The organism is Serratia grimesii NBRC 13537 (assembly GCF_001590905.1).
Taxonomy (GTDB): Bacteria; Pseudomonadota; Gammaproteobacteria; order Enterobacterales; family Enterobacteriaceae; genus Serratia; species Serratia grimesii.
This window is the reverse complement of sequence record NZ_BCTT01000018.1, coordinates 1-46,269: the sequence shown is the minus strand read 5'-3', so window position 1 is coordinate 46,269 and position 46,269 is coordinate 1. Positions and strand designations below refer to the sequence as shown.

At 52.2% G+C, this 46,269-nt stretch carries 42 protein-coding genes; 12 read left to right on the top strand and 30 right to left on the bottom strand.

Annotated features, from left to right (window positions below; translation table 11 throughout):
* Nucleotides 1-70 precede the first annotated feature (70 nt).
* Nucleotides 71-634, bottom strand: a complete 564-nt coding sequence (gene gmhB, locus SGR01S_RS20915) for a D-glycero-beta-D-manno-heptose 1,7-bisphosphate 7-phosphatase (RefSeq protein ID WP_037426422.1) — start codon at nt 632-634, stop codon at nt 71-73.
* A gap of 187 nt (nt 635-821) precedes the next feature.
* On the opposite strand from gmhB, the gene metN reads away from it, so the two are divergent.
* From metN to proS, 6 genes are all read left to right on the top strand, one after another.
* Nucleotides 822-1,853 carry a methionine ABC transporter ATP-binding protein MetN gene (metN, locus tag SGR01S_RS20910; protein ID WP_037426424.1) on the top strand — a complete coding sequence of 344 codons (1,032 nt, stop codon included), beginning with the start codon at nt 822-824 and terminating at the stop codon, nt 1,851-1,853.
* Complete coding sequence (locus SGR01S_RS20905; protein WP_012146460.1) at nt 1,846-2,499, top strand: methionine ABC transporter permease MetI; 654 nt, start codon at nt 1,846-1,848, stop codon at nt 2,497-2,499. Before metN ends, SGR01S_RS20905 begins: the two co-directional genes overlap by 8 nt.
* A 60-nt stretch (nt 2,500-2,559) precedes the next feature.
* Nucleotides 2,560-3,375 carry a MetQ/NlpA family lipoprotein gene (locus SGR01S_RS20900; RefSeq protein ID WP_037426426.1) on the top strand — a complete coding sequence of 272 codons (816 nt, stop codon included), beginning with the start codon at nt 2,560-2,562 and terminating at the stop codon, nt 3,373-3,375.
* Nucleotides 3,376-3,641: 266 nt separating this feature from the next.
* On the top strand, nt 3,642-4,046 hold the full coding sequence (rcsF, locus tag SGR01S_RS20895; protein ID WP_037426428.1) for an envelope stress sensor lipoprotein RcsF: 405 nt from the start codon (nt 3,642-3,644) through the stop codon (nt 4,044-4,046).
* Nucleotides 4,043-4,750: a tRNA (N6-threonylcarbamoyladenosine(37)-N6)-methyltransferase TrmO gene (gene tsaA / locus SGR01S_RS20890; protein WP_061808482.1), complete on the top strand. Its 708-nt coding sequence runs from the start codon at nt 4,043-4,045 to the stop codon at nt 4,748-4,750. The genes rcsF and tsaA overlap by 4 nt, the downstream gene beginning before the upstream one ends.
* Nucleotides 4,751-4,870: 120 nt before the next feature.
* Nucleotides 4,871-6,589: a proline--tRNA ligase gene (gene proS, locus SGR01S_RS20885; RefSeq protein WP_061808481.1), complete on the top strand. Its 1,719-nt coding sequence runs from the start codon at nt 4,871-4,873 to the stop codon at nt 6,587-6,589.
* A 51-nt stretch (nt 6,590-6,640) separates the two neighbouring features.
* Here the strand turns inward: proS and nlpE are convergent, their stop codons facing one another.
* Genes nlpE through SGR01S_RS20870 form a run of 3 tightly spaced genes read right to left on the bottom strand, consistent with a single transcriptional unit; the run spans nt 6,641 to nt 8,319 of the window.
* Nucleotides 6,641-7,324: an envelope stress response activation lipoprotein NlpE gene (gene nlpE, locus SGR01S_RS20880; RefSeq protein WP_061808480.1), complete on the bottom strand. Its 684-nt coding sequence runs from the start codon at nt 7,322-7,324 to the stop codon at nt 6,641-6,643.
* Between the two features lie 29 nt (nt 7,325-7,353).
* Entirely contained in the window at nt 7,354-7,767 is a 414-nt protein-coding gene (arfB, locus tag SGR01S_RS20875) for an alternative ribosome rescue aminoacyl-tRNA hydrolase ArfB (RefSeq protein ID WP_037426459.1), read from the bottom strand.
* A 3-nt stretch (nt 7,768-7,770) separates the two neighbouring features.
* Nucleotides 7,771-8,319: a YaeQ family protein gene (locus SGR01S_RS20870; RefSeq protein WP_037426438.1), complete on the bottom strand. Its 549-nt coding sequence runs from the start codon at nt 8,317-8,319 to the stop codon at nt 7,771-7,773.
* A 213-nt stretch (nt 8,320-8,532) separates the two neighbouring features.
* Between SGR01S_RS20870 and SGR01S_RS20865 the strand changes: the two genes are divergently transcribed.
* Nucleotides 8,533-8,733: a YaeP family protein gene (locus tag SGR01S_RS20865; protein WP_037426441.1), complete on the top strand. Its 201-nt coding sequence runs from the start codon at nt 8,533-8,535 to the stop codon at nt 8,731-8,733.
* Entirely contained in the window at nt 8,726-8,983 is a 258-nt protein-coding gene (rof, locus tag SGR01S_RS20860; protein ID WP_004952197.1) for a Rho-binding antiterminator, read from the top strand. Before SGR01S_RS20865 ends, rof begins: the two co-directional genes overlap by 8 nt.
* Nucleotides 8,984-9,069: 86 nt before the next feature.
* Here rof and SGR01S_RS20855 read toward each other — a convergent pair whose 3' ends face one another.
* From SGR01S_RS20855 to SGR01S_RS20820, 8 genes are all read right to left on the bottom strand, one after another.
* Complete coding sequence (locus tag SGR01S_RS20855; protein ID WP_172479790.1) at nt 9,070-9,387, bottom strand: c-type cytochrome; 318 nt, start codon at nt 9,385-9,387, stop codon at nt 9,070-9,072.
* A gap of 11 nt (nt 9,388-9,398) precedes the next feature.
* Nucleotides 9,399-10,715 carry a tRNA lysidine(34) synthetase TilS gene (tilS, locus tag SGR01S_RS20850; protein ID WP_061808479.1) on the bottom strand — a complete coding sequence of 439 codons (1,317 nt, stop codon included), beginning with the start codon at nt 10,713-10,715 and terminating at the stop codon, nt 9,399-9,401.
* A gap of 56 nt (nt 10,716-10,771) precedes the next feature.
* Nucleotides 10,772-12,220: a dipeptide permease DtpD gene (gene dtpD, locus SGR01S_RS20845; protein WP_037426450.1), complete on the bottom strand. Its 1,449-nt coding sequence runs from the start codon at nt 12,218-12,220 to the stop codon at nt 10,772-10,774.
* A 64-nt stretch (nt 12,221-12,284) separates the two neighbouring features.
* Nucleotides 12,285-14,426, bottom strand: a complete 2,142-nt coding sequence (gene cadA, locus SGR01S_RS20840) for a lysine decarboxylase CadA (protein ID WP_037426453.1) — start codon at nt 14,424-14,426, stop codon at nt 12,285-12,287.
* An 87-nt stretch (nt 14,427-14,513) separates the two neighbouring features.
* Nucleotides 14,514-15,857, bottom strand: coding sequence for a cadaverine/lysine antiporter (gene cadB / locus SGR01S_RS20835; RefSeq protein WP_037426456.1), 1,344 nt, complete (start codon nt 15,855-15,857; stop codon nt 14,514-14,516).
* Nucleotides 15,858-16,227: 370 nt separating this feature from the next.
* On the bottom strand, nt 16,228-17,766 hold the full coding sequence (gene cadC, locus SGR01S_RS20830) for a lysine decarboxylation/transport transcriptional activator CadC (RefSeq protein WP_061808478.1): 1,539 nt from the start codon (nt 17,764-17,766) through the stop codon (nt 16,228-16,230).
* A gap of 88 nt (nt 17,767-17,854) precedes the next feature.
* Complete coding sequence (locus tag SGR01S_RS20825) at nt 17,855-18,244, bottom strand: VOC family protein (protein WP_061808477.1); 390 nt, start codon at nt 18,242-18,244, stop codon at nt 17,855-17,857.
* Between the two features lie 121 nt (nt 18,245-18,365).
* Complete coding sequence (locus tag SGR01S_RS20820) at nt 18,366-18,599, bottom strand: thioredoxin family protein (RefSeq protein ID WP_037418808.1); 234 nt, start codon at nt 18,597-18,599, stop codon at nt 18,366-18,368.
* A 148-nt stretch (nt 18,600-18,747) separates the two neighbouring features.
* Between SGR01S_RS20820 and SGR01S_RS20815 the strand changes: the two genes are divergently transcribed.
* Nucleotides 18,748-19,293, top strand: a complete 546-nt coding sequence (locus tag SGR01S_RS20815) for a MarR family winged helix-turn-helix transcriptional regulator (protein ID WP_061808476.1) — start codon at nt 18,748-18,750, stop codon at nt 19,291-19,293.
* On the opposite strand, the gene SGR01S_RS20810 is transcribed toward SGR01S_RS20815, so the two are convergent.
* From SGR01S_RS20810 to rpsB, 18 genes are all read right to left on the bottom strand, one after another.
* On the bottom strand, nt 19,290-21,434 hold the full coding sequence (locus tag SGR01S_RS20810; protein ID WP_061808475.1) for a lysine decarboxylase LdcC: 2,145 nt from the start codon (nt 21,432-21,434) through the stop codon (nt 19,290-19,292). The genes SGR01S_RS20815 and SGR01S_RS20810 overlap by 4 nt on opposite strands.
* 111 nt (nt 21,435-21,545) lie before the next feature.
* Nucleotides 21,546-22,505 carry an acetyl-CoA carboxylase carboxyl transferase subunit alpha gene (gene accA / locus SGR01S_RS20805; RefSeq protein ID WP_061808474.1) on the bottom strand — a complete coding sequence of 320 codons (960 nt, stop codon included), beginning with the start codon at nt 22,503-22,505 and terminating at the stop codon, nt 21,546-21,548.
* Between the two features lie 12 nt (nt 22,506-22,517).
* Nucleotides 22,518-26,006: a DNA polymerase III subunit alpha gene (dnaE, locus tag SGR01S_RS20800; RefSeq protein ID WP_037418820.1), complete on the bottom strand. Its 3,489-nt coding sequence runs from the start codon at nt 26,004-26,006 to the stop codon at nt 22,518-22,520.
* Nucleotides 26,007-26,093: 87 nt separating this feature from the next.
* Nucleotides 26,094-26,687 (bottom strand): ribonuclease HII, encoded by a 594-nt coding sequence (gene rnhB / locus SGR01S_RS20795; protein ID WP_037418824.1) that lies wholly within the window; start codon nt 26,685-26,687, stop codon nt 26,094-26,096.
* Nucleotides 26,684-27,832 (bottom strand): lipid-A-disaccharide synthase, encoded by a 1,149-nt coding sequence (gene lpxB, locus SGR01S_RS20790; RefSeq protein WP_037418825.1) that lies wholly within the window; start codon nt 27,830-27,832, stop codon nt 26,684-26,686. Before lpxB ends, rnhB begins: the two co-directional genes overlap by 4 nt.
* A gap of 3 nt (nt 27,833-27,835) precedes the next feature.
* Nucleotides 27,836-28,624, bottom strand: a complete 789-nt coding sequence (gene lpxA, locus SGR01S_RS20785; protein ID WP_037418828.1) for an acyl-ACP--UDP-N-acetylglucosamine O-acyltransferase — start codon at nt 28,622-28,624, stop codon at nt 27,836-27,838.
* Nucleotides 28,625-28,627: 3 nt separating this feature from the next.
* On the bottom strand, nt 28,628-29,083 hold the full coding sequence (gene fabZ, locus SGR01S_RS20780) for a 3-hydroxyacyl-ACP dehydratase FabZ (protein WP_017893789.1): 456 nt from the start codon (nt 29,081-29,083) through the stop codon (nt 28,628-28,630).
* 278 nt (nt 29,084-29,361) lie between these two features.
* Nucleotides 29,362-30,393, bottom strand: coding sequence for a UDP-3-O-(3-hydroxymyristoyl)glucosamine N-acyltransferase (lpxD, locus tag SGR01S_RS20775; protein ID WP_061808473.1), 1,032 nt, complete (start codon nt 30,391-30,393; stop codon nt 29,362-29,364).
* 3 nt (nt 30,394-30,396) lie between these two features.
* Nucleotides 30,397-30,894: a molecular chaperone Skp gene (skp, locus tag SGR01S_RS20770; RefSeq protein ID WP_037418831.1), complete on the bottom strand. Its 498-nt coding sequence runs from the start codon at nt 30,892-30,894 to the stop codon at nt 30,397-30,399.
* A gap of 159 nt (nt 30,895-31,053) precedes the next feature.
* The gene (gene bamA, locus SGR01S_RS20765) at nt 31,054-33,459 is read right to left on the bottom strand and encodes an outer membrane protein assembly factor BamA (protein ID WP_061808472.1); all 2,406 of its coding nucleotides are present in this window, start codon (nt 33,457-33,459) and stop codon (nt 31,054-31,056) included.
* A 35-nt stretch (nt 33,460-33,494) separates the two neighbouring features.
* Entirely contained in the window at nt 33,495-34,850 is a 1,356-nt protein-coding gene (rseP, locus tag SGR01S_RS20760; protein WP_061808471.1) for a sigma E protease regulator RseP, read from the bottom strand.
* A gap of 28 nt (nt 34,851-34,878) precedes the next feature.
* Entirely contained in the window at nt 34,879-35,727 is an 849-nt protein-coding gene (gene cdsA, locus SGR01S_RS20755; protein ID WP_037418841.1) for a phosphatidate cytidylyltransferase, read from the bottom strand.
* Nucleotides 35,728-35,736: 9 nt separating this feature from the next.
* Nucleotides 35,737-36,495 carry a (2E,6E)-farnesyl-diphosphate-specific ditrans,polycis-undecaprenyl-diphosphate synthase gene (gene ispU / locus SGR01S_RS20750; RefSeq protein ID WP_061808470.1) on the bottom strand — a complete coding sequence of 253 codons (759 nt, stop codon included), beginning with the start codon at nt 36,493-36,495 and terminating at the stop codon, nt 35,737-35,739.
* Between the two features lie 278 nt (nt 36,496-36,773).
* Complete coding sequence (ispC, locus tag SGR01S_RS20745) at nt 36,774-37,970, bottom strand: 1-deoxy-D-xylulose-5-phosphate reductoisomerase (protein WP_061808469.1); 1,197 nt, start codon at nt 37,968-37,970, stop codon at nt 36,774-36,776.
* A gap of 157 nt (nt 37,971-38,127) precedes the next feature.
* On the bottom strand, nt 38,128-38,685 hold the full coding sequence (gene frr / locus SGR01S_RS20740) for a ribosome recycling factor (protein ID WP_037418850.1): 558 nt from the start codon (nt 38,683-38,685) through the stop codon (nt 38,128-38,130).
* A 123-nt stretch (nt 38,686-38,808) separates the two neighbouring features.
* Nucleotides 38,809-39,534 carry a UMP kinase gene (gene pyrH, locus SGR01S_RS20735; RefSeq protein ID WP_004952223.1) on the bottom strand — a complete coding sequence of 242 codons (726 nt, stop codon included), beginning with the start codon at nt 39,532-39,534 and terminating at the stop codon, nt 38,809-38,811.
* A 148-nt stretch (nt 39,535-39,682) separates the two neighbouring features.
* Nucleotides 39,683-40,534, bottom strand: coding sequence for a translation elongation factor Ts (gene tsf, locus SGR01S_RS20730; protein ID WP_037418853.1), 852 nt, complete (start codon nt 40,532-40,534; stop codon nt 39,683-39,685).
* 128 nt (nt 40,535-40,662) lie between these two features.
* Nucleotides 40,663-41,388, bottom strand: coding sequence for a 30S ribosomal protein S2 (rpsB, locus tag SGR01S_RS20725; protein ID WP_020828365.1), 726 nt, complete (start codon nt 41,386-41,388; stop codon nt 40,663-40,665).
* A gap of 357 nt (nt 41,389-41,745) precedes the next feature.
* Between rpsB and map the strand changes: the two genes are divergently transcribed.
* From map to dapD, 3 genes are all read left to right on the top strand, one after another.
* Nucleotides 41,746-42,540 carry a type I methionyl aminopeptidase gene (gene map / locus SGR01S_RS20720; protein ID WP_037418856.1) on the top strand — a complete coding sequence of 265 codons (795 nt, stop codon included), beginning with the start codon at nt 41,746-41,748 and terminating at the stop codon, nt 42,538-42,540.
* A 74-nt stretch (nt 42,541-42,614) separates the two neighbouring features.
* Nucleotides 42,615-45,293 (top strand): bifunctional uridylyltransferase/uridylyl-removing protein GlnD, encoded by a 2,679-nt coding sequence (gene glnD, locus SGR01S_RS20715; protein ID WP_061808468.1) that lies wholly within the window; start codon nt 42,615-42,617, stop codon nt 45,291-45,293.
* A gap of 121 nt (nt 45,294-45,414) precedes the next feature.
* Nucleotides 45,415-46,239 (top strand): 2,3,4,5-tetrahydropyridine-2,6-dicarboxylate N-succinyltransferase, encoded by an 825-nt coding sequence (gene dapD, locus SGR01S_RS20710; protein WP_037418465.1) that lies wholly within the window; start codon nt 45,415-45,417, stop codon nt 46,237-46,239.
* Nucleotides 46,240-46,269 lie beyond the last annotated feature (30 nt).

The window sequence follows — 46,269 nt, the reverse complement described above, 5'->3', positions numbered from 1 at the left end:
GCCAGCTCAGAATGACAAGGATTAATATTCACTTTTTATCTGACTGCTCACTATTCATGCATAACGTCTACTAAACCCGCTTTTTGATGGCTTCCGGCAGGTCTGCCAGGCTGTTTAACACCCAATCTGCCAGTTTCTCACCTTCTTCAGTGACTGGCTTGCCGGTGCGCACCAGTACTTTTGTACCAACACCTGCCGCCACTGCCGCCTGCATATCTTCCAGTTTGTCGCCAACCATATAAGAAGCAGCCATATCAATGTTCAATTCCTGCTGCGCCTGCAACAACATGCCAGGTTGAGGCTTGCGGCAATCGCACACTTGGCGGAACTCTTCTATTACTGCTTCTGGATGATGCGGACAGAAATAGATGCCATCCAAATCAACATCACGATCGGCTAACGACCAATCCATCCATTCAGTCAGGTACATAAACTGGTCTTCACTGAACTTACCGCGTGCGATGCCAGACTGGTTGGTTACCAATACCAGAGCAAAGCCCATCTTTTTAAGTTCGCGACAAGCGTCAATCACGCCATCAATAAAGTGGAAGTTATCGATTTCATGGACGTAGCCATGGTCAACATTAATCGTGCCATCACGATCGAGAAAAATTGCTGGAACGCTTTGTGTCACCGGTTTGCTCCTGAGGGCCTGAAAACGTACACAGTATCGCATGTTTTACCCAGCGCTGAGAACGGAAGAGAACAGCGTTGATCGTTGACTTAGACGTCTAGACGCCTTAACATCTGAGTCATACCTTGGTCCACGCCAAGGTTTACTTTTATCTAGCCACGGGCAACCAAGCTAAAATAAGAAGAATATGATTAAACTTTCTAACATCACCAAAGTGTTCCAGCAGGGTTCGCGCACGATTAACGCGCTCTCCGACGTGACTCTTCACGTCCCTGCCGGGCAAATTTATGGCGTTATCGGTGCATCAGGCGCCGGTAAAAGTACATTGATCCGCTGCGCCAACATGCTTGAGCGCCCAACCTCTGGCCAGGTACTGGTCGACGGGCAGGATTTGACTTCGCTGTCTGAAAGCGAACTGACGCGTGCACGCCGTCAGATTGGCATGATTTTCCAACACTTTAACCTGTTGTCTTCCCGTACTGTGTTCGGCAACGTTTCTTTACCGCTCGAACTCGATAACACCCCACGCGCTGAAATCAAAAAACGCGTGACCGAATTACTGGAACTGGTCGGTTTGTCAGATAAGCATGATGCTTATCCGGCTAACCTGTCGGGCGGCCAGAAGCAACGTGTGGCCATTGCCCGTGCACTGGCAAGCCAACCCAAAGTCCTGCTGTGCGATGAAGCCACCAGCGCGCTGGATCCGGCCACCACCCGCTCAATTCTGGAACTGCTGAAAGACATTAACCGCCGTCTTGGTCTGACTATTCTGTTGATCACGCATGAAATGGACGTGGTGAAACGCATCTGCGATCAGGTTGCGGTCATCAGCCAGGGCCAACTGATTGAAAAAGACAGCGTCAGCGAAGTGTTCTCGCACCCGAAAACCCCGCTGGCCCAACAGTTCATTCAATCCACACTGCATCTGGATATCCCGGATGACTATGCCAAACGCCTGGCGCCTGAACGCAGTGGTGGCCGTCAGCCGCTATTACGTCTGGAGTTCACCGGCCAGTCCGTTGATGCGCCGCTGCTGTCAGAAGCCGCTCGTCGTTTCAACGTGAACAACAACATCATCAGTGCGCAGATGGACTATGCCGGTGGCGTTAAATTCGGCGTGATGCTCGCGGAGCTCCACGGCAGTGATGAAGACGCATTGGCAACGATTAAGTTCCTGCAGGAAAATCAGGTAAAAGTAGAGGTTCTGGGTTATGTCTGAGGCAATGATGTGGTTAATGGCTCGTGGCGTGTGGGAAACCGTCATGATGACCTTTGTCTCCGGCTTCTTCGGTTTCGTGCTCGGCTTGCCGGTTGGCGTGCTGTTGTATGTGACTCGTCCGGGGCAAATCGCCGCCAATAATACGCTATATAGAACACTGTCTGGGTTAGTGAACGTTTTCCGTTCCATCCCCTTCATTATCCTGTTGGTGTGGATGATTCCATTTACTCGCTTGATCGTCGGTACGTCGATCGGCCTGCAGGCGGCTATTGTGCCACTGACCGTGGGTGCAGCACCGTTTATTGCCCGTATGGTAGAAAACGCGCTGTTGGAAATCCCGTCTGGCCTGGTGGAAGCTGCGCGTGCGATGGGCGCAACCCCAATGCAAATCATTAAAAAAGTGTTGTTGCCTGAAGCCCTGCCGGGTTTGGTTAACGCCGCCACCATCACCTTAATCACTCTGGTGGGTTATTCCGCCATGGGCGGCGCTGTTGGCGCAGGTGGTCTGGGGCAAATTGGTTATCAGTACGGTTATATCGGTTATAACGCCACAGTAATGAATACCGTATTAGTATTACTGGTGGTGCTGGTTTATCTGATTCAGTTCTTCGGTGACCGGATCGTCAAGGCCGTTACCCATAAGTAGTTTTTACAGCAACTGCGCTCACACAGCGTATTTCAAATGCGAGTCTAATGAGGAAGGGATATGTCGTTAAAATTTAAATCCATCGCAGCAATCGGCGCACTGATCGGTACTCTGGCTCTGGTAGGCTGTGGTCAAGAAGAAAAAGATCCGAACCATATTAAAGTCGGTGTCATTGTCGGTGCTGAACAGCAAGTCGCCGAAATCGCGCAAAAAGTGGCGAAAGAGAAATACGGTCTGGACGTCGAGCTGGTAACCTTCAATGACTACGTACTGCCAAACGAAGCGCTGAGCAAAGGTGACATCGATCTGAACGCCTTCCAGCACAAACCGTATCTGGATCAGCAAATCAAGGATCGCGGTTACAAACTGGTCGCAGTCGGTAATACCTTCGTGTATCCGATTGCCGGTTACTCCAAGAAAATCAAATCTCTGGACGAACTGAAAGACGGTTCCCAGGTTGCCCTGCCTAATGATCCAACTAATCTGGGCCGTTCCCTGCTGCTGTTGCAGAAGGTTAACCTGATCAAACTGAAAGACGGTGTTGGCCTGCTGCCGACCGTACTGGACGTGACTGAGAACCCGAAAAATCTGAAACTGGTCGAGCTGGAAGCACCACAATTGCCACGCTCACTCGATGATCAGCAAATCGCATTGGCCGTAATCAATACCACTTACGCCAGCCAGATTGGCCTGACCCCAGCGAAAGACGGCCTGTTCGTTGAAGGTAAAGACTCACCTTACGTTAACCTGCTGGTTGCCCGCGAAGATAACAAAGACGCGGAGAACGTGAAGAAATTCGTTCAGGCTTACCAATCTGACGAAGTGAATGAAGCAGCCAACAAGATCTTTAACGGTGGTGCAGTTAAAGGTTGGTAATCATTAATTACCGATTTTATTCCTATAATTGCAAGACGGGCTACGGCCCGTCGAGAGAGTTGGCATAGTTCTTTGCGACTAAAAATAATGATTTAGTCGTAATGAAAACAAAGAATTAGATCTTCTGAATTACCCCAAGCACCCGAAAACCACAATTTTCGGGTGCTTGTCTTATATCTAGACGGGCTCCAGCCCGTCTTGTTATTTCCACGATAGATTGCTTCAATAGCGCCACTTCTATATTCCATCAAGGCAGAGGAATCTCAATGCGTGCTTTACCTCTCTGTTTGTTAGCGCTTGCGCTAGCAGGGTGTTCGTCGCAACGTTTCGCGCCCCCCTCAACAAACAGCACCAGCAAACCGGTAGCAACAGCGCCGACGAAAACGACCTCAGCGGCACGTCCGGCGCCGGTTAAACTGTACAAAAGTGCAGAAGAGTTAGTCGGTAAGCCATTCCGCGATCTGGGTGAAGTCTCCGGCGAATCTTGCCAGACGACGGTGCAGGACTCTCCACCTAACCTGGCAACCGCCCGTAAACGCATGCAAATCCGCGCTTCCTACATGAAAGCAAATGCTGTGCTATTGCACGACTGCCAGATTGTCAGTGGCGTTGCTGGTTGTTACCAACAGGCCATTTGCCAAGGCTCAGCGCTTAACGTTTCGTCCAAATGACCGAGTTTGTTTTCAATCAGATCGGAACTATCCGTTCACCGTATAAAGAAAAATTCGCCGTCCCTCGTCAACCAGGGTTGGTGGAAGACGGTGGCGGCGAGTTAGTACTGCTGCCGCCCTATAACCAGGCGGAAGCAGTACGCGGCCTCAATGAGTTCAGCCATCTTTGGGTGATGTTTATTTTCCATCAAACCATGGAAGGTGGCTGGCGGCCAACCGTCCGCCCACCCCGCCTCGGTGGCAACGCGCGTATGGGAGTATTCGCTACTCGTTCGACTTTCCGTCCGAATCCGCTCGGTATGTCGCTGATTGAATTAAAAAACGTGCGGGTTCAGGGAAGCGATGTCGTACTTGAATTGGGCAGTCTCGATCTGGTTGATGGTACGCCAGTGGTGGATATCAAACCTTACCTGCCCTTTGCCGAAAGCCAGCCACAGGCACGTGCCGGATTTGCTCAGTCAGCGCCTGCCGGTGATATGCCGGTGTTTTTTGCACCTGAGGCGGAACAGCAGATACAGCAACATCAGAAGCGCTATCCGCAGTTACGACGTTTTATCACTCAGGTTCTGGCTCAAGATCCCCGGCCAGCCTACCGTAAGGGGCAACAAGCGGAACGGGATTACGCGGTCTGGTTACTGGATTTCAACGTGCGCTGGCGAGTTGTGGGTCAACAAACCGAGGTGCTGTCTCTCGACCTGCGTTAAAATTCCACCGTCTCTCTTTTGACAACCCGCTCGCACTGGTAAACTAAACCACTTTTGTCACTTTTGGCCGCCACTGTGGCTGCCCAATGCAATTTGCAGTTCTAACGGAACCAAAACACCATGCGTACTAGCCAATATCTGCTCTCCACCCTGAAGGAGACACCTGCCGATGCCGAAGTGATCAGCCACCAGCTGATGCTACGCGCCGGGATGATTCGCAAACTGGCCTCGGGTCTTTATACCTGGCTGCCAACCGGTCTGCGCGTTCTGAAAAAGGTTGAAAACATCGTTCGCGAAGAAATGAACAATGCTAACGCGATCGAAGTGTGTATGCCGGTGGTACAGCCTGCCGATCTGTGGCAGGAAAGTGGCCGTTGGGAACAGTATGGCCCTGAGCTGTTGCGCTTTGTCGATCGCGGCGATCGCCCGTTCGTGCTGGGTCCAACGCACGAAGAAGTGATCACCGATCTGATCCGTAACGAGATCAGTTCTTACAAGCAGCTTCCGCTGAACTTCTTCCAGATTCAGACCAAGTTCCGGGATGAAGTACGCCCACGTTTCGGTGTGATGCGTTCTCGCGAATTCCTGATGAAGGACGCTTATTCGTTCCACACCACGCAGGAATCGCTGCAAGCGACCTACGATGCGATGTACGAAGCCTACAGCAAAATCTTCAGCCGTATGGGCCTGGACTTCCGTCCGGTACATGCCGATACCGGCTCTATTGGCGGTAGCGCATCACATGAGTTCCAGGTGCTGGCTGACAGCGGTGAAGACGATATCGTATTTTCCACCGGGTCCGACTTTGCCGCCAATATTGAACTGGCAGAAGCCGTTGCCCCAGCGGAGCCGCGTGCCGCAGCCAGTGAAGAACTGCGCATTGTGGATACGCCAAACGCCAAAACAATCACCGAGCTGGTAGAACAATTCCAGCTGCCAGTGACAAAAACCGTTAAAACGCTGTTGGTACGTGCCAAAGAAGAAAGCGGCCACAAGCTGGTTGCCCTGCTGGTTCGTGGCGATCACGAGCTGAACGAAATTAAAGCCGAGAAGCTGCCGCAGGTTGCGGCTCCATTGGTTTTCGCTACCGAAGAAGAAATCCGCGCTATCATCGGTGCTGGTCCAGGTTCACTCGGTCCAGTCAATTTGCAGGTTCCTGTCGTGGCCGATCGCAGCGTAGCAGCGATGAGTGACTTCGGCGCCGGCGCTAATATCGACGGTAAGCATTACTTTGGTATCAACTGGGAACGCGATCTGCCGTTGCCACACGTTGCCGATATCCGTAACGTTGTAGAAGGCGATGCCAGCCCGGATGGTAAAGGTACGCTGTTGATCAAACGCGGTATCGAAGTAGGCCATATCTTCCAGCTCGGTACCAAATACTCCGAAGCGATGAAAGCCACCGTTCAGGGTGAAGACGGTCGCAATCAGGTACTGACCATGGGTTGTTACGGTATCGGGGTGACCCGTGTGGTCGCTGCAGCTATCGAGCAGAACCATGACGAACGCGGCATTATCTGGCCGGATGCTATCGCTCCATTCCAGGTGGCAATTCTGCCAATGAACATGCACAAGTCTTTCCGCGTACAAGCACTGGCGGAAGAGCTGTACAACACCCTGCGTTCACACGGCATCGACGTAATTCTCGATGACCGTAAAGAGCGTCCAGGTGTGATGTTTGCAGATATGGAACTGATTGGCGTACCGCACTCTATCGTTATCGGCGATCGTAACCTCGACACCGAAGAGATTGAGTACAAAAACCGCCGTGTCGGCGAGAAACGCATGATCAAGACCGGCGAAATCGTTGATTTCCTGTTAGGCCAGATCAAGCGCTAATCCGCTATAGCAGAAACGAAAAACCCGCCGAGGCGGGTTTTTTTATGACGCTTATTTACTGTCGCAATTTTTACTGCGGTCGAAAGCAATTTTGCCGTCAGGCACCAGTGCTTTCTCGGTTAGCCCATCTTCCATTGAGGGCTGAACGCTAAAGTGGCCATTCAGGGTCAGGAACACTGGTTCGCCCGGGGTTTTGTAGGCCTTGGCATAACCTTGCTCCAGCGCGATAGTATTATCGACCGGGAAAGTCTGGCCTGTGGCACAGTCTTTAAACACTGCCGCATCCGCCATGTAGGTGTAACTGCCTTTCAGCGACATAGGTGTCTTCGGCAATGCCTTTTCTACAGGATCAAGGCGGTAATTCAGCTGAGACTCAATCACAGCGCCAGTTTGATCAAGCATTTCCAGGCTTTTACCTACCGGGCGGAAATAACGTTTATCACCACGGCTGTCGGTCAGTACTAACTTATCCGCTGTACGCGCCCATTTGCCGTAATCAGCAAAGGTTTGATCGCCATCTTTAGTGCCGCGATAGGTTTCCTGCAACACAAAAGTGCCGTCTTTATCCAGGAACAACGCAGTATCCAGGCCACCACAATCAGCGCAAGGCAAAATACCTTGGTAGCTTTGTTGCATCGCTTGAAGTGGTTGTTCTTTCGGCTGGTAGTGGTTATTACATCCCAGTAACGAAAGTGCCCCTGCCGCTAAAAACAGGGCCAGTGTTATTTTCTTCACAGTTATTCTCCTACTGTGTTCATGTGTCCTTAAGTGCGGATCTTGCCGCGTAGCGCTTTAGTCGCGCCTTTTCTTACCTTGCCTTCCAGCCGACGTAATTTTGACCCTTTAGTAGGCTTAGTCGCTTTGCGCGCCTTCTCCACTACCATCGCCTGCTGGATTAGCGCGACCAACCTGGCCAACGCCGACTCGCGGTTTAATTCCTGACTACGGTATTCCTGCGCTTTAATAATCACGACGCCATCAGCGGTAATTAAATGATTATTCAGGGCCAGCAGCCTTTCCTTGTAATACTCTGGCAGGCTGGATGCCCGGATGTCAAAGCGCAAATGGATAGCCGTTGAGGTTTTGTTCACGTGCTGGCCACCCGCACCTTGGGCGCGGATCGCCGTCAATTCCAGTTCGTTATCCGGTATGGCTACGTTTCTTGACAGTTCTAACACCAATTACACCTGCGCCTGTTGCCACTCGGCAAACTGGATTTCCAGACTATTCTGAGCGTCAGAAAGCCAGATAGTTCCCTCTTGCAGCGTAGCCTGCAGCGTCATATTCCGACTGGCCAACGCGGCCAATTTGCCTAATTGTTCATCATCCAGAAAACGGATGCTTAGGTTTTTGTGGTTTGCCACTTTGCTCTGCATCGACTGCCACCACACATGGCCCGCGCGTTCGCCGTAAGCATACAACACGACCCGCGGTGACTGGTTGCAGGCTTTCTTGATACGCTTCTCATCGGGCAACCCCATTTCGATCCACATTTCCAGCCCGTTATGGTCGTTCCGCTGCCAAATTTCCGGCTCGTCGTCAGCACTCAGGCCTTTAGTAAAGACCAAACGCTCATCAGCGTGGCAGATCCAGGCCAGTAAACGCAGCATCATGCGCTGTTCGGTTTCAGAAGGATGTTGGGCCAGGGTGAGCGTGGCGTCGTGGTAGAAGTGACGATCCATATCAGCGATATTGACCGTGGCTTTATAAATAGTAGCTTTCAGCGCCATGGGTGACCTCATAATTATCAGGCGACAGTGTACTAGATTTCGCCCATCCGCAGCCAGCGCGGCCGGGAAAAGCACGGTACGAAAGCCGCGCGGAGGTGCTAATAACTCCACAATAGCTGTGCTATAGTCGTCTAGGATAGAGCCAAGCTCCGAGAGCCTGCGCCTCATCGCTGTAGGGCTTCGATGACGCAGAGGTTCTTAAGGGAGGAAACTGTGCAACAATACTGTGAGTTAGTACGCCGTTTTTACGCTGAGATCGGCAGTGGTGATCTCGGCTACGTGCCTGATGCGTTAGCATGTGTATTAAAGGCATTGGACGAAGTTGCTGCGAATAACGCGCTACCGTCCTCCGTTAGGGAACAGGCGGCTTTTGCCGCCGCTAACTTATTGGTGAGCGACTATGTTGATGAATGATGAGTACCAATCCATCAATTGCGATGACTATGAAAGCCTGGAACTCGCCTGTCAGCATAACTACATTCTGAAGCTGGAGTTACGCGACGGAGAAAAACTCGAAGGCAAGGCCACCGAGCTGAAGTTTACCAAGGGCGTTGAGTATCTGATTATCGATCAGGCCGGCAATGCTCTCAGCTTGCGTTTGGATCATATCCTCAGTTTCAGTCATCCGGAAATCGGTACCGTGGTCGTCAGCCTGTCTGACTGATTAAACGGTAACGCCATCCCAACAGGGCAGCCCAACGGCTGCCCTCGTCTTTTATAGCTTCAGGCTGGCTCGGGTTTGAGACTGGCCTAGGGTTTGAGGCTGGAATAGTAGGCTGCCAGATCGGCAATATCATCATCAGACAACGCAGAGACATAAGCCTTCATTACTTCTGCCTGGCCACCGTTGCGCTCACCTTTTTTATACGCTTGCAATGCATGCTCCAGATACATGGCATTTTGCCCGGCCAGGTTCGGGTACATTGGCACAGAGACCTTCCCTTCAGCACCGTGGCACGCCATACAACTGGCAGATTTATCCTTACCCGCCGCCGCATCACCCGCAGCCATCGCTGGCAGACTGCACAACCCCAACATCACTACCATTGCGCTCACAAATTTCATCATGGTTCCTCAGTCTAATTATTATTTTTACGCCAGTGCAGCCGCCAAGGATGCTGCCCTTCCGGTGTTTGTCCGGCCTCGCAGACAAAAGCCCCCAGCGCAGCAATAAGTTGATCATCATAATAGATCAATGGGATACGCTCACGCTGCCATGGCGGAATACCCAACTCTTGCCACAATTTTTTGATCGACCGGGAATGTGTCCGGCCCAAGATACGGAGCTTGCCTTGCGCGGTAAAACGTATACTTACTTTTTGCTCGGGCTGCGGTGGTCGCAGACAAATATTCCCCTCCCCGCTGACCAGAACACCTAATCCGTCCGGCAGTGTTAATGGGGCTGCCAATGACCAGCTTAGACAGAGATCTCGTAGATCGTCCATCGGCGGCAACAGGTACAAACGCCGGCGGAAACGACGGATCTGATATTGCCGCAGTTGCAGTTGTGGTTCGGCGTCGTCACGGCTGAGTGCGACCTCTTCCCATAGTCGTTGCAACTGTTCACGTGAGGGCATGGTAACGTCGAATAACGCAATCCAGCGGCGTAACACAGCAAAACGCCGGGATGCTGAACACGTCAGCAAACCGTCAATTGCCAGTGCATTGTCTTCATCCAGCAATGAGTGCAGTTGCTCTGCCAGTAACTCGTCCAGTAATTGCTCTTGCTCGGCACACAAGCTGGCGCTACGCGCCGTTGCGGCGGCAAAATGCGGCCAACGCTGATTCAGCAGCGGCAACACCTGAAGACGCAGGAAATTACGGTCAAAACGCGGGTTCTGGTTGCTATCGTCGTCAATCCAGGTGAGTTGATGCTGCTGCGCATAAGCTTCCAACTGTTCGCGTGAAACCCCCAACAACGGACGCAACAAACTATTTTCCCCTCGCGTCGCCTGTACAGCCATCGCCGACAGGCCCGCCGGGCCACTGCCACGTTTTAACGCCAGCAGGAAGGTTTCACATTGATCGTCAAGATGTTGTGCGGTCAGCAAGACCTCACCGGCCACCAGCGTGGTGGCGAAGGCCGCATAACGGGCGGCGCGGGCGGCGGCTTCAATACCGCCTTGGCTGCCGTCCACCTGCACATGCTGAACCACCAGTGGCAATTGCCAGACTGCGCATTGCTGCTGGCAGTGTGCTGCCCACTGATCGGCAAAAGCACTCAGGCCATGGTGCACATGCACCGCGCGAAGCTGCAAGTCCGGCAATTGCTGCCGTAACGCAACCAGCAGGTGCACCAGCACAGTGGAGTCAAGCCCGCCGCTGAATGCCACCAGCAAATGCCGGTGTGCACCCAATTGGCGGGCAAGCTGTGCAGATAATTGATTACTCTTCATTGATTAGGCTTATTGACGTCCAGATAGCTGCACGTTAACCCCCGTCATACCATCAATCAAGCATTAACCGCACGGATATGCCGTCCAGTCAGTAACCACCACATGGCCAATACTGCCACCACTGCCGCCGTGCAGCCCAGCGCCCACCAGCCAATTTGAGCAAACAGATGGACATAGGCTTGCGCCGTCGCTCCCGTTGCCGGGTCGTCAGCGGTCTGGCCTGCGATAATACCCGCCAAATAATTGGCTATCGAACCGGTGGTCAGCATATAAATACCGGTCAATACTCCGGTGGCACCGGGAATATTCAGACGCGTAATTTGCGCCATCGCAACAGGATCGATAAACAACTCAGCGAGCCCCATGACAGAAAGCCCGGCGATCATTAACGTCATCGAGCCTTGCCCGTAACGGGCGTTCAGTGCCATCAAGGTAAAACCCACACCAATCAGTAACAAACCAAAGGCGAATTTTCCCCAGATACGCAGTGTTCGGCTCCCACTGCTATTTCCTCTTACCAGCCAGGCCAACATCACACCGCCAAACATGACGGCAAAAGCATTCACCGACTGGAACAATGCGGTCGGTACCGACCAGGAAAACCATTGGCGATCGACATAGTGATCGATAAACAAGCTAATGGAGCTGCCGCCCTGCTGAGCGAAAGCCCAGAATAAGGTACCCAATAGCATCAACATGACGATCTGCCACAACCCACGGCGCTGTATCGTCGTGGCGCGAGCCATGATACGCACTACCATCACGACGGCAGCGGCACACACTAGCATCAGTAACTGCCCGGCCAAGTCGTAAATGAACAGCGCGGTGAAAAACAACGGCGCGAGCAACAGCATGACGCTCAACCATACCCAGTTTGGCACCTGTAACGTGGTAGCAGACATTTGAGCACGGTCTACGCCCCGCGTATGGCTGAAATGGCGGCTACCGCACAAGAAAATCGTTAACCCAGCCAACATACCGATACCCGCAAGTGCAAAGCCTACATGCCAACCGTAGCGTTCCGCTGCCAACCCACAGGCGATTGGTGCCAGAATCGAGCCGACATTCCCGGCAGCATACAGCAGGGAGAAGCCCCCTTCACGGCGCGTATCCTGCGGCTGATACAGCTCACCCAGTAAGCAACTGATATTGGATTTAAACAGGCCATAACCGCAGATGATGATCGCCAATGCCAGATAGAGTGAATGTGTAGATACGGCGCTCAGGCCGAGTACGATATGGCCCAATGTCATGAGCACCGCTCCAGCAATGACTGCGACGCGGTTGCCAAGCAGGCGATCGGCAAGCAAGCCGCCAAGAATCGGCGTAACGTAAACCAGGGAAGCGTAGGCGCTATAAAGGCTAATGGCGCGGCTGTCGGAATAACCAAGTTGGTGGGTAAGATAGAGAATAAGTAACGCACGCATGCCGTAAAAGCTGAAATATTCCCAAATTTGTATGGCTACGACATAGTAGATTGCGCGCGGCTGTGAGGGTGTTTTCATGGTTTTCTCCCATCAGTCGTTGAACGACAAAGGGGAAGCGCGAACGCCTCCCCTGTTATTGCACTTATTTATCGTTTTTCAATACCTTAACGGTATAACGTCCATCCGCCTGGCGATAAGCGCCGTGGATATCGGTTTCAAAGCCTGGGTAATGCGCGCCGATTTCGCACAGCATTTGCAGGAACTCCAGCACCGGACGACTTTCTTCAGTAAGCATTTCACCCGGCATGACCAGTGGAACACCTGGAGGATATGGCAGGATCATGTTGGCATTCACTTTGCCGACCATCTCCTCCAAATAAACCTCTTCTACTTCACCGTGCAGTTCTTTCTGGAAGGCTTTGAACGGATTCATCACCATGGCTGGCAGTACTTCAAAGGCGCGGTACATCAGATCCGGCAGGTTATGTTGTTTCACCAGATTGTGAATATTCTGAGCCAGCTCCTGGATCCGCATATTCTCATAAAACTCTGGGGCTTCTTTGTACAGCGAAGGCAGCATGTTTTTCACCCGCAGGTTCAGATCGAACGAGCGTTTAAAGTCAGTCAGACCGCGCAGCAGGCTGAGAGCTTTGGTTTTGTCGATACCGATGCTGAACAAGAACAACAGGTTATATGGACCGGTTTTCTCAACAATGATGCCGTGCTCATCAAGGTATTTCGCAACCAGGCTGGCAGGAATACCAAACGATTCCATTTGGCCATCTTTGCTCATCCCTGGTGTCAACATGGTGACCTTGATTGGGTCAAGGTACATATGTTCGTTATCAATACCTTTGAAACCATGCCAGGCACTGTCGGAACGTAGCGGCCAACATTCCGCTTCGTCGATGTGTTCTGGCTGCCAAACATCAAAGAACCAACCTTCAGATTCCACATTCAGGCGTTTGATTTCTTTACGGAACTTGATAGCACGTTCAATTGAACCGTTGATCAGGCGCTTACCGGCATTGCCTTTCATCATTGCCGCTGCGGTTTCGGTAGATGCCACGATACCGTAGTGCGGTGAAGTGGTGGTGTGCATCATATAGGCTTCATTAAAGGTTTCTTCGTTAATGTCACCTTTCACGTGGATCATTGAGGCCTGTGAGAACGCCGCCAGCAGTTTATGGGTAGATTGAGTTTCATAAATCACCTTCCCTTCCACACGACCGCCACTCATGCCGCATTTGCCTTTATAAATCGGGTGGAAATTGGTGTAAGGCACCCAGGCAGAGTCAAAGTGGATGGATTTCACATCCAGCGTGTTCTTAATGAAATCGGTGTTGTACAGCAGGCCGTCATAAGTCGAGTTGGTGATAACCGCATGTGCAGGCCAGGTGGCGTTCGGCGTTTCTTTCACGCGTTTGGCGATAGTGGCACGGGTAAACTCGCTCTGTGGAATACCACCGAGGATGCCATAAGCATTACGGGTCGGGCGGAAATAGATCGGCGTAATGTCGCTCATCATCATCAGATGGGTCAGCGATTTATGGCAGTTACGGTCGATCAACACTGTGCTGCCGGCAGGTGCGGAGTACATACCAACAATTTTGTTGGCCGTAGACGTCCCGTTAGTCACCATGTAGCTACGTTCAGCGTTGAATACGCGGGCAATATACTCTTCAGCTTCTTTGTGCGGGCCGGAGTGATCCAGCAGCGAACCGAGTTCAGATACTGAAATCGAAACGTCGGATTTCATCGCGTTCGGGCCAAAGAAATCATAGAACAAGCTACCTACCGGGCTTTTCTGGAAGGCAGTACCGCCCATATGGCCAGGTGTACAGAAGGTGTATTTACCTTCACGCACATATTTGAACAGTGCCTTGGTCAGTGGAGGCAAGATGGTATCGACGTATTCATCAGTGTTTTGTTTAATCTTGTCAGCAATGTCGTTAGCTGCACCTAAGGCATACTCAAAGAAACGTACCTGCATACGCAGATCGTTCAGGCTGACATCCAGAGTTGAATAGGTATTGGCAAATGCATACAGCGGCATGTACTCATTCAACTGGCTGATTTCTTCACACAACTCAAGGTTGTATTTATCCCAGTCGAAGATAACCCCACACAGGCGAGCATTATTCTCGATCAGTTTGAGCAGGTCTTCGCGGTCGTTCGGATAAACAATGCGGAAATTCAGTTTTTCTAACGCGTTGTGCAGTTCGCGGATGGGCTCTTCTTTAAAGTAGACACCCATGTGGTTCATGATAGCAATAACGTTCATAATCATTTCTCCAGGTAATGCGAGCCCCTTGCCATCACAGATGACAATTGTTGCAAGGGGCTGAATTAGAAGTGGGTCAGTGCGTACTTAGTGCGCTTTGGCCGTCGTGTTGCCGTCGATAGCTACGGTTTTGGCCGTCTGGCGAGTATTCATTTTGCGGGCGTAGAACATCAGAATGATCAGGCTAATGATGAAGGTGCCGGCCAGTTCGAACGATTCGGCGCCCATCAGTGCGATGAAGCAGAAGCCACAACCCAGAACCGATGCAATCAGGCTCAACAGGTTACGTATATTGACGCCTTCAAAGCGGATCAGGTCTACGCAAGAGTAGAAGTAAGGCAACATGGTCAGCAGTACCGCAATACCGGTTAACATCCCAAACAGATCGGAAGCTTTACCGCCACCGGAGCTCATGGCAGTAATCAACACCATCAGCGCGGTCATTTTGCAGCTGGCCAACAGTAGACCTTTTCTAGGAATGCCGTTCTTATCCAGTTCGCCGTACACTTTCGGGAAGTTGCCGTCATTGGCGGCACGGACCCCAGCCTGGCCAACCAGCATCATCCAAGACCCCAGTGAAGTCAGGCAGGCAAAGGCAGTGAAGGCAGAGACCAGAGGTGCAGCCCAGTTACCCATAATGGCGGAGGCGCTGACGGCGAACGGTGCACCGCTGGCAGCCATTTGGCTAGCCGGGAACATACCGCTCATCACCTGAGTGGCTGCAATGTAGATAATCCCGGCCAGCGCGGTACCCAGCATGGTTGCCAGCGGTACGGTGCGTTTCGGGTTTTTCACCATGCCGGTGCTCACAGCGGCAGACTCTACGCCGATGAACGCCCACAGGCACAGCAGAATACTTTTGATTACCGCATGGCTGTCGGTGGTACCGGAAGTGTTCCAGTTAGCGTGGTAGGTTGCAGCGTCGAACCAATGCCAGCCAGCAGTCGCGGTCACAATCACCGGGATCAGCACCAACACCAGGCCGAGGGTGGTCAAACGGCTGACCCAAGTCCCGCCGAGCAGGTTAATAAAGGTGAACACCCACACGATAGCAATACAGGCAATACCTGCCGGTACCGGGTTATTCAGTGCTGGGAAGAAGGTAGAAAGGTAAGAAACTGCGGTAATGCCGATAGCCAAATTACCGATCCAGTTAGCATGGTAATAAAGCACGCCGGTCTGGAAACCAAATGCCGGGGAAATTTCACCCGCGTAAGCAATAGGACCGCCCTGTTGAGGATTTTTAGTGGCCAGACGCGCATATACATAAGCCAGTGACATCGCGCCAATAATGGAGATTACCCATCCCCAGATAGCGATAGAACCGAGACTTGCCAGGTTCGCAGGTAATAAAGCAATGCCGCTCCCCATCATATTACCGGCAACCACGCCGGTGCAGGCAATAAGCCCTATTTTCTTGGATGAAGCCATGGTCAGTTTCTCCTGATTTTGATTTCTTATAAGTCTTGGTCGTTATGCAAATTTGCTAATGACCGGACTTGATAGTCAGGATGCTAATGATCGGCGGGAATAAAGTCCTAAAGATAAAGTGATATTACGCTCATGATCATACAAATGATAAATTGAGCTTTTTCATTAACACATCAAGAGATAAACCCGCTCTCAAGAAAAGATAAACATTCAATTAAAACATAGAGGTAGTGTTGTTATTCGATAATAACAAACGGGATTTTTATGGTGTAAACTTCCAACCAGGAAATTTATTTAATTTAACAAATAAAGCACAATAAATAACACCACCTATCCGATAATGCGTGCAGGCGGTGTTAATCAACGGACATTATTTATTTGGGTTGTAGTTTTCCAGGTAAGGAACCACGGTGTTTACTGAGGTGTGGAAGACAGCATTACGGATCCAATGCAGCGTATTCTCTCCTGGGCGAAGATTAAATGCAGTGATATAGGAGTCTGCGGCCAAACGGTTATGGCCCTGCATTTCGTAAACTTTGCCGAGTAACACATAATTCATCCATGACATCTGCAACTCAATGCCTTTATTTATCGCCTGATAAGCCTCGTCCGTTTTCCCCTCCCCCAGCGCCTGTATCGTATGGATTTGCTGAATAATGGGGCTGTCTTTTAATGCAGGTAACGTGTCCAGGTGAGCAATCTCCGTGCTCAATTGTGCCAACTGCGCACTGTCAAAAGGTTGATAAGAGTTGCGCAGTAAATCCGCCAGCGCTTTTTCTGCAGCAATATAAATAAAGTCTGGTGAAGATTTTGCCATCTCACCCAGCATGCTACTGGCATGCGTCAGGGAGTCGATATCCCCCTGGATTAACAATTGATGTGCCTGATAATACTGTTGCAAGGCCGGGCCTGAATTCGGTAAGAGCCGCATAAGACGCTGCTGCAACTGGGGTGGCCATGGTTGATTGAGCGCAACTGACAGGCTGCTAAGGAAGTCTTCCTGAATTTTCAGTTGGTTATCTGCAGTGACAAAGTAGCGTTTATCCAACATGATTGAGCTGTCCGCATTGTCCACCAGCCTCACCGACAGGAAGCACTGCTGTGCCCGGTAATGGCGTTGATTGACGAACTCAATGGTCAGTGATTTTCCCGAACTGCTTGGTCCGGTGTAGTTGTAGTTGGTCTGATCGTGCACCAGGAAAGTGGAATAAGTATTCAGCGAATCCGTCACCACTTCGCTCAGGCCAACGACGTAAGAGAGCTGCGGCGTCCAGTTACTGCAACTGTTGCCCCCCTGAATACGGATATCAATATCGCGTGGATTCATCAGTACCGGCATGGTGGATTCCGGTATGCGCCGCGACAAGGTAGCAATAGCGACAAACACCACGCAGGCGCTCAACGCCACCAGGAAAGCCAACCACACCCAGAACGGTGATTGACGGTAAAAAGGTACCTTCGACGTAGTCGGTGGCATTTTAGTCACGGTGGGTTTTGGCGGTTCATAGTCTTCACCGTCATCTTCACTGCCATCTTCCGGCTCGTGAGTAATGACTGCCACCCGTGGCAACACCGCATCTTCCCCTTCACACCACATGACCGGCGCAGCCAATTTATAACCGCGCTTAGGCACGGTAATAATGTATTCAGGACTGTTGCTATCGCCGTCTTTCAGGTATTTACGCAGTTCGGAAATACTCTGCGTCACCACATGATTGGTGACGATGTTGCGCTTCCAAACGTTGTCGATCAGCTCATCGCGACTCAGCACCACATCCGGGTGTCGGGCGAAATATTGCAGCATATCGATTAAGCGCGGTTCCAACGCCAGCTGGCGCCCGTCACGGCTTATTTTGTTGTCTGCGGGAGTAACCAACCACTCACCAACGCGAAAAACGGGTTCTTGCATAGTGAAAATAACTCAAAAGGGGGTGCGGCAAGCGCGGGATAATACCATATGAGCGCCCGGCCTGCGTCGATATGCCCCGATTAAGCATTCATACCTCATATAATTCTAGAGGCAACCCATCGGGATCGCTGAAAAAAGTAAACCGGGACTGAGTATAAGGATCGACACGCACCGGTTCACAAACCACACCGGCATTTTGCAAATGCAGGATAGCCTGTTCGATGTCATTGACGCTGAATGCCAGATGGCGCAGGCCACAGGCCTCTGGGCGACTGACCCGAGCCGGTGGAGACGGGAAGGAAAACAGTTCGATGCTGTATTGGCCATTGAGTGCCAAATCGGCCTTCCAGGAGTCGCGCTCCTCGCGGTAAAACTCGCCGAGTAAGGTAAAACCCAAGATATCGCAATAAAAATGCTTACTGGCCGCATAGTCCGAACCAATGACGGCAATGTGATGTATCTGACGAAGTGCCAACATAGTGTGTCTCATTATCAGTGTGATGAGGCACGGTATCTGGCGTCGTTGGTGACGTCAACGACAAAAAGCCCCGCATATAAGACGGGGCCGTCATTCAGAAATCAGCAACGCAACAGGCAGATCAGGCTTTAAGATCTGCCAGCGCAGCACCGTAGTTGATGTGCAGTACTTGCCCATCCACCACCAGCGCCGGTACGCTCTGTACCCCAACTTTTTCTGCTTCGGCGATACGCGCCGGTTTTTCCCCCAAATGAACCACATCCACTTGCACATCCTGGCTCAACAGGCCCAACAACTGCTGTTCTGCGCTAACGCAAACCGAACAACCGGCATGATAGAAAACGGCCTTGGTCATGATAATTCTCCTTGGTTCTGACTGTGTGTGAAATGAATTCACTTATTTAGTTTCGATTCGAAACCAAATACACGATAAATCCTTCACCTCCTCTTGTCAATATAGTTTTTAATCGATACTATTTTCCCACACTAACGAGGATCCCATCTTGAGACTGTTTGATTTATTGGAGCGGCTAAATAGCCTGCAACGCAGCTGGTTGCGCAGCCATGAAGAGCTGGAAAGCCTGCCGCCGGTACAGCTGAGTGCGTTGTACTATCTGGCACGCTGCAACCATTACTCCAACACGCCGATGGCGGTAGCGGAATATCTCGGCCTGACCAAGGGCACGGTATCGCAGTCGCTGAAAAAGCTAGAGAGTAATGGGATGATTGCCCGTACTGCAGACGAGAAAGACCGGCGAAGTGTCAGGCTTAAGCTGACTGATAAATCACGCATGTTGATGGATGCTTTGTTCCCGCCCGCCTATTTGCAAGATGCACAGAATGCCATGCAGCAGGAAGGTGGACAGTTGGTGGAATTGCTAACGCAGTTGCTGCGTCAGCTGCAAAAACAAGACGATAATGTGGCACTCTTTGGTGAGTGCCATAGCTGCCGTTATCATCAGCGGCATGATGGCCTGCCGTTTTGTGGCCTGACTCAGGAACCGCTGCCACAAAGCAGCGTGAACCTGATCTGTCGAGAGTTTGCTTAAACTAATGGCGTCTTCAGCACCTTAACCAAATAACGCCCATCCTCAGTCAATTTTGCACCGTGGATATCGGTTTCAAAGCCTGGGTAATGTTCACCGATCGAGCACAGCATCAGCAGGAAATCCAGCACTGCACGACTCTCCTCGGTAATCATCTCTCCTGGCATTACCAGCGGCACCCCTGGCGGATAAGGCAGAATCATATTAGCCGCCACTTTGCCGACCAACTGATCCAGCTCGCAAGTTTCCACGTTGCCGCGCACTTGCTGTTGGAACATCTGATGTGGCGTCAACTTCATTTCCGGCAGCACGTCGAACGCCCGCTGCATCAGACGTGGCAGATCGTGTTGGCAGATTAAGCGGTGGATCCCGGCCGCCAGATCCTGAATACGCATATTCCGGTAAAAATCCGGATCTTCCGCGAACAAGTCCGGCAGCATATTCTTCACTCGCAGGTTAAGATCATAAGCACGTTTGAAATCGGTCAAACCGCGCAGCAGACTCATCGCCTTGGTTTTATCGATGCCAATACTGAACAAGAACAACAGATTATAAGGCCCGGTCTTCTCCACGACGATACCGCGTTCATCCAGGTATTTTGCCACCAGCGCCGCCGGTATACCGTCTTCCTCCAACATGCCAAGCTCGTTCATGCCCGGCGTCAGAATAGTGACTTTGATCGGATCCAGATACATGTGATCGCTGTCGGTGTTGCCGAAACCGTGCCAGTTATCATCAGGATTCAGCGGCCAACACTGCGCCTCGTCTATCTCTTCCGGTTGCCAGATGTCGAAGAACCAGCTATCGCTCTCCTCCCGCAACCGCTGCACTTCGCGGCGGAAATGCAGAGCACGCTCCACTGAACGGTTAATCAATCGACGGCCTGGATTGCCCCTCAGCATCGCGGCAGCCGTTTCCATCGATGCCACAATGCCGTAATTCGGCGAGGTGGTGGTATGCATCATATAGGCTTCGTTAAAGGTGCTTTCGTCGTAGTCACCCTTAATGTGAATCATCGAGGCCTGCGAAAACGCGGCCAGCAGTTTGTGCGTAGACTGGGTTTCGTAGATCACCTTGCCGGGCGTACGTTCGCCGCTCATACCGCTCTTGCCGTCGTAAATGGGATGGAAGTTGGTATAAGGCACCCAAGCGGAATCAAAGTGGATTGAGGGCACATCCAGCGTCTGTTTTATGTAGTCGGTGTTATACAACAAACCATCATAGGTAGAATTGGTGATCACTGCATGCACTGGCCAGCTGGCATTGGCCGTCGTCGCGACCCTAGCGGCAATACTCTCATGGGTGAATTCGTGGCGTGGAATGCCACCAAGAATGCCATAGGCATTGCGCAGTGGACGTAGGTAAATCGGCACGATATCGCTCATCATCAACAGATGACACAGCGATTTGTGGCAATTTCGGTCGATCAAGACAGTGCTGCCACTTGGCGCAGAATACATCCCAACAATTTTATTGGCCGTGGAGGTGCCATTGGTCACCAGATAGCTTTGTTCGGCATTAAAAGTACGCGCAATATACTCTTCTGCTTCCAAATGCGGGCCTGTGTGATCCAGCAACGATCCCAGTTCAGTGACAGAAATTGATACGTCAGCTTTCAGAGTATTGGCACCGAAAAAGTCGTAAAACAGGCAACCGACCGGACTTTTTTGGAAGGCTGTACCGGCCATGTGGCCTGGCGTACAGAACGTATATTTCCCCTCTCGCACATAATTGAACAACGCTTTGGTCAAGGGTGGCGTAATGGTATCGATGTATTCCGCTGTGTATTGCTGGATGCGCTGTGCAATATCACCCGCCGCATTCAGTGCGTATTCAAAGAAATACAAAGCCATACGCATTTCGTGCAGGCTGACGTCGAAGGTGGAGTGAGTATTGATAAAGGCATACAGTGGCAGGTATTCGTTCAGCTCGTTGATGTCGCTGCACAATTCCAGGCTGTAGTCATCCCAGTCAAAGATCACCCCGCAGATGCGCGCATTGGCCTCGACTAACTTCAGCAGATCACCGCTGTTTTTTGGATACACCAGTTGGAAATCCATTGCAGTCAATGCCGTGTGGAGCTCACGGATCGGCTCGTCTTTGTAATAAACGCCCGCTGGGCTCATGATCGCGATGATGTTCATCGACTGCTCCTGTCAGTTAACTGCCAAACCCTTATAACAACATGAAAATCCGGTGGTGTGTAGCCAAAAAAAAACCGCCCGAAGGCGGTTTCTTGCAACGCAGAGCGGAACTCAGCAATAGCCGTAGTTCATCAAGCGCTGATAACGGCGGTTGAGCAACTCTTCGTTGTTCAAGCCGTCGAGATCTTTCAGATCAGCCAGCAGCTGTGCTTTCAGCGTCGCAGCCATCGCAGGCACGTCGCGGTGAGCAGAACCCAACGGCTCCGGGATCATCGAATCGATCAGCTTAAGCTCTTTCAGACGTGGTGCGGTGATGCCCATTGCTTCTGCAGCCAGAGGTGCCTTATCAGCGCTCTTCCACAAGATTGATGCACAACCTTCCGGTGAGATCACCGAGTAGGTGCTGTACTGCAGCATATTCACTTTGTCGCCAACGCCGATAGCCAATGCGCCGCCAGAGCCGCCTTCGCCAATTACGGTACAAATCACCGGAATATTCAGACGAGACATTTCACGCAGGTTATGGGCAATCGCTTCTGACTGGCCACGCTCTTCCGCACCCACGCCCGGGTATGCACCTGGGGTGTCGATGAAAGTGATCAACGGCAGCTTAAAGCGAGAAGCCATTTCCATCAGGCGCAACGCTTTGCGATAGCCTTCCGGTGCCGGCATGCCGAAATTACGGCGGATTTTCTCTTTGGTTTCACGGCCTTTCTGGTGACCGATGATCATCACCGGGCGGCCATCTAAGCGCGCAATACCACCAACAATCGCTTTATCATCGGCATAGGCACGATCACCCGCCAACTCTTCGAAGTCGGTAAAGATGTGTTTGATATAATCCAGGGTATAAGGACGGCGCGGATGGCGTGCCAATTGGGCAACTTGCCAAGCCCCAAGATCGGAAAAAATCTTGCGCGTCAGCTCAACGCTCTTTTCACGAAGGCGCTGAACCTCTTCGTCCAGATTAATATCTAATTTTTCGTCTTGACGGCTGACTGCAGTCAGCGAGTCAATTTTCGCTTCCAGCTCTGCAATCGGCTGTTCAAAATCAAGAAAATTCAGACTCATAGCATTCCTATTTTAGTCAAATTCCAGTTCCACCTGCTCATTACCTACCAAAGTCCGCAAATCAATCAATAAGCGGTCGGTTGGCGTCACGCGCCAGGTTGCGCCAAAACGCAGCTTGGCCCGCGCATCTTCCCGTTGATAGTAAAGATGCACTGGAATCGTCCCCGAGCGATGGGGTTCCAAAGACTGACGGAGACGGTTCAAAAGCTGGTCATCAATTTGCCTGTCCGTCAGCGAGATAGCAAGCCCGCGAGCGTATTTTTCACGGGCTTCACTGATGTCCATTAGCTCACGGGCGGTCATTTTAAGCCCACCGCTAAAGTCATCAAAGCTGACCTGTCCACTGGCGATCAGGATACGGTCTTTTTCCAATAAATGCTGGTATTTTTCTAACGCATCGGTGAATAACATCACTTCCAGACGGCCAGAACGGTCATCCAGGGTACAGATTCCGATGCGATTACCGCGCTTGGTGACCATAACCCGCGAGGCAATCACCAGCCCAACAGCGGTCGTCATTTTGCCCCGATCCGTCGGGTGCATATCTTTCAAACGCTGGCCACCGGCATAGCGTTCGATTTCCTTCAGGTACTGGGTGATCGGGTGCCCGGTGAGGTATAACCCCAAGGTTTCCCGCTCACCGTCCAGTACCACCTGCTCCTGCCAGCGAGGCACGTTAGCGTAGGATTGCTCCACTTGCTCTGGCGCTTCCGCCAGTACGCCAAACATGTCCACCTGACCGATAGCTTCGGCTTTGGCATGCTGATCGGCCGCTTTCAACGCATCGCCCAATGAATTCATCAGCGCAGCACGGTGCGGTCCAAGACGGTCGAATGCCCCGGACATGATCAGCTTTTCAAGAATGCGACGGTTCAGTTTTTTGATATCTGAGCGTGCACACAAGTCGAAAAGATCTTTAAAGTAGCCTTGCTCGCCGCTGTTACGCGCTTCAAGAATAGCTTCAATCGGCCCTTCACCCACACCTTTGATGGCGCCGATGCCGTAAACGATCTCACCTTCATCGTTAACGTGGAAATGGTACTGCCCGCTGTTGATATCCGGCGGCAGGATTTTCAGGCCCATACGCCAGCACTCATCCACCAATCCCACCACCTTATCGGTGTTGTCCATATCGGCAGTCATGACCGCCGCCATAAACTCAGCGGGATAGTGCGCTTTCAACCACAACGTTTGGTATGACACCAATGCATAGGCGGCAGAGTGCGATTTGTTGAAACCGTAACCGGCGAATTTCTCCACCAGGTCAAAGATTTTTACCGACAGCTCACCGTCGATCCCGCGCGATTTTGCCCCATCTTCGAAACCGCCACGCTGCTTGGCCATTTCTACCGGGTTCTTTTTACCCATCGCACGACGTAACATGTCCGCGCCACCCAGCGAGTAGCCAGCCAGCACCTGGGCAATCTGCATAACCTGTTCTTGATACAGGATGATGCCGTACGTTGGCTCCAGCACAGGCTTAAGTGACTCATGCTGCCACTGGATATCCGGATAGGATATCTCTTCTCGGCCGTGTTTACGGTCGATAAAGTTATCAACCATGCCTGACTGCAGCGGCCCTGGGCGGAACAGTGCCACCAATGCGATCATATCTTCGAAGCAGTCGGGCTTCAGACGTTTGATCAGATCTTTCATGCCGCGTGATTCAAGCTGGAAGACCGCTGTGGTCTCCGAACGCTGGAGCATGTCGAAGCTTTTCTTGTCTTCGAGCGGGATGGCGGCGATATCGATCGGCTCCAGCCCGGTTTTGGCTCGGCGGGCGTTGATCATCGCCAGCGCCCAGTCGATGATCGTCAGAGTACGCAGGCCGAGGAAGTCGAACTTCACCAGACCGGCGTATTCCACGTCGTTCTTGTCAAACTGGGTTACTGGATGTTGGCCTTCGGCATCACAGTACAGTGGGGCAAAGTCAGTGATTTTCGTCGGCGCGATGACCACACCACCGGCGTGCTTACCGGCGTTACGTGTCACCCCTTCCAATTTTCGCGCCATGTCGATCAGCGCTTTGACTTCTTCATCGGCCTCGTATATTTCCGGCAGTTGAGGCTCAGCAGCAAAGGCTTTTTCCAGCGTCATCCCCGGATCGGGTGGCACCAGCTTGGAAATGCGGTCGACGAAGCCATACGGGTGGCCCAACACACGCCCCACGTCGCGAATAACCGCTTTCGCTGCCATGGTACCAAAGGTGATGATCTGTGATACCGCTTCACGACCGTACATTTCCGCCACGTGATCGATCACCAGGTCGCGTTTTTCCATGCAAAAGTCGACGTCAAAGTCGGGCATCGAAACACGTTCCGGGTTAAGGAAACGTTCAAATAGCAGATCAAATTCTAACGGGTCGAGATCGGTGATTTTCAGCGCATAGGCGACTAACGAACCGGCACCGGAGCCACGGCCCGGGCCAACCGGCACGTTATTGTCTTTCGACCACTGGATGAACTCCATTACGATCAGGAAGTAACCTGGGAAGCCCATCTGGTTGATCACTTTCAGCTCAATATCCAGACGTTCGTCATATTCAGGGCGGCGCTGGGCACGCACTTCCGGATCAGGGAACAGGAACTCCAACCGGTCTTCCAAGCCCTCCTTCGACTTCAGGATCAGGAAATCCTCGGTGGTCATGTCACCGGTCGGGAACTGCGGCAGGAAGTATTCGCCGAGACGAATGGTCACATTACAGCGTTTGGCAATTTCGACGCTGTTGAGCAACGCTTCTGGAATGTCGGCAAACAGCTCACACATCTCATCTTCACTCCGCATGTATTGCTGCGGCGTGTAGTTACGCGGGCGTTTGGGATCGTCTAAAGTAAAACCGTCATGGATAGCAACGCGGATCTCATGGGCATCAAAATCATCCGCGACCAGAAAACGTACGTCGTTAGTGGCAACCACAGGTAGCCCGCGCTCGGTAGCCAGCGCCACCGCGGCATGCAAATAGTTTTCTTCGTCTGGCCGTCCGGTGCGGATCAGCTCGAGATAATAGTTGTCAGGGAAGTACTGTTGGTAGAACTCTAGGCATTGCTCCACCTGAGGCTGGTTGCCGCGCAGTAAAAACTTACCGACATCACCCTGACGTGCGCCAGAGAGCAGGATAAGCCCTTCCCGGTGCTCAATCAGCCAGTCACGATCGATGATCGGGCCAGCTGCACCGTAACCACGCTGGTAAGCGCGGGAGATCAACAGCGTCAGGTTTTGGTAACCCTCATTATTGGCAGCCAGCACAGTGAGCTGTGCCAGCTCATCACCCAGCACGTCGCTTTGCACGTGAAAATCTGCGCCGATGATCGGTTTGATCCCGGCGCCGTGCGCGCTGCCATAAAACTTCACCAAACCGCATAGGTTGGTAAAGTCGGTAATTGCCAAAGCAGGCATGGCTAACGCGGCGGCTCTTTTCACCAACGGTCCGATCTTGGCTAATCCATCAATCATGGAATAGTCACTATGAACGCGCAGGTGAATAAAACGAGGTTCGGCCATATCCAGATACCTGAATCTATGGGCTCAGTGAACTGATGCCCGGGTTAACTCTATCGCGTGCCTGGTCTGGATGCCCAGACCAGCAAATTACAGCGCCAACACCCTTTTTACCGGGGCAAAGCTGCGGCGATGATGCTCGGTCGCACCCAGCGCGGCCAGCCGCTCCAGATGGAAGGCGGTCGGATAACCTTTATGCTGCGCAAAACCGTAGTCCGGGAATACACGATCCAGCTCGGTCATTTCATGGTCACGCGTCACTTTCGCCAGAATGGACGCCGCGCTGATTTCCGCGACACGACTATCACCCTTCACTACCGCCTGCGAACGCATCGGCAATGTCGGGCAACGGTTGCCGTCAATCAATACCATGTCCGGCGCGATATGCAATCCAGCAACAGCACGCTGCATCGCCAGCATGGTGGCATGCAGAATGTTAAGTTGGTCAATCTCATCCGGCTCAGCGCGTCCCAGACTCCAGGACAGAGCCTTTTCAATGATCTCGTCATATAACGCCAATCGGCGCTTTTCACTGAGTTTTTTCGAGTCCGCCAAACCAACGATCGGCCGGGTAGGATCGAGAATCACTGCGGCGGTCACAACCGCGCCCACCAAGGGGCCGCGGCCAACCTCATCCACACCGGCAATCAATGTCGCGGCAGGATAAATGAAAGGTTCAATCATGCTTTTGCCAGCTCCAACACAGCCTGAGCGGCCTGTTCATCAGCACCGCAACGGATGCTTTGGTGCAAAGTAAGGAAAGTCTGTTTCAGTTCATCGGTTTGCGGACTCTCTTCCAGCAGAGGCATCACCGCCGCTGCCAGTTTTTCCGGTACGCAATCATGCTGTAACAGTTCAGTGACGATTTCACGGCCCGCTAATAAATTAGGCAATGAAACATAAGGGGTTTTCACTAACCGCTGTGCCAACCAGAAGGTAAATGGCTTCATGCGGTAGCCCACCACCATCGGGCATTTGGCCAACATGCATTCCAGCGCCGCAGTACCAGAGGCAAGTAATGCAGCATCGCTGGCGATCATCGCCTCACGCCCTTGACCGTCCAGCAGATGAACCCGCAGTTCTGGTGCCACTTCAGCCTTGATACGCTCGAACTGCTCACGTCGCTTGGCATTAACCAAGGGTACGACCAATTCTAAATCTGGATAACGCGTACGCAATAACTGTGCAGTCTTCAGGAAATCGGCACTCAGCATCTCGACTTCTGCGCCGCGGCTCCCCGGAAGCAAAGCGAGACAACGTGCATCAGGCGCGATACCTAATGCTGCACGCGCAGTCAGTTTATCCGGCTGAAGAGGCATTGCGTCGGCCATCGTATGGCCAATAAAACGACAAGGAACGTTAAAACGATCGTAAAACGCTTTTTCGAAAGGGAGAAACGCCAGCACCAAATCGGTGGCTTTGCCAATTTTGAAAACGCGCTTTTGACGCCAGGCCCAAACGGACGGGCTGACATAGTGAATGGTGCGGATACCGCGTTGTTTCAGTCGACCTTCCAGAGTGATATTGAAGTCTGGTGCATCAATACCGACAAACACGTCCGGTTTCAGGTCGCTGAACCGGCGGGTAAGATCCTTGCGGATCTTTAACAGGCGTGGCAGGCGCTCAAGCACCTCGACCACGCCCATTACCGCCAGTTCTTCCATTTCATACCAGGTTTCGCAGCCTTCCGCCTGCATCAGCGGGCCGGCGACGCCCACAAAACGCGCGTCAGGAATCTGCGCCTTGAGCGCCCGGATCAAACCGGCGCCAAGAATATCACCGGACGTTTCTCCGGCGACCAATCCGATAGTCAATGGGCGATTTAGCATAGGTCAGCGAATAATGCCGCGGGTTGAACGGGTGAAGAAATCGAGATATTGCTGCACCACTGGCTGTTCTTTAGCCAGGGCTTCGATTTCTGTCTTCGCCTCATCCAGCGTTTTTTCACTGCGATAAAGGATCTTGTAGGCATTACGGATAGCCTGCATTTCATCCTTATCAAAACCACGACGCTTCAGACCAACGGCGTTAACGCCGAATGGTGTAGCGTGGTTACCTTGTGCGATGACGAAAGGAGGCACGTCCTGAGCAACCCCGGAGCAACCGCCAACCATCACGTGCGCGCCAATAATGCAAAACTGATGAATAGCCGTCATGCCACCGATAATGGCATGATCATCAACTTCGACATGGCCCGCAAGCGTGGCATTGTTGGCCAGTACGCAAGAGTTACCAACTACGCAGTCATGCGCAACATGCACATTAACCATCAACAGGTTGTCGCTGCCCACTTTAGTCAGGCCAGAGCCCTGCGCAGTACCGCGATGAATAGTGACGCTCTCGCGGATGCGATTACGATCGCCAACTTCAACGCGCGTTGGTTCGCCCGCGTATTTCAGATCCTGGTTTACTTCACCGATGGAGGCGAACTGATAGATCTGATTATCGCGGCCAATCTTGGTAATGCCGTTCACCACAACGTGGGACTTCAGTACCGTACCAGCGCCGATTTCCACCTGGGAGCCGACGTAGCAGAAGGGACCGATATGCGCGCCAGCGCCAATAATGGCGCCTTCTTCAACTATTGCGCTAGGGTGGATAAAGGCGGTTTCGTCAATCACGGATTATGCCTCCCGGCTGCGGGCACACATCATGGTTGCTTCGCAGACAATTTTGCCGTCTACCGTCGCCACGCCTTTGAAACGCGTCAAGCCACGGCGGGTTTTCTCAAAGGTGACTTCCATGATCATCTGATCGCCTGGCACTACCGGGCGTTTGAAGCGAGCTTCGTCAATACCGGCAAAGTAATACAACTCGCCCGGTTCCAGTTTGCCGACGCTTTTAAACGCCAGGATACCGGTGGCTTGCGCCATGGCTTCCAGAATCAATACGCCTGGAAAAATCGGTTTACCAGGGAAGTGTCCCTGGAAAAACGGCTCATTTACAGATACGTTCTTCACCGCACGCAGGAATTTGTGCTCCTCAAACTCGAGGACGCGATCGACCAGCAAGAACGGGTAACGGTGAGGAAGCAGCTCTAAAATTTCTGCAATATCCAGAGTATGAGTGTCAGTAGTCAAAATACTCTTCCTGTCTCTAAAAACTGATGGCATCAACAACACGGCCTGCGCTGCCCCCAATAAGGAGGAAGTCATGCAGGCCGCAAATTAACAACTCTTTGCGCTTTTGGTCTCATGACCAACGCGTTTCGTTTTGTACCCAGTGTGGCGGGCGGCAGTGATTATACCCTACATCGTGCAAACTGCATGTTGTTAGCTGCCTTCACTTATCCCCCAGTAGCATCGTGTTTTAGATGCCAAGGGATTCGCTCAGTTGCCGCCGCAATGCAGCGTACAATTTATCGGGTATCGTCTTTTCCGACTTTTCGTTCGACAGCTTTTAAGCGCTTGCTAATCTCATCGATATTCATCACCAACGCAGCGGTTTTACGCCACACTTTGTTGGGTTGTAACGGAATGCCCGAAGAGTATACCCCAGGTTCGGTGATTGGTCGCATAACCATTCCCATTCCGGTGACAACAACCTTGTCGGCGATCTCCATGTGACCATTGATCACACTGGCTCCACCGATCTGGCAATAGCGGCCGATTTTCAGGCTGCCAGCCATAATCACACCACCGGCGACGGCGGTATTGTCGCCAATCACCACGTTATGTGCAATCTGGCATTGGTTGTCGATGATAACACCATTCCCAATCTGGGTGTTATCCAGCGCGCCGCGGTCAATCGTGGTGCAGGCACCAATCTCGACGCGATCGCCAATAATCACCGTACCCAGCTGAGGGATCTTGATCCACTCGCCGCGTTCGTTGGCATAGCCAAAACCGTCAGCACCAATCACAGTCCCGGACTGGATCAAGCAGCGCTGGCCGATCTCAACTTCATGATAAATCGTTACGTTCGCCCACAGACGCGTACCCGCGCCAATGCGTGCGCTTTTGCCGATAAAACAGCCAGGGCCGATAACCACGTTATCACCCAGTACTGCACCAGACTCGATCACCGCATTTGCCCCGATGGCAACATGCTGCCCCAGCGTAGCGTCAGGGGAGATAACCGCACTTGGGGCGATATCCTGAGCCGGGGATGGCGTCGTATCCATCAGCTGCGCCATACGCGCATAAGTCAGGTAAGGGTTTTTAACCACCAGCGCCGCAGAACGGCAGTGTGGTAAATCCGCTTCGGTAAGCACTACTGCGCTTGCCTGGCAGGAAGACAGCTGCTCTTGATAGCGGCTGTTTGACAAAAACGTGATTTGGCCAGCCTGTGCCGAATGCATAGAAGCAATGCCGGTGATGACGAGATCGCCATCACCGTGCAATTGTGCATCCAACTGCTGCGCTAAATCAGCCAGTCGAATTGAAGGCATGTGTTATTTAACCTGTTTCAGCACGTCAGCAGTGATGTCTTTAGAAGAACCTGCGTAGGCAACAGCGTTAGCATCGATGACTACGTCGTAGCCTTCTTTGCTGGCAACAGATTTCACAGCGTCCTGAATACGGCTCAGGATTTTATTACGCTCTTCCATCTGACGGCGACGGTTGTCCTGCTCAAAAGCCTGTGCTTTCTGAGAGAACTGCTCGCGCTGTGCCATCACGTCCTTTTCCATCTTGCTACGATCGCTGGCTTTCATGGTAGCGCCATCACGCTGCAAACGTTGCATTTTGGTCTGAAGGCTACGCTCCATGTTCTGAAGCTCACCAGCACGGCCTTTGAACTCGTTTTCCAGCTGTTTGGCAACGGCTTCACGAGCCGGCAACTGTTGGAAAATGCTGGAGACGTTAACTACAGCGATCTTATCTGCTGCCTGAACGCCAGCTGAAGCAGCCATTGCTAAACCGAGGCCTGCGGCACACAACCACTTTTTCACTATAAACTCCTTACCATCACCCATTTGTGTCATATGACACTTGAAGTACACAATCTGCCAGACTTATCCCGCAAAACAATGAGAATCATCTCTCTGTGCTCTGACGGGCGCCTGGCATTTGCGATTCTTAATAACTGCTATGCCCAGAAGCGGGACCTGTTACCAGGTCTTGCCAATGTTAAATTGGAACTGTTCGGACTTGTCGCCTTCGTATTTCTTGATCGGGTTGGCATAAGAGAACACCAACGGACCCAAAGGTGACATCCACTGCAAAGCGATACCGGCAGAAACGCGGATATTGCTCGCTTTACTGTAGTCCGGAATATCATACATGCTGGTCTGCGCAGTATTCTGCCAATTGGTATCCCACACGGTACCCGCATCCACAAACAGTGAAGTACGCACTGAGTTGGCGTATTTCTCGCTGATGAATGGCGTTGGTGTGATCAATTCCATACTGGCGACTGCCATGGCGTTACCGCCCACTGCATCGTCCGAGTTACAAATCGTCGTGCCATTGGTGCAGCTATACGAGCTGGAATTGTAGTACACCGCTTTCGGACCAATGGTGTTGGAGCCGAAACCACGCACGGTGCTAGAGCCGCCGGCGTAGAAGTTCTCGTAGAACGGCATCTCTTTGCTGCCAATGCCATCGGCATAACCCAGACGGCCACGACCCAACAGCACCCAGGTACGATCGTCGTTGATCGGAACGTACTGCACGCTGTCTAACGTCAACTTGTAGTATTCGTTATCTGACCCAGGAATGGTGACTTTACCATTAAGCGTTGTGCGGTTACCCGAAGTTGGGAAATAACCACGGTCAAGGTTGTTGTAGGTCCAACCCAGGTTCAACGTGAAGTCATCGGCAGAATAGCTGGCGCGATCGGTGGTGTTAGGGTTCAGACCCATTGAGTCCAGATAACGCCACATAGCAATCTGCGGCTGCATGTTCGACAGGCCGTTATGCACATAACCCAAGCCGGTACGCAACGAGTTGTTTTCGTTGATCGGGAAGCCTAAGGTACCGTCTATACCGTAACTCTTGTTGGTATAATCAGACAGGTCGGCGTCATCCGCTTTAAAGTCGTTGTAGAAGATGCGCCCACCCAAACTCACACCGTCAACGGTGAAGTACGGGTTGGTTACCGACAGCTCGGTATAAGTCTGGTAGTCGTTCTTGGTACCGCTGATGCCGACGGAATAGCCTGTCCCCAGCCAGTTGTCCTGCTGTACACCAGCCTGGAAGCTAACACCGCTCTCGGTGCCGTAACCGACGCCGAAGTTGAAGGTACCGGTGTTACGCTCTTTCACCTTGTAGGTGACGTCAACTTGGTCAGCAGTACCTGGAACGCGCTGGGTTTCAACATCGACCGTCTCAAAGTAACCTAAACGGTTGAGACGTTCTTTACCCTGCTCAACTTGAGCATTACCCAGCCACGCACCTTCCATCTGACGCATTTCACGGCGTAATACGGAGTCTTTACTGGTGTCGTTACCTTCAAACTTGATACGGCGCACGTAGAAACGGTTGCCTGCATCAATATTCAGATGCAGCTTCACGGTTTTATCCGCGTCGTTGATTTCTGGCTGAGTGGAAACACGTGGGTAGGCATAACCATAACGGCCCAACATCGTTTTGACGTTGTCTTCCATTTTGGTCACTTTACTGCCGTTGTACAGCTCACCTGGCTCAATCTTGGTCAACTGGGCAACTTCCGCCGAGTGACCTGCCAGATTACCATTCACTACCACGCCGGTAAGCTTGTACTGCTCGCCTTCCGTGATATTGATGGTGATGTAAATGCCTTTTTTGTCCGGCGTCAGGCTAACCTGAGTCGAATCAATATTGAAGCGCGCGTAACCGCGGTCCAGATAGAAACTGCGCAGGGTTTCAAGGTCACCCGCCAGTTTTTGCTTCTGGTATTTGCGATCGCCGACCACGTTCCACCACGGCACTTCATCACGCAGTTGGAAGCGCGAAATCAGTTCATCGTTGGTGAAGGCATGATTGCCGACAATGTTGATTTGTTGAATCTTGGCGGAAACCCCTTCCGTGAACACCAGTTTCAGGTCAACACGGTTACGCGGCAACGGCGTGACAACGGCTTTCACCGAGGCGCTGTATTTACCGACGCTGTAGTAGAAGTCTTCCAACCCTTTTTCAATGCTGGAAATCGTGGTGCGGTCAAGCGCTTCGCCAACCCGAACGCCAGAGGCTTCCAGGTTTTGCTTGAGCATGTCATCTTTCACCGACTTGTTGCCGGAGAAAGTGATGCTGGCAATGGTAGGACGTTCCTTAACCTGAACAATCAGCGTATTACCATCGCGCAGCACGCGAACGTCCTCGAAGTTGCCAGTGGCAAACAAGGCACGGATGGTATTACTGATATCATCGTCAGTGACGGTATCGCCTACGCGAACCGGCATGTTGAGTAACGCCGCACCGACGGCGACTCGCTGCAGGCCTTCGAAATGAATATCCTTCACTACGAACCCGTCTGCACCGTATACGGTGGCGCTGCCAAACAGCAGCGACGCTATGAGCAACTTTTTCATCGCCATCGTTGTTATGCGTTCTTCCTAACCTATCCCCGTCCCTAAAGACGAGAAAAATCATTGAAAAGTGCAAGACCCATTAAAAGCACCAACACGATCGAACCAATGCGGTAACTGTAGTCCTGTACTCGCTCGGAAACCGGCCCACCTTTCAGCTTTTCTATCGCCAGGAAAAGGAGATGCCCACCATCTAACACCGGTAATGGGAACAGGTTGATGATACCCAGGTTGACACTGATCAACGCCAGGAACATCAGATAATACACAAACCCGACCCCAGCTGACGCCCCTGCTCCCTGTGCAATCGAAATCGGGCCACTCAGGTTGTTCAGCTTTACATCACCGGTTATTAATTTGCCCAGCATTTTGACCGTAAGGCTCATTAGCTGCCAGGTCTTGTCCCCAGCCTGATACAACGCTGGGAAAGGTCCATACTGGCGAATCGTTTTATACTCGTCTGGCAGCGGCAGCACTTTCGGAATGATGCCTGCAAAACCCACGGTTTTGTCTTTTCCCACCGGCTTTGTATCCGGTATCAGCGACAAAGACAAGGGGACGCCGTTTCTTTCGATCTCTAAAGCCAGTGGTTGTCCTGGACCGTTGTGGATCCGTTTAACCAACGTTTGCCAACGACCCAATAGCTGACCATCGACTTTAACGATCCTGTCCCCTGCTTGTAAACCCGCCTTTTGCGCTGCCGAATTCGGCTGCACTTCGGCAAGGACAGATTCTATCTGCGGGCCACGCGGAATGATACCCAATGCCACCACGGGATCTTGCTTGTCCGGCTCAAAGTTCCATTGGCGTAAATCCAGGGTTTTAGTGACCACCCGAGAAGAACCAAACGGCGCGATACCTACTTCGGTTTGCGCGTCGCCAATCTTTGTCACCAGCGCCAAACGAACTGATTCCCAATCAGGCGTTTCGATGCCATCGACAGACTTAAGTTCCATTCCAGGCGAAATTTCAGCGTTGGCCGCGATCGATTGTGGTGAGATTTCACCGATCACAGGACGGAAACTGGGAACGCCGATAATGAATACCAGCCAGTAGGCAAGGATAGCGAACAGGAAATTGGCGATAGGGCCGGCACTGACGATAGCCGCGCGTTGCCACACGGTCTTGTTGTTAAATGCCTGATGGCGGAGTTCCGGTGCAACCGAGTCAACACGCTCATCAAGCATCTTCACATAGCCGCCCAGCGGGATCAGGGCAATCACATACTCCGTACCCTGGCGATCTGTACGACGCCACAAAGCACGGCCAAAACCAATGGAGAAGCGCTCTACACGGACGCCGCAACGACGAGCAACCCAAAAGTGCCCGAACTCGTGCACGGTGATTAAAACACCGAGCGCAACAAGAAATGCGACTAAGTTCCAGAGCACGCTAACCATAATCCCTTCACTCCCCGCCATTGACGGATTAAAACACTAACAGCATCAGGCAGGCAAATACAGGCACTGCTGCGGTCAGGCTGTCGATACGATCCAGTATACCGCCATGACCCGGTATCAAATGACCACTGTCTTTGATACCTGCTTCGCGTTTGAACATGCTCTCGGTAAGGTCACCCAGCACCGAAGCCAGCGCAGCCACTATCGAACAAATCAGTAAGGTCGCCGGCACCACATTCAACGGGGCGTAACGGCCAAACAGCCAAGATATCAGGGCTGAGGTGATCAGGCCACCAATGAGCCCCTCCCAGGTTTTCCCCGGAGAAACTTTCGGTGCCAGTTTATGCTTGCCAAACAATTTGCCAAACATATAGGCGCCGGAATCCGCGCCCCAAACCAACAACATCACGTACAGCAGCCACCAGGCGCCGGTGAAGTGGTTTTGTTCATAACCGAACTGACGCAACGACAGCATGCCCCAGAAGAACGGCACAATGGTCAGCAGACCGAAAACCAGACGTATCGGGCGTGAGTTACGCCACAGTGCTGCCGAACCGGGATAAAACAGGACCAGTAACAACGCTGCCAGCCACCAAACCAGTGACAGCCATAACGGCCCACCGACCTGTGGCAAATGGACCGACTGGTGATAAGCCGGAATGCTGAGCATCATTAACGCCAGCAGGAAGCCGCACAATATCGCCAACCAGATGCGCTGCGAGCGGGAAGTAAAACCGGCCAATTGGCCCCACTCCCAGGCAGCTAACATGCACACAACGAGCGTTACCAGGGCAAAGCCCACCGGCGGCAGCAAAAACAGCGCTGCGATAACAATCGGAATTAAGATCAGAGCAGTTATGAGGCGATACTTCAGCAAAAGTTCCCCCTAGGACGCATTGGCGCCGATAGGTGTTGTTCCCCCGAAGCGACGCTCGCGTTGTGCAAATGCATTCAGCGCACCTTCAAAGACAAGTTCATCAAAATCAGGCCAGAGTACATCAGTAAAGTAAAGTTCGGCATAAGCAATTTGCCACAGCAAAAAGTTACTGATGCGATGTTCACCACCAGTGCGGATCACCAGATCCACCGGTGATAGGTCACTCATACAGACCCGCTCACCCAGTAACTCTTCGCTAATTTGATCCGGATGCAGTACACCATCCTTCACCTGCTCAGCCAGTTCCCTTACTCCCTGAATAATATCCCAACGGCCACCATAGTTGGCAGCAATGTTGAGTGTCAGGCCATCGTTATTTTCTGTCAGTTGCTCAGAGCGATGGATCCGCTCTTGCAAACGCGTACTGAAACGGCTGATGTCGCCGATCACCCGCAGTCTGACGTTATGTTTATGCAGGCTTTTTACTTCGCTATCCAGGGCACGGACAAAAAGCTCCATTAAGGCGGAGACTTCCTGCACCGGACGGTTCCAGTTCTCGCTGCTGAAGGCATAAAGCGTGAGCGCATCTAAATGGTTGTTGGCGGCAAAGCTGACAGCACGCCGAACCGATTTCACCCCTGCTTTATGACCGAAGACACGTAACTTACCCTGACGTTTAGCCCAGCGTCCGTTGCCGTCCATAATAATGGCGACATGTCGTGGCCCCAGAGTGGACGGATTAGCCTCTTGTTGATTTGCGGACGACATAACTCGTACTTATTTCCTCAATAGAAATACAACTGCCCTTCCGGAACATCAGACCCTTACGCGCAAAAAAAGCCGTGTGCCCGACACGGCTTTTCAGTCTGCCCAGCGACAGCAGGTAATATCTGCTGCGCTATCGGCATTCGAGATGTCAATCAGGCCATAATTCAACGGTATAACCGCTGACAGGTGGCGCAGACTATACCACCTCAACCGGGCCTGAACAAACGGCCCCACTGCGGCACGCGTAATTTGCGAACAAAATAGGATAATTGCCGGTATCAGTTACGCAGTGATTTAACGAATCCAACTGCAACCTCACGTGCCTGACGATCTATTTCTAAGACCGCATCAATGCAAGACGGTTCCTGCACTGATAGCCGCTCGACCACTTTTTGGTTCACTGCCGCTATATCGGTAAAGCGAATCTGCTCCTGCAAGAAAGCCGCCACAGCGACTTCGTTGGCTGCATTCAGTGCTGTCGTTGCCGCCTGACCAGCATCAAAGGCTTCAATTGCCAGATACAGGCAGGGATAGCGCTCCCGCTCAGGTTCAGCAAAGGTCAGTGAGCCAATACGGCAGAAATCCAGTGCTTCTACACCTGAACTGATACGCTGAGGATATGCCATCGCGTGGGCAATCGGGGTACGCATATCTGGCGTACCCAACTGAGCCAGCACACTGCCATCAGCGTAGCGCACCATTGAGTGGATCACCGACTGCGGATGCAGAATCACTTCCATTTGTTCGGCCGAGGCATTAAACAGCCAACGGGCCTCAATATATTCCAGTCCTTTATTCATCATGGTGGCGGAATCTACCGAGATCTTGCGCCCCATCGACCAATTAGGATGGGCGCAGGCTTGATCCGGTGTCATCGTGGCGAACTGTTCCATTGGCGTAGTACGGAATGGGCCACCAGAACCGGTAAGCACGATGCGCGAGACACCATGACTGTCTAATGAAGAGTATCCCAACTGACGCTGAATGCTCTCAGGCAAACTCTGAAAAATCGCATTATGCTCGCTATCCAGCGGCAACAACTGCGTCTGGCTCTTTTGAACCGCGTCCATGAACAGGCGTCCGCAGGTCACCAGCGACTCTTTATTCGCCAATAGCACCTGTTTGCCGGCACGAATGGCCGCTAACGTCGGCAGCAGCCCGGCAGCGCCAACTATGGCCGCCGTAACCTGATCGACATCGTCCAGCGCCGCCAATTCACAGGCAGCCTGTTCACCTGACATCACCTCGGTGGCAATGCCGTTTTCCGCCAGCAGGATGCGCAGTTCACGTGCAGCGCCTTCATCCGCCATCGCAGCATAGGCTGGACGAAATTCTATGCACTGTTGCGCCATGACCGCTACATTACGGCCGGCAACCAGTGCTTTAATCGCGAAACGGTCGGGATTTTCCCTAACCACGGCCAGGGTACTTGTCCCCACTGAACCGGTAGAGCCAAGAATAGTCAGTTGCTTCATGAGCTCACTCTGAATAACTGTCTGATGAGATCGGAGGTGCTCCAGTGTGTAACCTTGGCCACCACTTGTCCATGATCAATCAGTACGATGAAACGGGATCTGCGCCACAAAAAACAAAGCGCCGCCCAGGCGACGCTTTTTTTCTGCGCGATGCTGATTAGAATTCCATCAGCTCTTTTTCTTTATCCGCCAGAGCGGCATCCAGAAGTTTGATGTAGGCATCAGTCAGTTTCTGAACATCGTCCTGTGAACGACGGTCTTCGTCTTCACTGATTTCCTTGTCTTTCAGCAGCGCTTTAACTTTATCGTTGGCATCGCGGCGAACGTTACGTACCGCCACACGGCCCTGCTCTGCTTCATTACGTACGACTTTGATCAGGTCTTTACGACGCTCTTCAGTCAAAGGAGGCAATGGAACGCGGATCACGCTGCCCGCTGAGCTTGGGTTCAGACCCAGATCAGAAGACATGATGGCTTTTTCTACCGCTGAACCCAAAGAGCGATCAAACAGGTTGATTGCCAAGGTACGGGAGTCTTCAACGGTTACGTTAGCCAGCTGACGCAGCGGCGTAGCGGAACCATAGTATTCCACCATGATGCCGTCCAGAATGCTTGGAGAAGCACGGCCGGTACGGATTTTACTGATTTGATTTTTGAATGCTTCTACGCTTTTTTCCATGCGTGAATCAGCATCTTTTCTGATTTCATTAATCACGTTGCGAACCCTTGGAAGCTGGATACTTGGCAGGCTATACCACAGTATAGCCCGTGAATTTTACTCAAGGAGAGCGCACAACGCATAGCGTTACCCGCTCCCACTAAATTTGGCAGAACAGCCTTATTTGCTGATCAGCGTACCTTCGTTCTCACCCATCACCACCCGGCGCAACGCACCCGGCTTGTTCATGTTAAATACGCGGATTGGCAGACCGTGATCGCGAGCCAGCGTAAATGCCGCCAGATCCATCACTTTCAGCTCACGCTCCAACACGTCTTGATAGGTAATATGCTCATACAGTGTTGCATCCGGGTTTTTAACCGGGTCAGCGGAGTATACACCATCCACTTTGGTCGCTTTCAATACCACATCCGCTTCAATCTCGATCCCGCGCAGACACGCAGCTGAATCGGTGGTGAAGAACGGGTTACCGGTACCGGCGGAGAAGATCACCACGCGGTTATTACGCAGCAGGCTGATTGCCTCTGCCCAACTGTAGTTATCGCACACGCCGTTCAACGGAATTGCCGACATCAGGCGGGCGTTCACATAGGCACGGTGCAGTGCATCACGCATAGCCAGGCCGTTCATCACGGTAGCCAGCATTCCCATGTGGTCGCCCACTACGCGGTTCATACCAGCTTGCGCCAGGCCCGCGCCGCGGAACAGGTTACCGCCGCCAATAACTACACCAACCTGAATTCCCAGTTCGACCAGCTCTTTAACTTCCTGAGCCATGCGATCCAAAACGCTAGCGTCGATACCAAAACCTTCTGCGCCTTGCAGGGCTTCGCCACTCAGTTTGAGCAGAATACGCTGATATACGGGTTTTGCATTGGTTGCCATGGAGTTCTGTCCTAAGAAGCAGTGTTTGTATTGGGGATTTCAGCCGATGAAACGCGCCTGTGCTGAGTATAATGCCACAGGGCTTGCCACCGGTGTAATTCTGGCTGGATAAAATGGAACCGCCAGACGGCGGTTCCATTAACAGTCATTAAGACTGTTTGCTCATTGCTGCAACTTCAGCAGCAAAGTCATTCTCAACTTTCTCGATGCCTTCACCCACTTCGAAGCGGATAAAGTTAACAACGTCAGCGTTGTGCTCTTTCAGCACTTGGCCAACGGTTTTGCTTGGATCGATAACGAAAGGCTGACCAGTCAGAGAAACTTCGCCGGTGAATTTCTTCATGCGGCCTTCAACCATTTTCTCTGCGATTTCTTTCGGCTTGCCAGACTGCATGGCGATGTCCAACTGAACCTGGTACTCTTTTTCTACCACGTCAGCAGAAACGTCTTCTGGTTTCACGAATTCTGGCTTGCTTGCCGCAACGTGCATAGCAATTTGCTTAACCAGCTCTTCGTTAGCGCCTTTAGCCGCGATCAGAACACCGATACGCGCACCGTGCAGGTAGCTACCCAGAACTTCGCCTTCCAGAGAAGCAACACGACGGATGTTGATGTTCTCACCGATTTTTGCAACCAGCGCTACACGTTCTTCTTCGAACTGTGCTTTCAACACGTCAACATCAGTGATTTTGCCTGCAACAGCAGCGTCCAGCACTTTGTCAGCGAATGCCTGGAAACCAGCATCTTTAGCAACGAAGTCAGTCTGGCAGTTAACTTCCAGAATCACGCCGTAGTTGCCTTCGATCTTGGTTTTGATCACGCCGTCAGCAGCTACGTTGCCTGCTTTTTTCGCCGCTTTGATCGCACCAGATTTACGCATGTTTTCGATTGCCAGCTCGATGTCGCCGTTGGATTCAACCAGCGCTTTCTTACAATCCATCATGCCAGCGCCAGTACGCTCGCGCAGTTCTTTTACCAGAGCAGCGGTAATATCAGCCATTTCTTTTTCCTCGGTTATCTCGTGTAGAGATAGTTCTCATTCAGATAAGCAAAGGGGGCCTATAAAGGCCCCCCTAACCAACATATTCAATACCTGGTTAATAAGGGCTCAGTGACGAGCTTGCCTTATTATTCAGCTTCTACGAAGCTTTCTTCCGCTTGAACGGCCAGATCTTGAGAACGACCTTCACGGACGGCGGCAGCAACGGCAGTCAGGTACAATTTGATTGCACGGATTGCATCGTCGTTACCAGGGATGATGAAGTCAACGCCGTCTGGATCGGAGTTGGTATCAACGATAGAGAATACCGGGATACCCAGGTTGTTGGCTTCTTTGATCGCGATGTGTTCGTGATCAGCATCGATTACGAACAGAGCGTCAGGCAGACCACCCATGTCCTTGATACCACCCAGGGAGTTTTCCAGCTTAGCCAGTTCGCGAGTACGCATCAGCGCCTCTTTCTTGGTCAGCTTGTCAAAGGTGCCATCTTGAGACTGGATTTCCAGATCTTTCAAACGTTTGATTGACTGACGAACGGTTTTCCAGTTAGTCAGCATGCCGCCCAACCAGCGATGGTTCACGAAGAACTGGTCGCAGGTGTTAGCATATTCTTTTACCGCTTCGCTTGCTGCGCGCTTAGTACCAACGAACAGGATCTTACCTTTACGGGAAGAGATCTTGGTCAGTTCAGCCAGTGCTGCGTTGGCCATTGGTACAGTTTTTTCCAGGTTGATGATGTGAACCTTGTTACGTGCGCCGAAGATGAAAGGCTTCATTTTCGGGTTCCAGTAACGAGTCTGGTGACCAAAGTGTACACCAGCCTGGAGCATGTCGCGCATGGAAACAGTTGCCATGATTAAACCTCTATAGAGTTAGTTGGGGTTATGCCTCCACGTATCCCATAACGCCGACCCTGGCGGTGATAAATCACCTCAGGGCACCCCGGCGGATGTGCCGATACGTGTGTGTTATTTACACAAAGTGAGTGCAGTTAAAGTATTTTCGGCCTTTTCCGTCATTATCACAAGGACGAAGAGCGGATCTGCCGGCGCGCTTTATACCATAAACCCGCCCCTGACACCAACTTTTGTTACCGGCCAGAGGCTGGTAAAGAAATCAAATTTGGCAGCCTCTGGCCGGGCTGGTACCATAAGAGACTGCTTCTTATTTCTTTCTGTTGTCGGCGAGCACGACACCTGCGGACGAATTTCATGGCAATCTCAATTAAAACACCTGATGACATCCAAAAAATGCGCGTGGCTGGCCGATTAGCCGCCGAAGTGCTGGAAATCATCGAGCCGCACGTCAAACCTGGCGTGACCACCGGCGAACTTGATCGTATCTGTCACGATCACATCACTAACCAACAGCAGGCCATTTCGGCTTGTCTTGGCTACCACGGTTTCCCAAAATCAGTCTGTATCTCGGTCAACGAAGTGGTCTGCCACGGCATCCCGAGCGATGACAAAGTCTTGAAAGATGGCGACATCGTCAATATCGACGTCACCGTGATCAAAGACGGTTTCCATGGCGATACCTCCAAAATGTTCATTGTTGGCAAGCCAACCATTTTGGGCGAGCGCCTGTGCCGCATCACTCAAGAAAGCCTGTATTTGTCACTGAAAATGGTGAAGCCAGGCATCCGCCTGCGCACGCTGGGCAAAGAGATCCAGAAGTTCGTCGAAGCCGAAAACTTTTCTGTGGTGCGTGAGTACTGCGGCCACGGCATTGGCGAAGTGTTCCATGAAGAACCACAGGTACTGCACTATGACGCCGATGACGGCGGTGTGGTGTTGCAACCCGGTATGGCCTTTACTATCGAACCTATGGTTAACGCCGGTGATTACCGCATCCGTACCATGAAAGACGGTTGGACGGTAAAAACTAAGGATCGCAGCTTGTCGGCACAGTATGAGCATACTATTGTGGTCACAGATAACGGCTGCGAGATAATGACGTTGCGCAAGGATGACACCATCCCCAACATCATTACGCACGAGATGTAAGCGCCGCGGCGTTTTGCCGCGATGCATGATGTCACAGGCCGGCTTTTGCCGGCCTTTTTTATGGGCTGCGTATTATGTCTGAAAACTTTCGCCAACAAGACACCTCGGTCATTCCACAACAGGCCGTGCCGGAACAGCCTGAATATCCCAACGCCTACGGCGATGATGAGATTAACTGCATCGCGCTGAAACAGCGCCTTGAACAGTTTCAACTCTGGCTCGCGGCGGCATTCAATGCCGGCTCCAGCGCCGAAAGCCTGGTTGCCGCCCGTAGCGACTTTATCGATCGCCTGCTACGTCGCCTATGGACCTTCTACGGCTTTAAAGATATTCCTGAAACCGCACTGGTGGCCGTTGGCGGCTATGGCCGTGGCGAACTGCATCCGCTTTCGGACATTGACGTACTGGTGCTGAGTCAGAGCCGTCTGAATGAGCAGCAGTCACAGCGTGTAGGGGAATTTATCACCCTGCTGTGGGATCTGAAGCTGGAGGTGGGCCACAGCGTACGAACGCTAGAGGAGTGTCTGTTGGAAGGGTTGGCAGACCTGACTGTCGCCACCAACCTGATCGAATCGCGGATGATCTGCGGCGATGTCGCCCTCTTCCTGCAAATGCAGAAGCACATCTTCAGCGATGGTTTCTGGCCATCCCCCAAATTTTTCCACGCGAAAGTGGTTGAGCAACAGGAACGTCATCAGCGTTATCACGGCACCAGCTATAACCTTGAGCCAGACATCAAGAGCAGCCCCGGCGGGCTTCGCGATATTCACACGCTATTGTGGGTTGCTCGTCGTCACTTCGGGGCGACCTCACTGGATGAAATGGTCGGTTTCGGTTTCCTCACGCAGGCAGAGCGCAACGAACTCAACGAGTGCCAGAGCTTCCTGTGGCGTATCCGCTTTGCCCTGCATCTGGTGCTGCCGCGCTATGACAACCGGTTGCTGTTCGATCGCCAACTCAGTGTGGCGCAGCTGCTGCGCTACGAGGGAGAAGGCAACGAGCCCGTTGAGCGCATGATGAAAGATTTTTATCGCATGACGCGCCGCGTGGGCGAATTGAATCACATGCTGCTGCAACTGTTCGACGAAGCTATCCTGGCACTGGACGCGACGGAAAAGCCGCGTCCGCTGAATGATGATTTCCAACTACGCGGCGATCTTATCGACCTGCGTGACGAAACATTGTTTATCCGCCAACCGGAATCCATCATGCGGATGTTCTACCTGATGGTACGCAACCGCGATATCAAAGGCATTTACTCCACTACGGTGCGCCAACTGCGTCACGCGCGCCGGCATCTAAAGCAGCCACTGTGCAACATTCCAGAGGCACGTGAGCTGTTTATGGCCATTTTGCGCCATCCAGGTGCGGTTTCACGGGCGCTGGTGCCGATGCACCGTCACAGCGTGTTGTGGGCCTATATGCCGCAGTGGGGCAAAATTGTAGGGCAAATGCAGTTCGATCTGTTTCATGCCTACACCGTCGACGAACACACCATTCGCGTCCTGCAAAAGTTGGAAAGCTTTGCCGATGCAGAAACTCGGCCACGCCATCCGCTGTGTGTTGAGCTGTATCCGCGCCTGCCAAATCCGGAACTGTTGTTACTGGCCGCCTTATTCCACGATATCGCTAAAGGACGTGGTGGCGACCACTCTATCCTGGGCGCACAAGACGTGTTGGAGTTCGCTGAGCTGCACGGTTTGAATTCCAGAGAGACTCAATTGGTAGTTTGGTTGGTACGCTGCCACCTGTTGATGTCGGTGACCGCACAACGCCGTGACATTCAGGATCCGACAGTTATTCAGCAGTTTAGTGCAGAAGTACAGAGCGAAACCCGTCTGCGTTACCTGGTCTGCCTGACCGTGGCGGATATCTGTGCCACCAACGAAACCCTGTGGAACAGCTGGAAACAGAGCCTGTTGCGTGAACTGTATTTTGCCACCGAAAAACAATTGCGGCGTGGCATGCAAAACAGCCCGGATCTGCGTGAGCGTGTACGACATCACCGCCTGCAGGCCTTGGCACTGTTGCGTATGGACAATATCGACGAAGAAGCGCTGCACCGTATCTGGAGCCGCTGCCGTGCCGATTACTTCCTCCGCCACTCACCTAATCAACTGGCCTGGCACGCCCGCCACCTGCTAGCCCATGACTCCACCAAACCGTTGGTACTGGTCAGCAGGCAAGCGACACGTGGAGGCACAGAAATTTTCATCTGGAGCCCGGATCGCCCTTACCTGTTTGCCGCCGTAGCTGGCGAAATGGACCGTCGTAACCTGAGCGTACATGACGCACAGATCTTCACTAACCGCGACGGCATGGCAATGGATACCTTTATCGTGCTGGAGCCTGATGGCAGTCCGTTAGCCCAGGACCGTCATGCAGCAATCCGTCACGCGCTGGTACAAGCCATTACTCAACGAGAGTATCAGCCGCCGCGCGTGCGCAGGCCGTCCTCCAAGCTGCGTCATTTCAGCGTACCGACCGAAGTCAGTTTCTTACCAACCCATACAGACCGTCGTAGCTATCTGGAACTGACCGCACTCGATCAGCCAGGTCTGCTGGCCCGGGTAGGAGAAGTGTTTGCCGATCTCGGTCTGTCTTTACACGGCGCACGCATCTCCACCATTGGCGAGCGGGTTGAGGATTTATTTATTCTGGCCGACAGCGATCGACGCGCCCTTAACCCGGAAACGCGCAGAAAGTTGGAACAACGGTTGACAGAGGCCCTCAATCCAAACGATAAATTGTGATATACCCTAAATAATTGACGTTGCATCATGGCAGCAAAAGTGCGAACCAACACAGATGCAACGTTAAGAATGACAGGTAACAAGTAACTTTTTCGTAGACAACATCAGGACAGAGAACAGCATGCAGCAATTACAGAACGTTATTGAAAGCGCCTTCGAACGCCGTGCAGAAATCACTCCGGCGAACGCAGACACCGTAACGCGCGAAGCGGTAAACCAGGTGATCGGCCTGTTGGACAGCGGCGCCCTGCGCGTTGCCGAGAAGATTGACGGTCAGTGGGTAACGCATCAGTGGCTAAAAAAGGCCGTGCTGCTTTCTTTCCGCATCAATGACAACAAAGTGATGGACGGTGCAGAAACCCGTTATTACGACAAGGTGCCAATGAAGTTCGCCGATTACGATGAAGCGCGCTTCCAGAAAGAAGGCTTCCGCGTTGTACCACCAGCCACAGTTCGCCAAGGTGCATTTATTGCTCGCAACACGGTTCTGATGCCTTCCTACGTGAACATCGGTGCTTATGTTGACGAAGGCAGTATGGTAGATACCTGGGCAACTGTCGGTTCTTGCGCGCAGATCGGTAAAAACGTTCACCTGTCAGGCGGCGTCGGCATCGGTGGCGTACTGGAGCCCCTGCAAGCTAACCCAACCATCATCGAAGACAACTGTTTCATCGGCGCACGTTCAGAAGTGGTTGAGGGCGTGATCGTGGAAGAAGGCTCTGTTATCTCCATGGGCGTATATCTGGGTCAAAGCACCCGTATTTACGACCGTGAAACCGGTGAAGTGCACTACGGCCGTGTACCGGCGGGTTCCGTTGTGGTTTCCGGTAACCTGCCATCCAAAGATGGCTCTTACAGCCTATATTGCGCGGTCATCGTCAAAAAAGTCGATGCTAAAACGCGCGGTAAAGTCGGTATCAATGAGCTATTACGTACCATCGACTAAAATAGATATGGCGGGTGATTAACCCGCCAT

Excerpts from the sequence above, each read along its gene's own strand:
- metN (WP_037426424.1), top strand. The coding sequence starts at position 822 with ATGATTAAACTTTCTAACATCACCAAAGTGTTCCAGCAGGGTTCGCGC.
- SGR01S_RS20905 (WP_012146460.1), top strand. The coding sequence starts at position 1,846 with ATGTCTGAGGCAATGATGTGGTTAATGGCTCGTGGCGTGTGGGAAACC.
- SGR01S_RS20900 (WP_037426426.1), top strand. The coding sequence starts at position 2,560 with ATGTCGTTAAAATTTAAATCCATCGCAGCAATCGGCGCACTGATCGGT.
- rcsF (WP_037426428.1), top strand. The coding sequence starts at position 3,642 with ATGCGTGCTTTACCTCTCTGTTTGTTAGCGCTTGCGCTAGCAGGGTGT.
- tsaA (WP_061808482.1), top strand. The coding sequence starts at position 4,043 with ATGACCGAGTTTGTTTTCAATCAGATCGGAACTATCCGTTCACCGTAT.
- proS (WP_061808481.1), top strand. The coding sequence starts at position 4,871 with ATGCGTACTAGCCAATATCTGCTCTCCACCCTGAAGGAGACACCTGCC.
- SGR01S_RS20870 (WP_037426438.1), bottom strand. The coding sequence starts at position 8,319 with ATGGCGCTGAAAGCTACTATTTATAAAGCCACGGTCAATATCGCTGAT.
- rof (WP_004952197.1), top strand. The coding sequence starts at position 8,726 with ATGAATGATGAGTACCAATCCATCAATTGCGATGACTATGAAAGCCTG.
- SGR01S_RS20855 (WP_172479790.1), bottom strand. The coding sequence starts at position 9,387 with ATGATGAAATTTGTGAGCGCAATGGTAGTGATGTTGGGGTTGTGCAGT.
- tilS (WP_061808479.1), bottom strand. The coding sequence starts at position 10,715 with ATGAAGAGTAATCAATTATCTGCACAGCTTGCCCGCCAATTGGGTGCA.
- dtpD (WP_037426450.1), bottom strand. The coding sequence starts at position 12,220 with ATGAAAACACCCTCACAGCCGCGCGCAATCTACTATGTCGTAGCCATA.
- cadA (WP_037426453.1), bottom strand. The coding sequence starts at position 14,426 with ATGAACGTTATTGCTATCATGAACCACATGGGTGTCTACTTTAAAGAA.
- cadB (WP_037426456.1), bottom strand. The coding sequence starts at position 15,857 with ATGGCTTCATCCAAGAAAATAGGGCTTATTGCCTGCACCGGCGTGGTT.
- cadC (WP_061808478.1), bottom strand. The coding sequence starts at position 17,766 with ATGCAAGAACCCGTTTTTCGCGTTGGTGAGTGGTTGGTTACTCCCGCA.
- SGR01S_RS20825 (WP_061808477.1), bottom strand. The coding sequence starts at position 18,244 with ATGTTGGCACTTCGTCAGATACATCACATTGCCGTCATTGGTTCGGAC.
- SGR01S_RS20820 (WP_037418808.1), bottom strand. The coding sequence starts at position 18,599 with ATGACCAAGGCCGTTTTCTATCATGCCGGTTGTTCGGTTTGCGTTAGC.
- SGR01S_RS20810 (WP_061808475.1), bottom strand. The coding sequence starts at position 21,434 with ATGAACATCATCGCGATCATGAGCCCAGCGGGCGTTTATTACAAAGAC.
- accA (WP_061808474.1), bottom strand. The coding sequence starts at position 22,505 with ATGAGTCTGAATTTTCTTGATTTTGAACAGCCGATTGCAGAGCTGGAA.
- dnaE (WP_037418820.1), bottom strand. The coding sequence starts at position 26,006 with ATGGCCGAACCTCGTTTTATTCACCTGCGCGTTCATAGTGACTATTCC.
- rnhB (WP_037418824.1), bottom strand. The coding sequence starts at position 26,687 with ATGATTGAACCTTTCATTTATCCTGCCGCGACATTGATTGCCGGTGTG.
- lpxB (WP_037418825.1), bottom strand. The coding sequence starts at position 27,832 with ATGCTAAATCGCCCATTGACTATCGGATTGGTCGCCGGAGAAACGTCC.
- lpxD (WP_061808473.1), bottom strand. The coding sequence starts at position 30,393 with ATGCCTTCAATTCGACTGGCTGATTTAGCGCAGCAGTTGGATGCACAA.
- bamA (WP_061808472.1), bottom strand. The coding sequence starts at position 33,459 with ATGGCGATGAAAAAGTTGCTCATAGCGTCGCTGCTGTTTGGCAGCGCC.
- rseP (WP_061808471.1), bottom strand. The coding sequence starts at position 34,850 with ATGGTTAGCGTGCTCTGGAACTTAGTCGCATTTCTTGTTGCGCTCGGT.
- ispU (WP_061808470.1), bottom strand. The coding sequence starts at position 36,495 with ATGTCGTCCGCAAATCAACAAGAGGCTAATCCGTCCACTCTGGGGCCA.
- ispC (WP_061808469.1), bottom strand. The coding sequence starts at position 37,970 with ATGAAGCAACTGACTATTCTTGGCTCTACCGGTTCAGTGGGGACAAGT.
- pyrH (WP_004952223.1), bottom strand. The coding sequence starts at position 39,534 with ATGGCAACCAATGCAAAACCCGTATATCAGCGTATTCTGCTCAAACTG.
- tsf (WP_037418853.1), bottom strand. The coding sequence starts at position 40,534 with ATGGCTGATATTACCGCTGCTCTGGTAAAAGAACTGCGCGAGCGTACT.
- rpsB (WP_020828365.1), bottom strand. The coding sequence starts at position 41,388 with ATGGCAACTGTTTCCATGCGCGACATGCTCCAGGCTGGTGTACACTTT.
- map (WP_037418856.1), top strand. The coding sequence starts at position 41,746 with ATGGCAATCTCAATTAAAACACCTGATGACATCCAAAAAATGCGCGTG.
- glnD (WP_061808468.1), top strand. The coding sequence starts at position 42,615 with ATGTCTGAAAACTTTCGCCAACAAGACACCTCGGTCATTCCACAACAG.
- dapD (WP_037418465.1), top strand. The coding sequence starts at position 45,415 with ATGCAGCAATTACAGAACGTTATTGAAAGCGCCTTCGAACGCCGTGCA.